The organism is Candidatus Endomicrobiellum agilis (assembly GCF_020328115.1).
Classification (GTDB): domain Bacteria; phylum Elusimicrobiota; class Endomicrobiia; order Endomicrobiales; family Endomicrobiaceae; genus Endomicrobiellum; species Endomicrobiellum agilis.
In genome coordinates, this window is the sequence record NZ_JAIXMW010000005.1 from 4,172 (window position 1) to 61,842 (window position 57,671).

Annotated in this window: 56 protein-coding genes, 7 tRNA genes and 1 pseudogene; 56 read left to right on the forward strand and 8 right to left on the reverse strand. The window is 34.3% G+C overall.

Annotated features, from left to right (window positions below):
• The 21 genes from LE179_RS03660 to LE179_RS03760 form a co-directional block, all read left to right on the forward strand.
• Positions 1-226, forward strand: a 226-nt coding sequence (locus tag LE179_RS03660) for a hypothetical protein (protein WP_374129019.1), incomplete at its 5' end; no start/stop codon positions are given.
• Between the two features lie 256 nt (positions 227-482).
• Positions 483-896 (forward strand): site-specific integrase, encoded by a 414-nt coding sequence (locus LE179_RS03665; protein ID WP_374129020.1) that lies wholly within the window; start codon positions 483-485, stop codon positions 894-896.
• Positions 838-1,317 carry a tyrosine-type recombinase/integrase gene (locus LE179_RS03670; RefSeq protein ID WP_374129133.1) on the forward strand — a complete coding sequence of 160 codons (480 nt, stop codon included), beginning with the start codon at positions 838-840 and terminating at the stop codon, positions 1,315-1,317. Before LE179_RS03665 ends, LE179_RS03670 begins: the two co-directional genes overlap by 59 nt.
• 199 nt (positions 1,318-1,516) lie before the next feature.
• Positions 1,517-1,843, forward strand: coding sequence for a hypothetical protein (locus tag LE179_RS03675; protein ID WP_374129021.1), 327 nt, complete (start codon positions 1,517-1,519; stop codon positions 1,841-1,843).
• Between the two features lie 167 nt (positions 1,844-2,010).
• On the forward strand, positions 2,011-2,898 hold the full coding sequence (locus LE179_RS03680; RefSeq protein WP_374129022.1) for a hypothetical protein: 888 nt from the start codon (positions 2,011-2,013) through the stop codon (positions 2,896-2,898).
• Between the two features lie 197 nt (positions 2,899-3,095).
• A complete protein-coding gene (locus LE179_RS03685; RefSeq protein WP_374129023.1) occupies positions 3,096-3,326 on the forward strand; it encodes a hypothetical protein in 231 nt (76 codons plus the stop codon).
• Between the two features lie 156 nt (positions 3,327-3,482).
• Complete coding sequence (locus LE179_RS03690) at positions 3,483-3,764, forward strand: hypothetical protein (RefSeq protein WP_374129024.1); 282 nt, start codon at positions 3,483-3,485, stop codon at positions 3,762-3,764.
• 114 nt (positions 3,765-3,878) lie between these two features.
• Entirely contained in the window at positions 3,879-5,444 is a 1,566-nt protein-coding gene (locus LE179_RS03695; RefSeq protein ID WP_374129025.1) for a hypothetical protein, read from the forward strand.
• The gene (locus LE179_RS03700; RefSeq protein ID WP_374129026.1) at positions 5,431-5,766 is read left to right on the forward strand and encodes a hypothetical protein; all 336 of its coding nucleotides are present in this window, start codon (positions 5,431-5,433) and stop codon (positions 5,764-5,766) included. Before LE179_RS03695 ends, LE179_RS03700 begins: the two co-directional genes overlap by 14 nt.
• Positions 5,705-6,154 (forward strand): hypothetical protein, encoded by a 450-nt coding sequence (locus LE179_RS03705; RefSeq protein WP_374129027.1) that lies wholly within the window; start codon positions 5,705-5,707, stop codon positions 6,152-6,154. The genes LE179_RS03700 and LE179_RS03705 overlap by 62 nt, the downstream gene beginning before the upstream one ends.
• A 17-nt stretch (positions 6,155-6,171) precedes the next feature.
• Positions 6,172-6,333 (forward strand): hypothetical protein, encoded by a 162-nt coding sequence (locus LE179_RS03710; protein WP_374129028.1) that lies wholly within the window; start codon positions 6,172-6,174, stop codon positions 6,331-6,333.
• 48 nt (positions 6,334-6,381) lie between these two features.
• A complete protein-coding gene (locus tag LE179_RS03715; RefSeq protein ID WP_374129029.1) occupies positions 6,382-7,113 on the forward strand; it encodes a hypothetical protein in 732 nt (243 codons plus the stop codon).
• A gap of 57 nt (positions 7,114-7,170) precedes the next feature.
• Complete coding sequence (locus LE179_RS03720; RefSeq protein WP_374129030.1) at positions 7,171-7,335, forward strand: hypothetical protein; 165 nt, start codon at positions 7,171-7,173, stop codon at positions 7,333-7,335.
• 187 nt (positions 7,336-7,522) lie between these two features.
• Positions 7,523-7,885 carry a hypothetical protein gene (locus LE179_RS03725; RefSeq protein ID WP_374129031.1) on the forward strand — a complete coding sequence of 121 codons (363 nt, stop codon included), beginning with the start codon at positions 7,523-7,525 and terminating at the stop codon, positions 7,883-7,885.
• Positions 7,886-8,277: 392 nt separating this feature from the next.
• Positions 8,278-8,985 (forward strand): hypothetical protein, encoded by a 708-nt coding sequence (locus tag LE179_RS03730; protein WP_374129032.1) that lies wholly within the window; start codon positions 8,278-8,280, stop codon positions 8,983-8,985.
• A 454-nt stretch (positions 8,986-9,439) separates the two neighbouring features.
• Positions 9,440-9,715 carry a hypothetical protein gene (locus tag LE179_RS03735; protein ID WP_374129033.1) on the forward strand — a complete coding sequence of 92 codons (276 nt, stop codon included), beginning with the start codon at positions 9,440-9,442 and terminating at the stop codon, positions 9,713-9,715.
• A gap of 129 nt (positions 9,716-9,844) precedes the next feature.
• Complete coding sequence (rsfS, locus tag LE179_RS03740) at positions 9,845-10,288, forward strand: ribosome silencing factor (RefSeq protein WP_374129034.1); 444 nt, start codon at positions 9,845-9,847, stop codon at positions 10,286-10,288.
• A gap of 99 nt (positions 10,289-10,387) precedes the next feature.
• Positions 10,388-10,639 carry an MvaI/BcnI family restriction endonuclease gene (locus tag LE179_RS03745; RefSeq protein WP_374129035.1) on the forward strand — a complete coding sequence of 84 codons (252 nt, stop codon included), beginning with the start codon at positions 10,388-10,390 and terminating at the stop codon, positions 10,637-10,639.
• 49 nt (positions 10,640-10,688) lie between these two features.
• Positions 10,689-11,087 (forward strand): MvaI/BcnI family restriction endonuclease, encoded by a 399-nt coding sequence (locus LE179_RS03750; protein ID WP_374129036.1) that lies wholly within the window; start codon positions 10,689-10,691, stop codon positions 11,085-11,087.
• Positions 11,068-12,291: a modification methylase gene (locus LE179_RS03755; RefSeq protein ID WP_374129037.1), complete on the forward strand. Its 1,224-nt coding sequence runs from the start codon at positions 11,068-11,070 to the stop codon at positions 12,289-12,291. The genes LE179_RS03750 and LE179_RS03755 overlap by 20 nt, the downstream gene beginning before the upstream one ends.
• A 55-nt stretch (positions 12,292-12,346) precedes the next feature.
• Positions 12,347-16,045 (forward strand): hypothetical protein, encoded by a 3,699-nt coding sequence (locus tag LE179_RS03760; protein WP_374129038.1) that lies wholly within the window; start codon positions 12,347-12,349, stop codon positions 16,043-16,045.
• A 55-nt stretch (positions 16,046-16,100) separates the two neighbouring features.
• On the opposite strand, the gene tsaB is transcribed toward LE179_RS03760, so the two are convergent.
• The 3 genes from tsaB to thiL are packed head-to-tail and all read right to left on the reverse strand — an operon-like array spanning position 16,101 to position 18,161.
• Complete coding sequence (gene tsaB / locus LE179_RS03765; RefSeq protein ID WP_374129039.1) at positions 16,101-16,757, reverse strand: tRNA (adenosine(37)-N6)-threonylcarbamoyltransferase complex dimerization subunit type 1 TsaB; 657 nt, start codon at positions 16,755-16,757, stop codon at positions 16,101-16,103.
• The gene (gene tsaE / locus LE179_RS03770; RefSeq protein ID WP_374129040.1) at positions 16,754-17,218 is read right to left on the reverse strand and encodes a tRNA (adenosine(37)-N6)-threonylcarbamoyltransferase complex ATPase subunit type 1 TsaE; all 465 of its coding nucleotides are present in this window, start codon (positions 17,216-17,218) and stop codon (positions 16,754-16,756) included. Before tsaE ends, tsaB begins: the two co-directional genes overlap by 4 nt.
• Positions 17,172-18,161, reverse strand: a complete 990-nt coding sequence (gene thiL / locus LE179_RS03775) for a thiamine-phosphate kinase (protein ID WP_374129041.1) — start codon at positions 18,159-18,161, stop codon at positions 17,172-17,174. The genes tsaE and thiL overlap by 47 nt, the downstream gene beginning before the upstream one ends.
• A 41-nt stretch (positions 18,162-18,202) precedes the next feature.
• Between thiL and LE179_RS03780 the strand changes: the two genes are divergently transcribed.
• From LE179_RS03780 to LE179_RS03835, 12 genes and pseudogenes are all read left to right on the forward strand, one after another.
• Positions 18,203-20,014, forward strand: a complete 1,812-nt coding sequence (locus LE179_RS03780) for a ComEC/Rec2 family competence protein (RefSeq protein WP_374129042.1) — start codon at positions 18,203-18,205, stop codon at positions 20,012-20,014.
• Between the two features lie 174 nt (positions 20,015-20,188).
• Positions 20,189-21,418, forward strand: a complete 1,230-nt coding sequence (hisD, locus tag LE179_RS03785) for a histidinol dehydrogenase (protein ID WP_374129043.1) — start codon at positions 20,189-20,191, stop codon at positions 21,416-21,418.
• A gap of 36 nt (positions 21,419-21,454) precedes the next feature.
• Positions 21,455-22,042, forward strand: coding sequence for an imidazoleglycerol-phosphate dehydratase HisB (hisB, locus tag LE179_RS03790; protein WP_374129044.1), 588 nt, complete (start codon positions 21,455-21,457; stop codon positions 22,040-22,042).
• Positions 22,043-22,150: 108 nt separating this feature from the next.
• A complete protein-coding gene (gene hisH, locus LE179_RS03795; RefSeq protein WP_374129045.1) occupies positions 22,151-22,786 on the forward strand; it encodes an imidazole glycerol phosphate synthase subunit HisH in 636 nt (211 codons plus the stop codon).
• Positions 22,783-23,505, forward strand: coding sequence for a 1-(5-phosphoribosyl)-5-[(5-phosphoribosylamino)methylideneamino]imidazole-4-carboxamide isomerase (hisA, locus tag LE179_RS03800; RefSeq protein WP_374129046.1), 723 nt, complete (start codon positions 22,783-22,785; stop codon positions 23,503-23,505). The genes hisH and hisA overlap by 4 nt, the downstream gene beginning before the upstream one ends.
• A gap of 54 nt (positions 23,506-23,559) precedes the next feature.
• Positions 23,560-24,327, forward strand: a complete 768-nt coding sequence (hisF, locus tag LE179_RS03805) for an imidazole glycerol phosphate synthase subunit HisF (protein WP_374129047.1) — start codon at positions 23,560-23,562, stop codon at positions 24,325-24,327.
• A 91-nt stretch (positions 24,328-24,418) separates the two neighbouring features.
• Positions 24,419-24,817: pseudogene (gene hisI / locus LE179_RS03810) on the forward strand (phosphoribosyl-AMP cyclohydrolase); the annotation flags it as partial.
• Positions 24,818-25,584: 767 nt separating this feature from the next.
• Complete coding sequence (locus tag LE179_RS03815) at positions 25,585-26,007, forward strand: hypothetical protein (protein ID WP_374129048.1); 423 nt, start codon at positions 25,585-25,587, stop codon at positions 26,005-26,007.
• An 876-nt stretch (positions 26,008-26,883) separates the two neighbouring features.
• Positions 26,884-27,846, forward strand: a complete 963-nt coding sequence (locus tag LE179_RS03820) for an SIS domain-containing protein (RefSeq protein ID WP_374129049.1) — start codon at positions 26,884-26,886, stop codon at positions 27,844-27,846.
• An 86-nt stretch (positions 27,847-27,932) separates the two neighbouring features.
• Entirely contained in the window at positions 27,933-28,739 is an 807-nt protein-coding gene (gene accD / locus LE179_RS03825; protein ID WP_374129050.1) for an acetyl-CoA carboxylase, carboxyltransferase subunit beta, read from the forward strand.
• A complete protein-coding gene (locus LE179_RS03830) occupies positions 28,739-30,001 on the forward strand; it encodes a folylpolyglutamate synthase/dihydrofolate synthase family protein (protein WP_374129051.1) in 1,263 nt (420 codons plus the stop codon). Before accD ends, LE179_RS03830 begins: the two co-directional genes overlap by 1 nt.
• Positions 30,002-31,162: 1,161 nt before the next feature.
• Complete coding sequence (locus LE179_RS03835; RefSeq protein WP_374129052.1) at positions 31,163-31,312, forward strand: hypothetical protein; 150 nt, start codon at positions 31,163-31,165, stop codon at positions 31,310-31,312.
• A 55-nt stretch (positions 31,313-31,367) separates the two neighbouring features.
• Here the strand turns inward: LE179_RS03835 and LE179_RS03840 are convergent, their stop codons facing one another.
• Complete coding sequence (locus LE179_RS03840; RefSeq protein WP_374129053.1) at positions 31,368-32,129, reverse strand: TrmH family RNA methyltransferase; 762 nt, start codon at positions 32,127-32,129, stop codon at positions 31,368-31,370.
• Between the two features lie 430 nt (positions 32,130-32,559).
• On the opposite strand from LE179_RS03840, the gene LE179_RS03845 reads away from it, so the two are divergent.
• The 3 genes from LE179_RS03845 (at position 32,560) to recN (ending at position 37,212) form a co-directional block, all read left to right on the forward strand.
• Positions 32,560-34,344, forward strand: coding sequence for an ABC transporter ATP-binding protein (locus LE179_RS03845; RefSeq protein WP_374129054.1), 1,785 nt, complete (start codon positions 32,560-32,562; stop codon positions 34,342-34,344).
• 370 nt (positions 34,345-34,714) lie between these two features.
• Positions 34,715-35,536 carry an NAD(+)/NADH kinase gene (locus LE179_RS03850; RefSeq protein ID WP_374129055.1) on the forward strand — a complete coding sequence of 274 codons (822 nt, stop codon included), beginning with the start codon at positions 34,715-34,717 and terminating at the stop codon, positions 35,534-35,536.
• A complete protein-coding gene (gene recN, locus LE179_RS03855) occupies positions 35,536-37,212 on the forward strand; it encodes a DNA repair protein RecN (protein ID WP_374129056.1) in 1,677 nt (558 codons plus the stop codon). The genes LE179_RS03850 and recN overlap by 1 nt, the downstream gene beginning before the upstream one ends.
• Positions 37,213-37,465: 253 nt before the next feature.
• On the opposite strand, the gene LE179_RS03860 is transcribed toward recN, so the two are convergent.
• The 4 genes from LE179_RS03860 to rimI form a co-directional block, all read right to left on the reverse strand.
• A tRNA-Gln gene (locus tag LE179_RS03860) sits at positions 37,466-37,536 on the reverse strand.
• 3 nt (positions 37,537-37,539) lie between these two features.
• On the reverse strand, positions 37,540-38,430 hold the full coding sequence (gene ispE / locus LE179_RS03865) for a 4-(cytidine 5'-diphospho)-2-C-methyl-D-erythritol kinase (protein ID WP_374129057.1): 891 nt from the start codon (positions 38,428-38,430) through the stop codon (positions 37,540-37,542).
• Positions 38,427-40,385: a tetratricopeptide repeat protein gene (locus LE179_RS03870; protein WP_374129058.1), complete on the reverse strand. Its 1,959-nt coding sequence runs from the start codon at positions 40,383-40,385 to the stop codon at positions 38,427-38,429. Before LE179_RS03870 ends, ispE begins: the two co-directional genes overlap by 4 nt.
• Positions 40,382-40,828, reverse strand: coding sequence for a ribosomal protein S18-alanine N-acetyltransferase (gene rimI / locus LE179_RS03875; RefSeq protein WP_374129059.1), 447 nt, complete (start codon positions 40,826-40,828; stop codon positions 40,382-40,384). Before rimI ends, LE179_RS03870 begins: the two co-directional genes overlap by 4 nt.
• A gap of 443 nt (positions 40,829-41,271) precedes the next feature.
• On the opposite strand from rimI, the gene LE179_RS03880 reads away from it, so the two are divergent.
• The 20 genes from LE179_RS03880 (at position 41,272) to LE179_RS03975 (ending at position 57,391) form a co-directional block, all read left to right on the forward strand.
• Positions 41,272-41,343, forward strand: a tRNA-Cys gene (locus LE179_RS03880).
• 21 nt (positions 41,344-41,364) lie between these two features.
• A tRNA-Val gene (locus LE179_RS03885) sits at positions 41,365-41,438 on the forward strand.
• A gap of 22 nt (positions 41,439-41,460) precedes the next feature.
• Positions 41,461-42,942, forward strand: a complete 1,482-nt coding sequence (locus tag LE179_RS03890) for an aminotransferase class I/II-fold pyridoxal phosphate-dependent enzyme (protein ID WP_374129060.1) — start codon at positions 41,461-41,463, stop codon at positions 42,940-42,942.
• A gap of 11 nt (positions 42,943-42,953) precedes the next feature.
• Positions 42,954-43,313 (forward strand): TraR/DksA family transcriptional regulator, encoded by a 360-nt coding sequence (locus tag LE179_RS03895; protein WP_374129061.1) that lies wholly within the window; start codon positions 42,954-42,956, stop codon positions 43,311-43,313.
• Positions 43,314-43,364: 51 nt separating this feature from the next.
• Complete coding sequence (locus tag LE179_RS03900) at positions 43,365-44,336, forward strand: mechanosensitive ion channel family protein (protein ID WP_374129062.1); 972 nt, start codon at positions 43,365-43,367, stop codon at positions 44,334-44,336.
• Positions 44,337-44,385: 49 nt separating this feature from the next.
• Positions 44,386-44,727: an aspartate 1-decarboxylase gene (panD, locus tag LE179_RS03905; protein WP_374129063.1), complete on the forward strand. Its 342-nt coding sequence runs from the start codon at positions 44,386-44,388 to the stop codon at positions 44,725-44,727.
• A 27-nt stretch (positions 44,728-44,754) separates the two neighbouring features.
• A tRNA-Pro gene (locus tag LE179_RS03910) sits at positions 44,755-44,828 on the forward strand.
• A 241-nt stretch (positions 44,829-45,069) separates the two neighbouring features.
• Positions 45,070-45,144: transfer RNA gene (locus tag LE179_RS03915), tRNA-Arg, on the forward strand.
• A gap of 825 nt (positions 45,145-45,969) precedes the next feature.
• Positions 45,970-47,076: a putative lipid II flippase FtsW gene (gene ftsW, locus LE179_RS03920; protein WP_374129064.1), complete on the forward strand. Its 1,107-nt coding sequence runs from the start codon at positions 45,970-45,972 to the stop codon at positions 47,074-47,076.
• Between the two features lie 1,340 nt (positions 47,077-48,416).
• Positions 48,417-49,490: an undecaprenyldiphospho-muramoylpentapeptide beta-N-acetylglucosaminyltransferase gene (gene murG / locus LE179_RS03925; protein WP_374129065.1), complete on the forward strand. Its 1,074-nt coding sequence runs from the start codon at positions 48,417-48,419 to the stop codon at positions 49,488-49,490.
• Positions 49,475-50,203, forward strand: coding sequence for a 5'/3'-nucleotidase SurE (gene surE, locus LE179_RS03930; RefSeq protein ID WP_374129066.1), 729 nt, complete (start codon positions 49,475-49,477; stop codon positions 50,201-50,203). Before murG ends, surE begins: the two co-directional genes overlap by 16 nt.
• A gap of 48 nt (positions 50,204-50,251) precedes the next feature.
• A complete protein-coding gene (locus LE179_RS03935; RefSeq protein WP_374129067.1) occupies positions 50,252-50,455 on the forward strand; it encodes a hypothetical protein in 204 nt (67 codons plus the stop codon).
• Positions 50,456-50,547: 92 nt separating this feature from the next.
• Positions 50,548-52,569: an excinuclease ABC subunit UvrB gene (uvrB, locus tag LE179_RS03940; RefSeq protein WP_374129068.1), complete on the forward strand. Its 2,022-nt coding sequence runs from the start codon at positions 50,548-50,550 to the stop codon at positions 52,567-52,569.
• Positions 52,570-52,730: 161 nt separating this feature from the next.
• On the forward strand, positions 52,731-52,901 hold the full coding sequence (locus LE179_RS03945) for a hypothetical protein (protein WP_374129069.1): 171 nt from the start codon (positions 52,731-52,733) through the stop codon (positions 52,899-52,901).
• Positions 52,902-52,931: 30 nt separating this feature from the next.
• Positions 52,932-53,225: a YtxH domain-containing protein gene (locus LE179_RS03950; protein ID WP_374129070.1), complete on the forward strand. Its 294-nt coding sequence runs from the start codon at positions 52,932-52,934 to the stop codon at positions 53,223-53,225.
• A gap of 19 nt (positions 53,226-53,244) precedes the next feature.
• A tRNA-Phe gene (locus tag LE179_RS03955) sits at positions 53,245-53,317 on the forward strand.
• 65 nt (positions 53,318-53,382) lie between these two features.
• A tRNA-Thr gene (locus LE179_RS03960) sits at positions 53,383-53,455 on the forward strand.
• Positions 53,456-53,733: 278 nt separating this feature from the next.
• Positions 53,734-54,387, forward strand: coding sequence for a CpXC domain-containing protein (locus tag LE179_RS03965; RefSeq protein ID WP_374129071.1), 654 nt, complete (start codon positions 53,734-53,736; stop codon positions 54,385-54,387).
• The gene (locus LE179_RS03970; protein WP_374129072.1) at positions 54,374-54,940 is read left to right on the forward strand and encodes a septation protein SpoVG family protein; all 567 of its coding nucleotides are present in this window, start codon (positions 54,374-54,376) and stop codon (positions 54,938-54,940) included. Before LE179_RS03965 ends, LE179_RS03970 begins: the two co-directional genes overlap by 14 nt.
• A 168-nt stretch (positions 54,941-55,108) precedes the next feature.
• Positions 55,109-57,391, forward strand: a complete 2,283-nt coding sequence (locus LE179_RS03975; RefSeq protein ID WP_374129134.1) for a vitamin B12-dependent ribonucleotide reductase — start codon at positions 55,109-55,111, stop codon at positions 57,389-57,391.
• Positions 57,392-57,671 lie beyond the last annotated feature (280 nt).

Below are 57,671 nucleotides of genomic sequence, written 5' to 3' on the forward strand. Positions count from 1 at the left end.
AGTCCCTGACAAAGATAAAAATCAGAGCTGGCGGGTATATGATGAAAAAAATAAATCATTTTTATTATTCGATATAGAGAGCGGAATGTTTTCGTTTGTGGATATGTTTTTATCGACGCAGTTTGCCAATCCGTACGATGTTGTTTTGGCAATGGGGATACTGTCAAAAGAATATAAGGGCAGTAAAAATCTGAAGATAGTAGAAGCGGGGACAAACGGGTTTTAAATGGCGGTGAGGATAATGATAAAAAAGATAATAAGTAATATTATAGCGATTGTGCAAGTTGGGATTACTTTGGCGATAATAGGCAGAATAATACAGTTTATAAAAGGAATGTGAAATTTAACAAACAGGATTTAATTAAAAAGGCTTTGGCAGTTAAAGATGAGTACACGAAAGACAGACACGAAGCACACACAGAGAATAATTGAAGAATGGTAAAGAGTGTAGAAACTAATAATTAGAAGCAGAGGATACGCACATGGGAGAGGCAACTGAATTGATGGTTGTTGACGGCGTCGGCAGTAAAGTAGAAATTGCAGAAAAAGCAGAAATAAAAGAAGAATGGTTTGACAGATTTATCAGCTATTTGGACGCCTCGCCGACAACTGTAAAAGCATACAAATACGAATTAATTCACTTTGCAAAATACCTGACTGACACACAAAAAACAACACCGACACGGGAAGATATTATCGGGTATCGTGAATATCTGAAAAGTAAATATAAACCAGCAACAACGATTTTTCGTCTTGGAGTAGTGAAGCTTTTCTTCAGATGGCTGGCAAGCGAAAACTTGTACAAAAACATCTATAGGAAAAAGAAATTATGCGATAATAGCGTTATCAGCAACGTGCGGATTGAGGACGATAGAACTCGCAAGAGCGAATGTTGAAGACTTGAGAAATATCGGAGACATGGAAGTATTGTATCTGCAGGGGAAAGGCAGAAATGAAAAAACGGAATATACTAAACTTGGGGAGAAAGTGAGCATGGCGATACGGGAGTATTTGTCAGATATTCCGAGCGATATAAAAGCAGAAAGTCCGCTGTTTATGGTGTTCTCGGACGGGAACAAAGGCAAGCGTTTAGCGATAAGAAGTTTGCGTAAAATAATAAAGCAGGCATACAAAGAAGCAGGGCTGAATTCCGACAGGTTTACGTCGCACAGTTTGAGACATACAGCGATAACGTTGTCGCTGGCTGGGGGAGCCACACTGCAGGAAGCACAGCAGTTCGCAAGGCACGGCAACATAAACACGACAATGATATATCCGCACAATTTGGAACTACAAAAAAACAGGTGTACTAACTAGCATAACAGAAGCGGTGGTATTTGAACATTTTAAAATAAATTGCAATAATAATGGTAAAATAAAAAAAAGAACCAACAACAAAAGAGAGAGAAATCCGAGCAAATCAGCGCAGATATGGGAAACTGCTCCAAAAGGCGAAGGAGAAATCTGCCGTATTTTGCAGTGTTTTTTTGACGAATTTCGTAAGCGAGTTAAGCCAATGAGAAGAATTAGAAGCGGTAAAAATCCGAGTAAATTGGTTCAGGTCTGGGGAACTGCCCAGACTTTTAATTGGCTAAAAGGAATCGCAAAAAAGCAGGAAGATACAACGCCCAGCGGAGTTTTGCAACAGTTTTTTAAAAGATATTTAGAGCGTGATACCAATGAGAAAAACGATAAGAAACATCGCATTGGGTGCAGAGTTGATTATGTGACTTGGTCAAGGTTACAGGTGCGAGCAAAGCAGAAGAATATATCGCTGAGTTCGCTGTGCATGAATATACTTGAAGAGCAAATGATTGAGTATAAAAAGAACGAAATGAAATGATAATAAAAAACAGGGCAACTCTATGGGATGGAATTGCCCTGTACGCTTTGCGGCTATGCTCTTTATTTTTGTAAGTAGAAGAATGTTCTTGTTACTAAATTATACAAAAAAAATGAAAAGAATGATATCGCTGTTATTATGATAGAGATTAATTTAAGGACGCATAAATGAAAAAGAGTATATGTATATGTATATGTATATCGCTAACCGCAGGGTGCGGTAAACAGCCTCAGCCGAAGCCGTTGCCAAACGTAACCAAACAACAGCAATTAGAAACAGCAAAAGCCAAGAAATTAGCTCCGTTAGGGTCTAACGAGAAAGAAACTGCTGCTGAACAATTCCACGAGGATTCCGCTGACTATTTGGCAACCTCAAAAAGGTATCTTAAAAAGGCGTACGGATTTGCGGGAGACCACTGGGTTGCTATCACGTCTGTTTGTGTTGCTGTGCTGCTTATTGCTGTCGGCTGTAAGCATGATATTCATACGCGCATACCTGAGGCATGGGATTGGGTAAAGAGCAAGTTTAAAAAAGCTTCTGAAGGTTCCTCTGACGAGGGCAAAAGAAAGAAAGCTCCGCCAAAGAAAGAGAACGAAATTCCCCAAATTGATATTATTCTTCCGCCTTTTCCTCCTCCTCCTCCTAAGCCTCCCGAGCCGACCGAAAAAGACGAATATTCTTATTCCGATGAGAATCCCCAAAAAATAAAGAAGGCAAAAGGAGAAGCAGGGAAAGAACCCAGCGAAATCTCTTTTGCGCCGTTTGACCAAAAAAAGGGAACTACAGTTGAACTGAGACCTAGCGTAGAAAAAGTAGGCGGATATCCTAAGAGAAAGACTATAGTACCTGAATTAATTACCCTCCCCGGCGTTAAATCTAAAGTTGTGGACGAAAAAAAGGATCCCATAAAGAACCCGTTTGTTGCCAGTAGTGTCGCCCACAAACCAAGCAAAAATCCTTTCGGTCCCCCGCCTCAGGGAGACTTACCACCGAGTAAAAAAAAAGCGCCACTTTCGCGGAAGAAGTCTCCCCCTCCGGAAGAAACAGTGACGTAATAGAGGTTATGAAAAAGACGCTGGACGATAGAAACACAGAACTGTTTAATATGGAAAACAAATTTGAACAATCACAGAGGCATGTTCGGTTGTTGGACACGCAAATAACGAACCTAAAGTTAGAGTGTATAAGGTTGTAGGGTGTAATAAAAGACAAGGATGAAGAAATACGAAAATCCTCTGAGCAAAACAGTAATTTGATACAGTCAAATCAATCCCAGCTAGAACAAATTAACGAGCTGAACAAGGCTAATATTGAATTAGCGCAACAACACCAAAAAGATATATCTGCCGAAGTAGCAAAGAATAGTTATATGTTTGACCTTAAAGCAAGAATTTCAACTTTGGAAAACCAGCTAAGGGTTGCGAACGAGCAAATACATTTTTTGAACACTGAGAATATAGCCCTGAAGCAAAAAAATAAGTAAAGTGGAATGATGACCAAAAAAGATTTTGGGATTGTGGCAGGTGTATCACAAATATCATAACCCTAAGATTTACGAGATAATTATGAGCTTGTCCGATTTGTTACGTATCCTCATTTTCCTCATATCTTGCCATGATGTAAAAAGTGCAATATAAAAATGAAAAAAATTATATGTATATCTTTGGTTTTCGGGTGCGGGAAGCCGAATTCGGTTGTGCAAAGAGAATCAGATGTATCAGCGGTATCCATTCCAAAAAATCAAACAAACCCAGAAAAGCAATACAGTATTAACGAAGAAACTAATCTGCAAGAGCAGACACAGATAGTCCCTCCGACCTTGTCTAATCTCAGGTTAAAGGTAGGTCTGTGGATATCCATAGCAGTGTCGGTTGTGTCTGCGGCAATGAGCCAGAGAAACAATAGAAAAATTAAGAAGTAAGAACGGGAAAATGAAAAAGATAATTGCAGTTGTACTAATAGCTTTAAACATAGCAGCATGCGGGAAAGTGCAGAGCTACAAAAGCAAATACGGCGTATTAGAGGTGGACAACTAATGCAAAAGTTAATAAGCCTTTTATTAATAGCGTCGTTAGTCTGTTCCTGCGGAACCAAACGTACTCCTTACTCCGAAACAGTGGAAATGAACGAAATTGTGGATAAACAAAAGGAATTATACGAACAGGATATTAAAGCCCTAGAAGAACGTAACGCAAACCTGCTGAAAGAACTAGAGAAAGCCTACCAGAAACCTGAGCCAGAGGCAAAGCCCGAGAAGAAGGGCATGGGCTGGGCTAAAGCGTTTGGTGTATCTGTAGGCATAGTGGCAAGCATAGCCGCAATAATTGGCATAGCCACATATATAGGCGGATACGTAAACAGATACCAAGCCATAAACGTTACGCCAGAAGGCGCTGTACGGGTAACAGTGTACGATTATTGGAAAATGTGGGAAAGGTTCGGGATACGCCCCCGCCTGCAAAGATTAGCTTGGCAGTGGGACAATACGTACGTAGCCGTATGCAACAAGCTGGCTGTGTGGTTAATGCAGCTTACGGGCGTTCAGACCTCGAGAGCGAGAGAATGCTTGAGACTAGCCCAGCAGGAAGACGAACCTATGCCGACGGGAGCAGCCAGAGCGGTACCTATAACAGACGACAACCTTGCACAGGCTTTGGCGGCTCTTCATTTAGCCCCTCAGCGTTTTACAGGAGCAGCTGCGGAAACCGAAAGAATACGAAACAGCGTTAACCATGTACAGCAAGACATATCGTTGGCTTATACCACAGAGTTAGAAAATCAAAGGCTGAGAAAAAACGCTAACGCTCATATGGCGGAACAAAACAGGATACTTGTGGACAGGGTGGTTGCGTTGGAAACAGACAGGGAAAAGCAAAGACAGAGAGGCAACAAATATAAAGCATACATAGAGCTGCACGGAGGCGAAAGCGACCCTGCAAGCGGAGCAAAGAGGTACGTCACAGGCGTGGACGAAGAGGGTCGCCCTACCGAAGAAAGGTGGGTGTTTAACCCTCAGCCAAACATAAACCCTGTGTTTAAAGCCAACCTGCAGAGAATGAAAGTGGACGCAGCTTATGAAAATGGGAAACAGTACGGAATGTATTACGGCAGGGAAGAGGCTAAAATGGAACACTCAGCCGCACTAGACCAATTCTTTGCCGCAGGTAAGGAGCAGGGGATACAGCTGGGCATAGAGCAGGGCTTATCAATGTCGTTGCCTGAGGAACAGTTGAAACAGCATAAGTTTTCTGTGGAAAGAGGAATATCTCTGGCTAAACAGACAGTCGCTGTTAAGGTAAGCTCAGCAAGCCAATACGAAATGCCGCCTGAAGCCATACAAGACGCAGAAGTGCAAACCGACCCTGTGGGCATATCAAGCAAAAACAGAGACCAAGTGTTATACAATCAGGGACACCGCATAGGCTGGTCAAGAGGGTTTAATATGGGCGTAAGCAGGCATAACGACTACCCCGACAACTACGTAACCACGCAGGAAGTAGAATTTGAGTATGCACGCAGAGGCAACGACCAGCCCCATTCTAACTATGAGTGGGCAATACGGAATCTCGGCGTGATAGAGGTGTCAAATGAATACCCTTAAACCAACGGCTATACTTCTGTGCCTTTGTATCTTAGCAGGGTGCGGACATAACAAAGGGAGCCTCAAAGCGACCGAGTCCAAAGAAATACCCGAAGGAAGCGAAGGCGTTCCACCGCAGTCGCTGACGTCAAATACTTCAAATGCTTCCGCTTCTGAACCTTCAAACACTCCCATTCCAACATCTGAGCCGAGTAAGTCTGCTCTGTCGTCTGATAGTGCTGTGTCTTCCTCTTTGAGATGGTACAATAATCCGTTTAATGTTGCCTTCTTTAACTGCTGTTGCACTTACCTTAATATTTGTTTCGGGAATTGCTGTATATAATAAGTTTTTTGGGAAAAATAATTCTGCTGTTATTAAGGATAAAAATGGTACTACTGCTACTATTGGGGAAGATGGTCTTCTTCATGTTGCTGACAAAGAGGGTAATAAAATTGAGTATAGTCCGATTAAGTTTGTACGATATTTAAAAAAGGTACTTAATTCGGATATTAGTAGACTTTGCGATATATTGCATGATGCTATCGTTAGGTCTTTTATTGATGATGATATACAATTTCCTGATGATTTAAATTATTCTGATTATCCTAATCTTGTCCAGTTAGGTTTTATATTCAAGAATTTTCTAGATTTTGCCGTTAGTATTTTTAAGCGTAGTAACGTAATTTCTTACCTAAAAAGTAAGGGAGTACAACACGTACTTGATGAATAAGAAAAAGAGGTAATAGAATGCCCGAAAACGTTGATAGCGTTACAGAAGACATTTTAAAGGAAACACGCAACATCTACATTTCCGCACAGTCGTTAATAAGGCGGTTATGCGACAAGTTTGACGAGCCTCCGAGAGACCTGATTGATATGTGCGAAGACATAATAAGTAGTGACCGATGATAATCAACGGAGCGTATGACTAGTATTATAAATTATAGAGGACATGACATGAAAAAGATAATTGCATTAGGTTTAACACTCTCTTTATTTACGGGTTGCCAGCCAAATAGGCCAGCCGAACCAAGACAATCGCCCATAATTACTAAGGAGCCTGCAAAAGAGGGGGCGGATATTGTGATACATAACATGCCACCTCCTGTATCTATGATGTCGCCAGAAACCGAGAAGCAGTTGAAGTCTGTACTTACTCCGCTTAAGTACGCCGCTTATTTTGCCGTAGCCATTTTAGCGGTATCAGCCTGCAAAGCTCTGTATCCCTACGTATGCTGGGGGATAGGCAAGGGATTTAGATTTGTTGATTGGGCTTGGTTCAAACTTACTCCAGAGTCATCTGAAGACCCTCAGGAAAATCAACCACAGCGACTTAACCCCAACATCATTTTCGAAGGGAACAAAAGATGGACAGACAGGCTCTCGAACTGGTTTTGCAAGCAATACCGGAAGCACTCGGACCCAACAGTATCCACGTGGACTGGCGCAATTTTCCGTGCTTTCGAGGCGGCCTTTAGCCAGTTCGAGCAGTATTCAGCAGGACATCACGGTTACTACCAACAAGGTTACTACCACGAGCATAACCAAGAGTTTAACCCAAACATGCAACCGCACCTCGGCCAGCCACCCCAATATCCGCCGAATATTAATCAGGCTCAGAGTCAGGTATTGCCTCATCATCACCCCCAACACCTGCACGAAGACAATCTCTACGATGTCTTTGATTGACTTTGGTATCTGCATCAGTTCACAGGATTAAAGTTAATCTGAAAAGAGGATAAAAGAATGCCCGAAAAGGTTTACAGCTTAACTGAAGTACAGATGCAAAAGGTGTCGGATAAGACCGATGAAATTACCGCACACATGGAAACGCTGGTTGAATTGTTGCCCGAAACAAATAACAAGCCACCTGACGACTTAGCTCCGCTGATAAAAAATGTAATGATATAAGTCAGTGAGTAGAACAGATACGAGCGTACACAGAGAGATGTTTTGTTGTAGGTACAAAAAGAGAGCGGAGTAAGATTGTAGTCTTGCTCCGCTATGCGTTAAAAAATATACCAATGTTACAAGCTCGGATAATAATATCACGAGACCTGCGTGTGCTTTATTATAGCAAAAAAGGAAAGGATTAAGCATGAATCCAGAAGATGAAGAAAAACATATTACAGACTCGGCGAGGAATATTTTGGAAACTATACATGCAAGGTTTTGGGAAAAGAAACTTGTCCCACCGCAAACGGCTGTAGTTGGGTTGAGAGACGCAATAAACGCAATGGAATCGGTTGAGGAAAAGAACACTGACTTAATACCACATGAGGCAAAGAAAATTATAACTAAAATGACAGCTGGGATATTAATCACCAAAGAAATTAAATCCAGCACGACTAAGCCAGAAGATAAAGAATACTTTAAAAAAATACTAGCAAAATTTTTTGACAAAGAACTTAAAGCGATACTCGAGAAAGAAATTAAATCCAGCGCGACTGTCAGAAGATAAAGAATACTTTAAAAAAATACTAGCAAAGCTTTATAACGATGAACTTGAAGCGGTACTCGAGAATGCAATTCAAGCGTGGTCTGGTGGAATCCTTTCATATCTTCACGAGAAAAAGCAAATAGAAGACAACGGACTAAGTGTGACAGACCAAAAAAATACGCTTCAAGCCTGACAATGATAATCGTCAATTATGGCTTAACTTTAGCGGGGAAAAAAGCGAATATAAAATTACAAAAACAGGTACAAAAACAGGGATAACCATCACAACTTCGAATAAAAATAAAAATGAAACTAAACAAATAGAATTTTCTGCAATACTAAAAGACCCGCGATTTCTTATCTATATCTTAGGGGAGCTACAAAAAGATAAGAACGCTGAAACAGATGTGAGAATGGACATCAATGTCAAAGAATATCAAAAGCTGCGTGGTCTAAGTCCAAAATCTTATAACAAAACAAAAAAACAAATACTTAAACAAGTATCTATACTTTTGAATGCTTGGGTTACAGTGCAAGTTGATGTTAATGCTGAAAACAACAAAAAAAGAAACACAACTAAAGAAAGCAGGGATATACGTTTGATAGTCGCGAAAGATAAAAGGTTCAAAAATGGAAAATTATCCTTGTGGTTTACTCCTGGTGTAGTCAAATACCTACTAGAATACCGCATACCACTACCTTCTTACTATCAAAGTACAAAGTCCATTATTGAGTCTCAACTTATATATTATATTCAAAACATACAAAACACAAAAAAACATCACAGGGGAAGTAAGCAAAATCCAAACGAGTTTCTCATTAGCACGAAAAACCTGCTGAAAGCTACTAATTTGCCAAGTTATGAGGAAGTGATGAACTCATCAACTCAATGCCCTCGCAGACAAATCATCGCTCCACTTGAAAAAGCGTTAAACAACCTTCAAAACAAAAACGAAGCAAAACTGTACAGTTGGGAATATCACAAGAAAGGGAAAGGGAACGAACAAATACCAAAAAGTCTAGATGTCAAGAAATGGGACGTCTTCCAAAATCTCAACATAAAAATTAAAACTCTATGGAGACCTGTAGAACTGTCAAAGCAATTACCAAACGGCAGATAATACATAATAAACAACAAATAAAACTGTTGTAAGTGGGTACCTCAACTCAGGTTGTTCCCTCGAGAAAAATGCTCTTAAGAACATTGTTTAACGAAAATTCAAAAAAGGATATAAAACAGCAATAAAAAAATTTATTTGGATATACGCAGAGTAATAGGAAATACCGCTGAGACCGGTTTTTATATCAATACAAATTTTGAGACGCTTTACAGTATGACATGGAAAGATAAAGAGTTTAAAGCTATTCTTTCAAAAGATAATTTCAAAAACAGAGATTTAGAGTCCTTAAACCGTCTTGCAACAATAGAGTACTTTCTGAACTTAACACCTTATATAATAATGAAAATCTGCAGAAATTACAACTTTATCAATATAAATATCCCAAAATTGTCTTTTTGCATATTATATTTTAAGACTCAAATTTACAAAACAACCGGTGCTTATATTTTGTGAAATGCCCATGAAATATACAAAGACAGGAACTGAATTTGACAGACAAAATATTGAAAAACTCTTAAATAAAATATACTATGCCGATGCAACTTTGCAGACAAATACGAAAGATATTCTGATTAATATTAAAAATGCTTTAAGAAAACCGCGTATGGCTGAGAAAGCGGCGGAGCTTTTAAGGAGAAATAACTTTGATGTTTTGGACTGGAACAATTTCCTTGTAGCTTATAATAAAACTTTGATAAAAGACTATAAGGGAATTTTACGCAAGCCTTAAAAATTGTGGAAATTTAAAAGACTGGGAAAGTGATAATTTCATACGATAATTGTATTTATTCCGACATAAGCATATTCGTGGGTAGAGATTGTGCAATATACGGCAATCTTGATAAAAAAGAGGGACAAGATGGCAAAAATTGATTTTTTCGCATTGGCGGTTAAAGCGGCAGAAATAGCGGACGATAAAAAAGCGATTGACACAATCATTTTAGATATGCGCGAAGTGACTGCAATTGCAAATTATTTTGTTATAACCACAGCGCAGTCAACGCCACAAATAAATGCAATATCGATTGAGATTGAAAAAACTTTTAAAGAACAAGATATAAGACCATTGAGAAAAGATGGTGTATCCTCATCATCATGGAAGGTCATAGATTGCGGCGGCATTGTCATACATATTATGTTGTCTGAAATAAGAGAATTATATAAACTTGAAAAGCTTTGGGATAATGCCGTCGTTGTTAACATTAAAAAATTAAAATCCAAAACTGAGAAAATAACGGCGACAAAAGAAGTTAAAAAGAAGACTGTTGTGAAAAAAACAGCAAAAATTATAAAAAAATTGTAAAAAAACAGTTGAAAAATCAAAACAGTAAAGAAAGAATCAAAAGAAAACTAGGACGTCAACTTAGAACAAAACCAAAAAAATAAGAATTTAAGTTATGCTATGAAACAAAAAGAATTTCAAACCAAATTTATAAGATTAAGAGAAAAAGGATATGTGCCTTCTAAAAGAAATGGTCATACTGGTATAGGATATACTTTGGAATCTTTCCTTGGGATTCCTGAAAATAATAATGCTAGACCGGATGTAGAAGGCGCAGAATTAAAAGCTCATCGTACAAAAAATAAATCTCTTATTACGCTGTTTACTTTCAATAATAAAGTTTGGAAAATACCCGCCTATAGAGGCAGTTAAAAAATATGGCAGTCCTGATGTAAAGGGAAGAAAAGGACTATATTATACGATGTCTTTAAAACCTAATAGCGCCGGATTGTTTCTTGAAGTTACAAAGGTAGCAATTTCAGTAAGGCATGTGTCTGGAGAAATAGTTGCTTCATGGTGTTTACAGAATTTGGCTGATAGGTTTATTAAAAAAATACCAGCTCTGATTTTTGTTTCAGCCCATACTGAAGAAAGAGCTGGAAAAGAATATTTTCATTTTTACCGAGCACAATTAATGAAGGAAACTTCTCCAGAGTTGTTAGAAAATCAGTTTAAAGAGGAAAATATTTTAGTAGATTTAAGATTACATGATAAAGGAACAAGTGCTCGGAATCATGGCACAGGTTTTAGGGTTTATGAACATAAACTACCGTTATTATTTAAGAGCATAAAGGATATATGTGAGATATCTAGTAACTAGAAATGAAAAATATGATTTTTTAGGGCAGTCTTACGCCACTAAGTATCCGAATATTCATAAATATCCTGCTACTATGATCCCCCAAATAGGGATAGAGCTGTTTAAAGAATTAAATATTAAAGGAAAACTTCTTGATCCATATTGTGGTTCAGGTTCATGTCTTACCGCAGGGTTAGAAAATGGTTTTTTGGAAATGGACGGTTTTGATGTTAATCCTTTAGCTGTTCTTATCTCAAGAACAAAATTCTCAGAAATTGACATTGATAAGGTTGAGATTGTAAAGCAGAATTTACAAAATGATATATATGATTTTATAAAACAGGAAAATAATATAAGCAACATACAGATTGTACAGTATAATAATATTGACTATTGGTTTTCAAAACCTGTTTTGCAAAATTTATCTATACTGAAGCATTTTATAAATAAGATTGATAAAGATATTCAACAAATATTTTTGGTTCCTTTTTCTGAAACAATAAGAGAGTGTTCTTATACTAGAAACAACGAATTTAAGTTATATAGAATTAAGCAAGAAGAAATTTTACAATTTAATTCTGACGTGTTTAGTGTCTTTTTTAATAAATTAAATAAAGTTATCGGAATATACAGCAAATGCTATTTGCCTAAAATAAATAATTTAAAAATTAATGTGCATTGTTCAGAGTTTAAAAATATCAATAAGAAATATGATGTCGTATTGACAAGTCCGCCATATGGCGATAGTTTTACAACGGTTGCCTACGGTCAATTTTCAATGTTTAGTAATCAATGGCTTGGTTTTGAAAGCGCAAGGCAACTAGATAGAATGCTTATGGGAGGGCATACTGTTAAACAAATATATGATGGCAGTATTATAACTGATTACGTAAAACAGATTTCGATAAAATCTAAAAAACGAGCGTTGGAAGTTTCATCATTTTATTTTGATTTACATAAATCAATAACAAATGTTGCAAAAAGTGTGAAAAAGAAGGGAATTGTTTTTTACATAGTTGGAAATAGAAGAGTACAAGATATTCAATTGCCAACGGATCAGTTTATTGCTGAACAATTTGAAATAAACGGGTTTAATCATCTCTTCACTTATGAAAGGCTTTTATCAAATAAGTCAATGCCGTTAAAAAACTCGCCGTCTAATAAAGCAGGTTGTACAAAAGGCACAATGACGAAAGAATATATTGTCGCAATGTCAAAACAATAACCGTGTCTAGTTTGTCGTTAATAATTTATAAATAATCAACAAAAGGATGAAAATGATGTTTAAGCTAGAGAAAGAATTATTAAATATGGAATCCAAAAAAGCTGTTTCTTTATTTAAACAAATTCTTCTTCTTGAAGCGGGAGACAATAATATTCCTAGAACTAATATTAATTGTCCTGAAAATATAACGTCTCCCGATGGCGGCATTGATGCCAGAATAAAAAGTGTAAATGGTATAAGAACTGATATTATTATTGCTGATGACGTTCGTTTCCAAATAAAAACAGGTAAGGAAAAACCTTGGAACGAAAGTACTATTGTAAAAGAATTATTCGGTTGTAGCGTAGAAGAATTTAATAAATTAAAAGAAGAAAAATCTAAGAAATTAAAACCCGCTATTAAAGAATGTTTAGATGATGGCGCTGCTTATGTTTATGTGACATTTAAACATGAATTTGTAGAAGAAAATTTAAATAAAACGACTGCTTTACTTAAACAATACTTTAATCAATGCGGTTATTCTGATTGTAATGTAGCTGTATGGGGATATGAACATCTGAATAACGTTATTGAAAGAAATTATCTAGCCTTATTGTTAAATATAAAAACAAACTCAACAAATTCAGATTACTACACTTTACATAAAACTATATCTCGACAGAGTGATTTGAGAAACAAATATTTTGAAGATGAACGTAGAAAAAATATTATTTCCAAAGTTCAAAAATTATTAAAAGCTCAAAACAAAAACGATAAAGCTATGCATATAAGAATATTAGGGGTATCTGGAATAGGTAAAACAAAAACAGTCGTTCAAATATTAGACGACAATGATTTAAAATGCAATTGCATCTTTTTTAGATCTCCTGAAGAATATAATAATTCAACATCATTGAAAAATTATATTAATGAAAATAAAAATGTGTCTTTAATTTTGGTTATTGACGAATGTGATAGTAGAAATGCAGAAAAAATACTCAATACTATTGAATATGACGCTAGCAACATGAAACTTATTACTATATATAATTCTAATGCTGTTGATATGACAAGAGGTGAAACATTTATAGTAAAAGAATTATCAGAAGAGGTTCTTCCGAGACTTATTGAAGAACGTTGTCCAGATCTACGGCCTGACATTCGTAATAAAATAGTGAGACTTTGCGAAGGATTTCCTATGGTAGCAATGATTGTCGCGGAGAATGTTTCAAAAAATCCGGAACAATATTTAGAAAATCTTGACAATATTTGGCTTAAATATGTAAGCGATGAAAAATCGATTAATTCTAATGAAACAAAAGACAAAATTAGAATTTTGGAGTACCTTAGTTTGTTTAAACGGATTGGTTTTAAAGGAACATTTAGCTCTGAATTTGAATTTGTTTGCTCAAGAATAAAAGAAGATTACTCTGCTATTGGCAATGGAGATATTAAAGAACATATTGCTAAATTGAAAGACAGCAATATACTGCGCGGCGAAACTACTTTACATATATCTCCAAGAATTTTCCAAAACTGGCTCCAAAAAAATTGGTGGAAGAAAAATGCTGATATGTTTAAATATGAGAAATTTGTAGAAAGTATGCCAAAGCCTTTAATTAAATTTTTCAATAATGAATTGTCAGGATGTCCTCCGAATATTAAAGATATTATTCTGGATATTATTCTGCAACAATTTAACAATTACAATGACATAGTGACAAAAAAAAACCTGTTTCAATGTATAGCCTATCCAAAAAATAAAAATGTTTTTAAGAAACTAAGAGAAATAATTGGGGATTTAAATATTGAAGAACTTTCAAATATAGATGGAGACATACAATCTGTACTTGCATATTATGCTAAAGATCCTAGTTATTTTATAAAAAGTTGTGATTTACTCTTTAAAATTGAAATCTCTAAAAATAGAAATACATACGAATCCTTTTTCACAGATTTCACAGATTTGTTTACTATTTTTTATAACACAAAGATGGCTAATACATATACTCCACTAGAATGTAAGATTAATTACTTAAATGGCTTAGCTGAATCAAGGAAAGAAGAAAAAGAAGTATTAATAATATTAAAAGCGATTGAACAAGGCATGCAAGATCCTATGTGTGTTAGCAAACTAGATGACTCCGCTGAGATTACTATTCAATTGTTGATACGATTCAATTTCACAAATATAGAATTAAAATATATAGACGATTTATTTAAATTAACATTAACAATTCTAGACAAAAATACTAATATTGAAATTATAAAAAAATGTAATTACATATTTAACTCAACAGCTCTTTATTTATTAAAAACGAACGAAACGTGTGAAATTGCATTAAATCATTATAAAACGCTAATAAACACTAAAAAATGTGATGTTTTTGAGCTAATAGAAAATTTAAATAATACGCTCGAAGAGCATAACTGTAAAGAATTGAATGAAGAAAATATCGTTAAACTGCACGAATTTTTGGGAGATTTAAAAAAACTAAATAAAATTGATGATTTTCAAATTTTTTGTATGCAGAATCGGCACGTATCGGACGAAAAGAAAGAATTATTTAATAAATTGGTAAATAATGCAAATTTTAAAGAAGATGAAATGCTTGAATTTTTGTTTTCTGACAAATCTAAATTGTCATTTGATGTCGGTATAAAAAAATCGGCAAGCGACAATGATCTGATTTCATATAAAAAAATTATAGAGAAATATGTCGAGTTAAAAACTCCTAAAAATACAGATTTAATAGTCGGATATTTTTATGGTTTATGCGAAAAAAATCAAGATATTTTTGACGATATAGTACTTAAAATTGACTGCAAATCGCCGCTGTATGCAATTTTGCCGGATATTGTCAATGTAAGTCCCACAGATAAAACTGTAAACTATTTATTTAATTTGATTAAAAGCAATAAATTTTCCATTACTGATTTAAAATCAAGAATTAGTAAATGTTCAAAACAATTATTGACTGAAATTATTGAATATATAATAACAAAGGAAAAGCCAGTTATTTATCTTTGTTTGACCCTCATCTCATATAATAAAGATAAAATTAAGTTTGATGAAGAGTTAGTTCTAAAATGTTTATATATTTCGATAGAAGAGGTTTTTAAAAAACACATTAATACTGTTTATATCTATTTATGGAATGAAATATTAAATAAATATGTCAATTCAAAATCGTCGTTAGAGCGTTTATTGGAAATATTTGAAAGAATTATAATAATCAGCAGCGACTTGAGTAGTAAATTGGAAAAAGATAGTCTTCTATTTTTGGCAAAATTACATCCACAAGAAATGTGGGAAAAACTCTCCAGCATTTTAGACAATAACGAACAAAATATTTCTCGTTTATTCAACATTAAAAATTGCTGGCTTAGCAACGGTTTTTTATCTATATTTGATGAATCTTCAATCCTAAAATGGATTGACGAAAAAGAAAATAGTAGATTAAATATAATTTCATGTCTAGCCCCGTATTATTTCTTGCCGACGAAAAAAGAATCTGATATGGCTTTTTACAGGAGATTGCTTATTAAGTATCCCGAGAATAAAAGATTAAAGCAGGAATTACGCGCGCAGGCTATGAGTGGCTTTTCTTGGGGAAAAACAATTGATAACTTAAATGAAAAAATTTCAAATATTAAAAATTTAATGGAAGATGAAGAAGAAGGAATTATAAAAGATTGGTTAGATGAGCTATTAGACTGTTATAACAATATCTTAAAATGCGAAAAAGAAGTAGCGGAGAGAAGAAATTTTTGATGGGTATCGTTTTATTTTATTTTTTCACATATCAGAATTTGACAATATACTAATTTTATTTCTTGTCGGTTTCTTCCGCCCATGAGCGGCGGATATACAGTGGTTTAATTTTTGTATAGTCCGTACTTTCCAAAGAGCGGTAAGCCATTGCCGCTAATACCTGCGCTTTAGGCATATGCATAATATAAGGTAGAGAAACACTGTATTTGCCGAGTCCTTTGCAAAGTTTTTCTCTATAAGATATCGCGGCGTTTCCTATCACCAAGATTTTATTTTTATACTTTTTTAAATCTTTAACAAACAAGTCTATATTTTTAATAATAATTTTCTCGCCGTCCTTAACGTAAACTTCACATCTTAAAGCATCTATTGCAGAAATTGTTTTCACTCCTTTTATTTCAACAAAAGATTTTTCCAGAATTGACAGGCTGTCAACAGCAGCAACAGGCTTGTTTAATATTTGCGCAAATGTTTTTACCGCAGTCATGCCGACTCTTATCCCCGTGAAACTTCCGGGTCCTGTCGATACTGCAAATTTATCTATATTTTGAAAAGTATTTCCTGTATCTTTCAACAATCTCTCTACTGACGGAACAATCATCTCAGAATGTATGTAACCACAGTCATAATAAAACGATGCGGCGGATCTGCCGTCTTCATTTAAAGCTACGCTAAATGTTTTCCCCGAGGTTTCTACAGCTAAAATTTTCATTTTTTCTTCTCTATTTTTACCTCTCTGTTTGATCCCGTACTTTCAATCTCAACATTCCAGTAATTGTCATTTTCAGCTCCTACCAGTCTGTCCGCCCATTCAATAAGCGAAATATTCCCGCTGAAAAGATACTCTTCTATCCCTATATTCCAAACGCTTGACGGGTCTAGTCTGTATAAATCTATGTGAAAAAGTTTCAAACCATTTGCATCATATTCATTTACGAGCGTAAAACTCGAACTTCTTGCAAAACCTTTATTGCCAAACGCTTTTACAACGCCTTGTACAAAAGTCGTTTTTCCGCTTCCTAAATCGCCTTTCAGGAAAACAATATCGCCACTTTTTAATAAGGCGGCGAATTTTTTGCCCAGATTACTTGTCTGTTTGGGTGTTTTAGTAATAAAAAATTTTTTTTTAGAAGTGTTTATATCCAGAATACTCAACTTTCTGTTCTTTGTCATTATAAAAATATTTTACCTTTTTTGACGAATTTATTTTGCCTATGTAGGAAATTTGCGGAACTAACTTTTTTAAAAGCTTTGCTTTTGAAACGGGTACGGTAAAAATAAGCTCATAATCTTCTGCGCCAAACAATGCAAAATCCAGCTGTTTTTTGTATTCTGTGAAAACTCTCTTCAAGTTTGATGAAATTGGAATCTTATCTATATAGATATTTGCGCCTTTGCCGGAATCTTTTGTAAGCAAGCCGACAGAAACATACAGTCCGTCGGAAGCATCCGTTAAAGAAGTTAAATATTCTGATATTTTCCACGCTTCCTTAAGTCTTGCTTTTGGATTATTTTGTTTTGAAATCAAAAAACGCTCATACTTATTATATTTGCGCTCTATGCCGTACTTGTATAAAAGTGTAATTCCTGCTCCGGCATTGCCAAAAGTGTTTGTTACCCCAATCAAATCGCCAACACCTGCGCCCATTCTCTTAACTACCTTTTCTTTCCCTATGCCGACAATCGTAATAGAAATTATAATTTTATCAGCCTTTACGATATTGCCACCTGCTATTATCATTTTGTATTTATCGCAGGTTTTTTTAAAGCCTCTATATAAACTTTTAATAAATATTTCCGATGTTTTCGGCGGAAGTCCCAGACCTATAAACGCATATTTAGGTTTCACATCCCCCATTGCGGCTATATCACTTACGTTTACTTCAATGGATTTTCTGCCAATTTCCTGTGGGGTTGCCCAATTTCTTTTAAAGTGGATATCTTCTATCAGCATATCTTTTGTTATACAGACATTGTTTTTACCTGATTTAAAACAAAAGCTATCGTCGCCTATGCCTGCAACGATATTTTTATTGTCTTTCACGTTTGCGAACTGATTTTTTATCATATCTATCAGTCCAAACTCGCCGATTGATGAAATATTTATGCTTTTCATTATTGGTGATTATACCAATTTTGATATAATAAAAACCATTCATGAATTCCATAATAATAACATTGTGCAAAAGACCAGTCATAACAATTTTTATTATTTACGCTTTTACCCTAATTTTGCTAGATGCTTTTGGATACTTTTCCTATGAGAAGCAAAGTCGTCTTTATAAGTTAACTGATAATAATACCGCCGTTTCGGTTGAAGGCAGAGTTCTCGATGTACCGCAATGCGTAAAAAACGGCAAAAGATTTATATTAAAAACCAGCGCTGTAAACGGTAACGCAGTAAGTGAAAAAATCATCGTAAACTCTCCCTTTGGGTATTCCGTATCTTATGGTGACGTAATAAATATTGAAGGGAAACTAAAAAAACCTTTCTCATCTGCTTTCCCTCTTGTTTTTGATTATCAGAAATACCTTGCAAGAAACGAAATATACGCTGTTTTAGACATATTTTCTTTTGAATATATAGAATCAAAACCAAACATTGTCAAAAAGCTTGCTTTTGCATTTAGACAGGATATAATCCAAAAAATTGACACCTATTTTAAAAGACCTTATTCCGATATTTTAAAATCGTTAATTATCAGCGACAAAAGCACGCTTACACAAGACACCAAAAATAGTTTTTCAGATTCAGGGATAATGCATATTTTGGTTGTAAGCGGACTCCACGTAGGTTTTATAAGCATAATTGTTCTTTTCATTTTAAAATTGACGGGATTGCCTTTAAAAAAAGCTTCGCTGTTAAGTATTCCCTTTATATTTTTCTATTGTCTTGCAACTGGTGCAAATCCTCCAGCATTGAGATCAGCAATAATGTTTTCCTGTATAATATTTTCTTTGTCACTAGACAGAGAACCTTTGATATACAATTCTCTTGCTTTATCTGCGTTGATTATACTCATACTCCAACCGCAACAGCTGTTTACAGCATCTTTTCAGATGTCTTATGGTGCGACAATAGGAATTGTCCGTTTTTATAGAGATATTTTCGGATTGTTCCAAAACGTAAAAGGTAAAATACTACGTTTTTTCTGCGGAGTATTATCAGTTACAACTTCAGCCCAACTGGTTTTAATACCAGTTTGCGCATATTACTTTGGCAAAATTTCAATAATATCTTTTGTCACAAACATAATAGTTGCACCGTTCACAGGAATTATTCTTTATCTCGGGATTATTTTTTATGTTTTAACTTTTATATTTCAATATGCTGCAGTACTGTGTTCAGTCATTCTTTCGCTGATTCTTAATTTTATCTTGTCATCAGCAACATTTTTAGGAAATCTTAAATTTGCCGTAGTATTGACGGCAAAACCTACAGTTACACAGCTTCTGCTATTTTTTCTCTTTCTGTTTTGTATAACATGCTTCAAAACCAAGAAAAGATTTATTTTCTCAGGAATTATTTTAGCATTAAGTCCTCTGTATTTTATTTTCCCGGCAATATGCGAAAAAAACAAAATATTTTTCAATATATATCAAGGAAATAACATAATCACTTTACATGTAAAAAACAATTCTACAAATGCGTTTTTTCTTCGCAACAAGAGTAAATATTATGACAGGTATTATATTGATTCGTTTAAACAGTTTATGGCTTTTTCGGGAATAAAAAAAGCTGATATAACGGGTGTCGGCTTTGATAAAGAAAAAATATCTTTCGACCTAGCAGATTTCAATATCAACGTGACTGAAAGCACAGGAACAGGAATTCTTGATTTTCATTTTAATAATAATTTAGTGTATATTGATAGTTCTGCCGAAAAACTTTACATTGATAAAACTGAATTTAGTTTTAAAGACAGACCCTCTTTTTATTACGATAAAAAGAAGAAAGTATTCAAATAAACGGGGGAGGGGAATAATTGTGTTTAACTGCCCCCGCGATAACGGAGACATCTTTATATAGATTTCTACTATATGTATGCACATTTTGAATAGAGTATTTACTTACGAAATTTTAACTGAATTGTTAAACTTCATTCATTGTCAAAATCCTTTGATTTTTATATTATATATATAATGAATACCAAGCAGATTAGTACCTACGTTTCAGATATAATTGAAGATATCAAAAATAACGGTGATAAAGCCGTTTTTAAATATATCAAGAAGTTTGATAATGCAGATTTGTCTAAAAAAGGGTATAAGGTTTCACAAAAAGTAATAGCTGATGCCGCTAAACGTGTTCCGAAGTCACTAAAAAACGTAATAAAATCTTCTTATTTAAATATTTTGTCATATCATAAGTACGAATATTCTCAAATTAAAAAGAGATGGAATTATGTTAAAAACGGTTTAAAAGTCGGACAGTTTTACACGTCCATAGAATCTGCTGGTGTTTATGTTCCCGGAGGGCGTTTTCCTTATCCATCGACTGTCATTATGACTGCAATTCCTGCCGTTGCGGCAGGAGTAAAAAGGATAGTTATGGTTACTCCGCCGAAGAATATGAATGATGTTGTTTTATTTACTGCAAAATTGTGCGGAATAAAAGAAATATATTGTATTGGCGGTATAGCAGCGGTGGCGGCCCTTGCCTATGGAACAAAAACAGTAAAGAAAGTTGACATGATTGTAGGTCCTGGAAATGTTTATGTAGACGAAGCCAAAAGGCAGGTTTTTGGGTATGTCGGCATAGATGCACTTGCTGGACCGACTGAGGTGGCAATAATTGCGGATAAAGATGTTCCTGTGGGTTATGTTTTTGCTGATATAATGGCACAAGCAGAACATGATCCTGGTGCGAAAATTTATCTTTTATGTGAATCGGCAAAAAAAATATCTGAAATTAAAAAGTTGCTCCCTGAAGAAGTCCTTAAACAGTTAAAAACAGAATTTTGCTCTTTAAATAAGGCTGTTGACATAGCAAATAATATAGCGCCTGAGCATTTGGAACTTTTGGTAAAAAATTATCAAGTTTTGTTAAAAAGCATTAAAAATGCAGGAGCTATTTTTGCAGGTTATCAGACGCCTACCGCTTCAGGTGACTATTGGGCTGGACCATCGCATGTTTTGCCTACAAACGGTTCTGCAAAATTTTCAAGCGGACTTTCAGTAATGACATTTTTAAAAAGATCCACATATATCGAGATGAATAAAAATAACAAAATGGCATACAAAATTATTGCTGATTTCGCCCAGGCTGAAAGTATGCAGTATCACAAAAAATCTGCAGAAGTAAGATACCTCAACTCCGATCCTCTTAACCAAATGAAGAGGGAAAACACAGAACGTAGAAAAAGAAGATAATGAAATAAGTGAAAATTTCTTTTAGGATATTGTAAAATGAAGCAAAGAAAAGCAAAAACTGCAAGAAAAACGAAAGAGACCGATATCATTGTTGAAATTAATCTTGACAATCCTTCGGTACCGTCAGTGTCAACTACAATAGGTTTTTTAGACCATATGCTTGAGCTCTTTGCAGTTCATTCAGGAATGGGCTTTAAAATCAAAGCTTCCGGCGATACGCATATAGATGATCATCATTTGGTTGAAGACGCAGGAATAACCATAGGACAAGCCTTAAAAGAAGCCATCGGCGATAAAAAAGGTATTGTAAGATATGGGCATTTTCTTTTACCTATGGATGAAACTTTAAGTTATGTGGCTTTGGATCTGTCAGGCAGATCTTATTTAAGTTATGAAGCCGATATAAAATTTCAAAAAAATGGGTTTAACTATGACTTAATACGAGAGTTTTTCTACGCCCTTGCAAGCAATGCAGAAATTACGTTGCATATTAAAATGATAAAAGGAAGAAATAACCACCATATAGCAGAATCCATTTTCAAGGCTTTTGGGCGTGCTTTGGGACAGGCAGTATCATATTCCGGAAGTAAAAAAACCATTCCTTCAACAAAGGGTGTTCTATAATCTGTTTTATCTTCTGTATTTATTTCCTTTAACTGGCGAAAAAAAGAAAAACAAAATCAAAGAAATGAACAAAACAGGTTAAAAAAGGAGATTGACATATTAAAAGAAATGACAAAAAAAATTGCAGTTATAGATTATGGATTTGGCAATATTAAAAGCGTGCTAAACGCTTTGCATTACTGTAATGCAGAGGCGTATGTTATTGATTCTCCGTCAAAAATTTCGAGTTTTGGCGGCGCAATACTTCCAGGTGTTGGAGCGTTTGGACCCGCGGCGGATTTTTTAAAATCAAAAGGGTTTGACAAAGCGATAAGCAACTATGTAAGTTCCGGAAAAATGCTTTATGGAATATGTCTTGGATTCCAGCTTTTTTTTACTAAAGGTTATGAGAACGGAGAGTATGAGGGTTTAAATCTTATACCAGGCGAAGTAAGAAAATTTGAGCTTGAAGATAAAACTTTAAAATTCCCTCATATGGGATGGAACAATATAGAAATTATAGACAGCGTGTATCCCAAAAAAATGTTTGAATCAATAAATAATAAAGAAACTTTTTATTTTGTTCACTCATACTACGGAATGCCTAAAGATTTATCACAGTCCTCAAGTTTTTGTAATTATGGCATAAAGTTTTGTTCTTCTATAGCGTATAAAAATATTTGGGGCAGCCAGTTTCACCCCGAAAAAAGTGGGGAAAAAGGATTGAGAATTTTAAGTAATTTTATAAACGAGGCAAATAAATGATTATAATACCGGCGGTTGATATAAGACAGGGAAACTCGGTAAGATTAAAACAGGGTAAAATTGATGCCGAGACAATTTATTCGAAAGATCCTGTTTTTATTGCAAAACTTTGGAAATCTAAAGGTGCAAAACGTTTACATGTTGTTGATTTGGACGGCGCTTTCAGCGGAATAAATACAAATAAAGAGATTATCAAAAATATATGCGCGGCGGTTGATATTCCCGTTGAGGTCGGCGGTGGAATAAGAAATATGGAGAAAATAAAAGAAGTTTTTGATTTAGGCGCAACATATGTAATTTTAGGCACAGTGGCGTTTCATGATCCTGAAATTGTAAAAAAAGCGATAAACAAGTACGGTCCTCAAAAAATCATTATCGCTGTTGATGCAAAAGACGGAAAAATTGCGATAAGCGGTTGGAAAGATATAACTTCTGTTGAAGTTTTGGAACTTGTAAACGGACTTAAAGAAATAGGTGTTCAGGAAATTTTATATACCGATATATCAAGAGATGGAATGTTTACAGGTCCGGACTTTATAGGACTTAAAAAACTGTTTGAAAGCGATATGAGGATAATCGCTTCAGGTGGCGTAAAGACTATTGACGATTTAATTAGACTTAAAAAATATGAAAAAGACGGCGTTTTTGCCGCTATAGTTGGAAGTGCATTATATACCGACGATTTTAAACTTGAAGATGCAATAAAAAAGGTAGAATAATATGTTTTACAAAACAATTAAGAGCCAAAATGATGATGAATGTAAAGGAATAAAATGTTAGGAATAAGAGTAATACCATGTTTGGATGTTACAAATGGACGTGTCGTTAAAGGGACAAATTTTGTCAATTTAAAAGATGCAGGTGACCCAGTTGAAGTTGCAAAACAGTACAATTCAGATGGTGCAGATGAAATAGTATTTTTAGACATTACTGCAACTCACGAAGGTCGTAATACTACGGTTGATTTGGTGAGAAGAACTGCAGAAAAAGTTTTCATTCCTCTCACTGTAGGAGGTGGAATAAGAACTCTTGAAGATATAAGAAATCTTTTAAATGCAGGAGCTGATAAAGTTTCACTGAATTCTTCTGCTGTTAAAAATCCATCTATTATAAAGGAAGCAAGCGATAAATTCGGAATACAATGTATAGTTGTTGCAATAGATGCAAAAAAAACAAGGGAAAATAAGTGGAATGTATTTGTGCATGGAGGCAGGATTGATACCGGACTCGATGCTATTCTTTGGGCTAAAAAAGCTGTTGAATTTGGTGCCGGTGAAATTTTACTGACAAGTATGGATAAAGATGGTACAAAAGATGGTTATGACTTAGAACTTTTAAAAGCAATTTCAAGTTCTGTGGGAATACCAGTAATTGCATCTGGTGGTGCTGGAAAAGTCGAACATTTTTCCAAAGCCTATGAGTACGGCGCTTCAGCAGTGCTTGTTGCCTCTTTATTTCATTACAAAGAGTTGACGATAAAAGAAGTCAAAGAACATTTAATGTCCCAAAATATACCGGTGAGACAAATACACAGTGCTTAAGTCTGCCGTAAAGATGAAAGATATTTTGCAAAAAGCAAACTTTTATAGCAAGCTAAAATTAAACGAAATATATTAATAAGAAAAAAATAGGGAGCAGTGTGTGGAAAAGATTATTGAAAACTTAAAATTTGATGACAAAGGTCTTATTCCCGCCGTAGTTCAAGACTGGAAAGATAATGTAGTTTTAATGGTGGCTTACATGAATAAAGAATCTGTCAAAAGAACCTTTGAAACAAAAAAAGCTACTTTTTGGAGTCGTTCAAGACAATCTTTTTGGGTCAAAGGCGAAAGTTCTGGAAATATTCAAGAAGTGAAGGAATTTTATTATGACTGCGATGCCGATTGTATCCTTTTGAAAGTAAATCAAATCGGCGGTGCTGCATGTCACACCGGACACAGAAGTTGTTTTTTTACAAGGGTTACATCTAATAGAGATACAGAGATCATAGGCGAAGAACTATTTGATCCTGATAAAGTTTATAAAAAATAATTGAAATTTAGGATATTGAATTATTATCTTTCAGTGTTTTATATAAAATCAATAGGTTCCGAAGGAATTTGATTCAAATTTAAATGCTTTCTAGTCAAACCAAAGTCTTGACAGACAAGCTGTCCAAATGGAACAAAAAGTCTTTTAAAACATAAATTCTATTGCAAAATTACGCATTACTTGAAAAATCACTTTATAATCAAAAAAGCGCGGTAATCTAATAACTCACTGAGACAGAATGAACTGGAAAGATACAAACTTGTACATCGGAAATAGAATAATGGAAAGTAAATAATCAAAAATGTCTCTAGACTGCGCGACCTTTAAGATTACTATACTAAAAGTCGCGTTGATAAGGGGAAAGACTTTTGATAATATTCTATTTCATTCAAAATGGGAGATAGAATAATAAAAAGCAAAATTTATACAACTATACAACAGCGCTAGTCGAGAATGTAAGACTTGGTGGATTAAAAGATTTTTATGTAAATATCAAAGATTATTCAAATACACATGCCAAAGATGAATTATTATTAAAAACAGCATAAGCGAAACTATCTCTAAAAAATCTTTAGAGAGAATTACAAAACTATCAAATACAGAACGACTTGCAATTTTAAGAAATGAGTTTGTAAAGTTATTAAAGTTATCTATGATAGATATTAATGATAAATATATTAAATTAGCAAATAAAAAAATAGGATTTCATTTATATTCGAGCAAATTCAGTGCAATATAAAAAATAGAGCAGAGAATAATCTGAGATTATGACAATATTCGAAAAAGGAAATTATCAATCTGTTTCAGCTGAATTTAGATCACTCGGAATGTGTGCGTTGGAAGAGTTATCAAATTTTCAAAATAAATTTAAAATTTATGATACGGATACAACTATAAATACAATCAGAGATGCTATAATAGCAAACTATCTTGGTTTTGATTTGCTGAATACTGATAAGCATGGTTTTGATGCAAAAAAAAGAAATGAAAGTAAATTTCTAGAGGTTAAACAGTGTTCAATATCAAGTCATTCATGGGACGGGACATGGAACGATACAAATGAAGAAAAAGCACTGGCATTTTCTGATAAAAGACTTTTTACTGTTGTAGGTGTCTGGAAGGGAGCAAATGATTTACAGTTTATGGTTTACGGACAATATCATAAGTTGGGTCACGATTTATATAAGTGATGACTAACAGGAAAAGAGGCAGTTGTTCGACACAATCTATTTCCATACAAAAACTAAAAAATAAAAGAGTTTTATTATGATAATTGTGAGGAAAATCGCATTTAAAAGTAAATCAAATAGATGCTTTCGTACGACAATTATTTTTTTATAAGATTATGTCACTAATGAGGATGAGATATTGATGAGATACTAATTAAAAAAAGATTCTCAGCTTCATTGTAAAATGTGATACATTCAGGAAAATAACAAAGTCGGAAGTTAAAATATGCGGACTTACAAACTATAATGATGCTCTGGACGCAGCAAATTTAGTCGCTGATTTTTTTAATTTCGTCTCATTAAAGACTATACCAACAAAGTATCTGAAAAATTTATATCAGGCACAGTTTCTAGACTTCTTCCTTTTGTTACTTCCATAGCTGTTTTTTTCTGACGAATAGGAAGAACCTGTATCTAAAATAATAAAAGTCGGTATAAAAAATGTTTAGTTTAACAGAAATGAAGTACCTGAATTTTGTAAATTTATCAGCGATACGCGAAGTGTAAAAATATTTAAATTTTTTAAACTCGACAGTGAAGATGGCATTTTAAAACTGGCGACTTATACCGACAGTATCGATTATTTTGTTTTAGGCACGACTCATTCAGATGCAGGGATTGTAAAACTTAATTGCGTCCTTCCTTCGAAAACAAAGGAATTAAAAGTACCGTTCTTTATATCCGACAACATCTCTACAGAAAATATCAGAAATTTTCTGGGAGAATCTATTCCGTATGGATTTGACGCAGATTCGTCTATAGAAATATCCCTAAAAAGAAAAGATTATAATAAAAATGAGTCATTTATTAAAGATGTTCACAGTGTAGAGATTAAAAATGAAAAGATTTAAAATTGCAAAAGAAATTCTTGAGGTGGAAGCTCAAGCGGTAAAAGACCAAATAAAACATTTAGATTCAAATTTTCATAAAGCCGCTTCTTTGATGAAAAATTGCAAGGGTCGCATCGTTATTATGGGACTCGGCAAGTCCGGTCTGATAGGTAGAAAAATTTCTGCAACTATGTCTTCCGTAGGCATACCATCCGCATTTTTACATTTAACTGACGGACTGCACGGCGATATAGGTATGCTTGTAAAAGATGATATCGTAATAATGCTTTCTTATTCAGGTGAAACGGAAGAAATAAAAAAACTTCTCCTTGTTTTAAAGAAAATGAAAATCGAAGTCATAGCAATGACTGGCAAAATTAAAGCTCAAGTGTGGCAAAGCGTTAAGTGCGTCATTGACTGTAGCATTGAGAAGGAAGCTTGTCCGTATAATCTTGCACCTACTTCATCAACCACTGCAATGCTTGCAATGGGCGACGCTCTAGCCCTCACCGTTTCAAATATGAGAGATTTTAAGAGAGAAAATCTGGCAATACTCCATCCTTTGGGAGCAATAGGCAAAAAACTTACTATGCAAGTGAATGATATTATGAGAAAAGAAGAGCAAAACCCTGTTATAAAGCAAACGTCAACCGTTAAAGATGCTCTTATTGTTATGACAAGCACGAAAGTCGGGGCAGTAAGTATTGTTGATGACAAGGGTAGAATTATAGGCTTTTTTACAGATGGAGATCTACGTAGACATCTCCAAAATGACGAGAAAATACTAAAAAAAAGTATAGTGTCCATTATGACAAAGCACCCTAAAACCGTGACGCCTGAAATGATGGCTATAAAAGCAGCGACAATCTTAAAAAAATACAATATAGATAATATTCCCGTTGTAGACAAAGATAAAAAACTTCTGGGTATTTTGGACCAGGGGGATTTATTGGCTGAGGGAATTTCTTAATGATATTAGAGAGTGAAGTTTTCTACGGAATAAATTAAGGGTAAAGTTTTAAAAAAAGGCAAAGGTTGGTTGGAGGAAAAACAAAAATGAAAATGACAATTAATAATACGTCTGAAAAAAAAGGACTCCCTGCAGGTATTTGGACAAAATGCAAAAAATGTGATCAGATTCTTTTGCAAAAAGATTTTGAAGAGAATCTTATGGTATGCCCTAAGTGTGGATATTACACAAGACTCAGCGCGCGAAAAAGAATTGAGTTTATCGTAGATAAAGGAAGCTTCAAAGAAATGGACGCAAGTATTAAACCTGTTAATTTTCTGGACTTTCCCGGATATTCCGATAAGATAAAAAAATCTGAAATAAACGACGCTGTCGTCACAGGTGAGGCAAAAATTAACGGATATAGTGTTGTGATGGCAGTTATGGACTTTGGATTTATGGGCGGCAGCATGGGATCTGTAGTAGGCGAGAAAATAGTAAGAGTGATAGAAAAAGCTTTGAAAAAAAAATATCACGTAATCATTATTTCCGCTTCAGGCGGAGCAAGAATGCAAGAAGGAACAATATCCCTTATGCAAATGGGCAAAACGAGCGCTGCCCTTGCAAAACTTGCTGATGACGGACTTGCCTTTATCTCAATTTTAACAGATCCTACAACTGGTGGCGTTGCCGCAAGCTACGCAATGCTCGGCGATATAAATATTGCAGAACCAAAAGCTTTAATAGGTTTCGCTGGACCTAGAGTCATTGAGCAAACTATAAGGCAGCAGCTTTCAGAAGGATTTCAGCTTTCCGAATTTCTGGAGAAACACGGTATGGTTGATATTGTTGTAGAAAGAAAAGATATGAGAGATGTTCTGACTAAAGTGTTAAAGTTTTTTTATAGTAAATAATGTTTTTTGAAACACTAAAAGAATATGAAGGAATGGCTCCAGGTCTTTCAAGGATAAAAAAATTCCTTAAAAGCATAGATAATCCTCAAAATAATTTAAGAATAATTCATATAGCAGGTACTAACGGAAAAGGGTCAACAGCAGTCTTTATATCCGAAATTTTAAAGGCAGGTGGATATAGAACGGCTTTGTACACTTCTCCACATTTAATTAATATTACAGAAAGAATTAAAATCAACGGAAAGAATATATCTATAAAAATTTTTGATGATTTATCAAAAAAATACCTGAAAAGAGCTGTAAAATATAAACTTTCATATTTCGAATATTTGACTGTATTAGCTTTTATATATTTTGCAGAGCAGAAAGCTGATGTCGCTGTAATTGAAACAGGGCTTGGCGGGCGTTTTGATGCAACAAATATCATAGAAAAACCTTTAATTTGTATCATAACATCAATTGCAAAAGAACATCAGGAAATACTGGGAACTTCTATTGAAAAAATAGCTTTTGAAAAAGCCGGAATAATAAAAAATGGCGCTTATGTTGTCTGCGGAAAACTGCCTGAAAAAGCAGTAATTGTAGTAAAAAATAAATCAAATCCGTACTTATATGGAAAGGATTTCAAAGCTGTAAATAATAAAGGTGATAGAGATATACAGGAATTTAGCTATATAAGTAGAAACACAGAAATGCAAAATCTCGAAATACGGCTTTTAGGCAAACATCAAGTTATAAATGCTTCAACTGCTCTTTTTGCTGTAGAACTCTTAAATAAAAGAGGATACTATTTAAGCGAAACGCATATAAGGACAGGCTTAAAAAATGCTGTTTGGCAAGGACGATTTACCATAAAAAAAATTAGTAATAAGAATAAAAATTTTAAACTGATTATAGATGGCGCCCACAATATTCAGGGGTTGGACGTATTTTTTGAAACATTCGCACAACTCAATTTTTCAAAAAAAAAGAGGATTTTTATTTTTGCCGTTATGAAAGAAAAAAAGTATAAATGTATGGTAAAAAAAATAGTTCCTTTTGCAAAAAAAATAATATTACCACAGATAAGCAATAACAGGGCTTTACATCCCAAAGTTTTAAAGCGTGAATTTTCAAAGTATATTGATCAAGGCAGAATTTGTACGGTCGATTCTGTAAAAAGCGCTTGCGATATGATAGATAATAATGAAACAGCGGCAGTAATAGGTTCTCTTTATCTTGCAGGAGAAGTTTTAAAATATATAGATGAAATAATAGGATAAAATTTTGAACATAGACGTGGAACACGTATAAAAGTAGCTGTTATTATTTCTAGAGGCTTAGTAGAGACAGTCACATTTATTGATACCGGCATAAGTGCAAAACCATTGAATATCGTAAATCAATAGTTGCAATAGCTTCCAAACTTAAAAATTATTCCAAAATAAAAACATAAGCATAGGAGTATGAAAGAGCTTGCAAGCACAGCTCGGTTATCAGAAATTAAGTGGCATTCATTACCCTCAGACTATTGCATAGAGTTGAGGAACTTACGTATTTCCTTACTATAACTATATTAGCTGGCGAACACAAGAGTTATGCCTTTACTTTTAATAGGTATCATTATAATGTGAAAGTGGAATTTGTTAAAGAGAATAAGCAGTATTTTGTTATTGCCGAACGTGGTTTGAAAGAAAAATCAAAGGTGTTACAAGTGTTGACATTGTTAAAACATACGCTGCGTGATTTCATCTTTCAATTGAGCAAATAATTATTGGAAGAAAGCTCATATTGAGACTTTTCAGGAGTCAGGTTCAGTGGAATACTCTTCGGACGTTTTGATTGGTTTACATTTTGATGTTACCTACTCATAGATAGAATGTGAAGTAACAAATGAAGATATTGAAGAAGTCAATGAAGAGCAAAGAGAGATATCACGCTTATAACCTTAAAGAATAGACTCCACACAGTTGAGAGTAGAGTTAACTTTGAATATTGTCCTGCATACGATTAAACCTCAGGATAATACTCGGTAAAACGTTGTCAGATAAAGAGAACGTCTCTATTGTGCCAAACGATGAATTGTTAGACTTAGTGAAAGTGAAAGGATTTGACGATAAGGGCAAAAAACTTTTATGTGGCCAAAAGCTATACTTTATAGAGTAATGGAGAGAGCGAGGAAAAAACTATCACCTAAAATTCGAAAAATTAGCAAAAGAATATCTGGCTAGCATTGGCGTAACTAGTAGAAAAAAGTAATAGATCTTTACATAAAAAGTAAACCACACGATGACCGGTGCAAAGGATGTGAATCGCTTATTGAATAAACCTTTTTTGTTCCTAACTCATTTTTTCGAAAAAATAGAAGGTGATTATAAAATTAAAGTAGAGGAGCTTGCAAGGGAAAAATTTAGCAGTATTCCCTATTTAAAGATTGGACAGAAATGAATTTATATCTTGAGGATGTGGAAAAAGTGGTATCGCAGAAAATACCAAATTATAAAAAAGTTGAATTGGTATCTATGCCGAATAAGCATGGCTTAAAGAATGTTGCTACTTTTTCAATGTCTGATAGTAAATTTTATTTATTCTAATGGTAAGAGAAAAAAGTAATGGTTGATTTAAAAATAAGGTTTACTAATGACACATTTATGTTATTTGTTTTTTCGCTGCCTCATACATAATTAAAGACGCCGCAACGGCAGCATTCAAAGATTCGGCGTTGCCTAGCATATATATTTTAACAAGAATATCTGCTAAGGTTTCTGTGCTGCTTTTAAGACCATTGGCTTCATTGCCTATTATGAAAGCGCTTTTATTTGGGAATTTAATATCGTTTAAATACTTTTTCCCTTTCAACGATGCGGCAAATACGGAAATTTTTTCTTTTTTCATTAAATTCAGCGTATTTTCAATATCGATATTATCTATTATAGGTAGATGAAATATTGAACCCGTTGCCGCTCTTACGGTTTTGTCAGAATATATATCGGCACTTCCCTCTGACACAAACACGGCTTTTACGCCGAATGCGTCTGCGGAACGTATAATTGTTCCGAGATTGCCCGGATCCTGAATGTTTTCCAAAATTATGAACAGTCCGGAATTTTTGGTAACCTCTTCAATACTATAGTGTTTTTTCTCAACTATAGCCATTATTCCCTGCGGAGATTGTGTCGCTGACAATTTTTTGAAAAGTCGATTGGAAAGCGTTATAACGTTTTTAAAACCTCTGACGTCGTTTTTATATTTTTCGGATATAAAAACTTGCCTTATAACCCGGTTTTTTGGAATTTCATCAACCTGTTTTTTACCCTCAACAAAGAAAACTCCATTTTTATCGCGTAATTTCTTATTTTGTAAACTGAGGGCATCTTTGAAAATTTGATTTTGAATGCTTTTAATTATCATATACTCATTTAAAATTGTGATAGATTCGGCGGTTAAGAATTAAATATAAATTGTTGAAAGGCAAAAAGATGAATTAAATATTTATCAAATAACATTATATATTTTTTGTGTGCATAGTAAAATAATTTATATTGGTTAGATTATATCCGCATGATTGTAATAAAGTATTTTAATATTATTTCTATTATTTGTCTCTCTTTCTCATTTTACTTTAGCTTTTTCGCATATATGTTTTAATCTATTTACCTTAACAAGTACTTTCTTTCGTTCTCCTATTTTTATCTTTTTTTTGATAAAATTCTTTTAATTTATTAAAGATCTTTCTTTTATTTTCTTAGTTGTACATGATCATTGAGCTTGGATGTTGGAGAGGGTCGAAAAACAGCATTTAAAAAGTATGATTTAAATATGTAAATTAAGGATAAACAAAATGAATATTTTCTCAAGAATAAAAAAACAAATCGCTGGTAATGTAAACACCGGCATTTTTATAAAAGTAAAGCGTCTATGGGTTAACTATATTTTGCCGCAATGGAAACTTTTTGTGGTTTCGGTGGTTTTTATGGTGATATTTGGAATTTTGGAAACTGCATCTGTCAAACTGCTTGAGCCTATCTTTAATGAAGTGTTTATAGATAAAAATAAAGAAGTTCTCAAATGGGTTGCCATTCAGATTATAGTTCTTTACGCCGCAAAAGGTATTGCTTTTTATGTGCAGGCTGTAGCTATGTCAAGACTTGGCGTAAATTTTGTAAGGAGAATGCAAGGCGATTTATATGATAAAGTTGTCGTGCAAGATTTAGAATTTTTCCATAAGAATAATTCGAGCAGTGTTTTAATGTATTTTATGGGTGATTTAAATATGATAAGAGATGCCGTATTAAACGGCGTTACGACTCTTGTCAAGGATTCCTGTTCAGTAGTTTTTTTAGTTGTTCTTATGTTTTGGAAATGTTTTGATATGGCTCTGGTTACGTTTTTGCTTTTCCCGATGGCATTTTATCCGATAGTGTACTTTGGGAAAAAAATGAAGAAGTTTTTTTCCAAACAACAATTATCTTTCGGAAATCTGCACGCAATTCTAACGCAGTCGTTTCAAGGTATTAAAATTGTCAAGTCTTACAATATGGAGAAAGTCGAATCTCAAAGAGTAAAAGATAGTGCTGATGTGATATCAAACATTCATGTGAAAATGGCAATAAATAATAATATATTAAGTCCTTTGATGGAATTTTTTGGGAGTATCGCTTTAGCAGGAACTCTTTTGTATGGTGGATATAGAATAATGCAGGGGTCTCTTACTACCGGTTCTTTTATGGTATTTTTGTTTGCTGTGGTTACAGTATATAAACCTATGAAATCTTTGGCGGGTTTAAATATGCGCATTCAGATGGGCATAATTGCTATTGGTCGTATTTTTACCGTAATGGATCAAAATCCTGCGATAGTTGATAAAACAGATGCAAAAGTATTCAAAGCAACGCGAGGAATTATAAAAGTTGATAATGTCAAATTCGGTTATGTTCCGGGTGTCGAAGTTCTGCACAGCATAAACTTGGAAGTAAGAGAGGGAGAAAAAGTCGCAATAGTCGGAGCCGTCGGTTCTGGAAAATCTACTTTAATAAATTTGATACTCAGGTTTTATGACGTTCGGGAGGGAAGCATAAAAATTGACGGTGAGGATGTAAGAGATGTCACTATGAAATCTTTGAGGGACAATATAGCTTTTGTTCCGCAGGAGGTAGTGCTTTTTGATGATACCATTAAGAAGAATATTTTGGTAGGTAGACCTGATGCAACTGATGAAGAAGTCATAGAGGCGTCAAAAAGTGCCGCCGCTCATGGTTTTATTATAAATCAAGACTGTAAGTATGACACACTTGTCGGTGAAAGAGGCAGTAATTTGTCCGGTGGACAAAAACAAATGATATCTATTGCGAGAGCTATGTTAAAGAATGCTCCGATAATTTTGCTTGACGAAGCTACAAGCTCACTGGATTCCAAATCTGAAAAAATGGTTCAGAATGGTCTTGAGAGACTGATAAAAGGTAGAACTTCAATAACTATAGCACATCGCTTATCTACTGTAGTCAATTCTGACAGAATATATGTATTCGACTCCGGTAGTATTGTAGAATCTGGGACACATAAAAAACTTCTGGCATTAAATGGCTTTTACACAAATATTTATAGGCTTCAATTTATGCATAACTGATTCCTCGCCATCTTTTAAAAAGGTATGTCGATTATTCTATTTTTTAATTCTTACTAAAAAAATAAATCCAATATTTTACTAATGTTTTACGTTTTTTTGCTGTTTTTCTTCTATTAAATTTTTATTAAATCTAATTAATGTGCTGTTGCACTTTTAATTTTTCATTAAAAAAGAATAATGAGCGTATTGTTACTGAAAAGGAGTTAAAGTGTGATCATGATAATGTGGAAAAAAAATAAAAGTCGTTAAAATTCTGCGGATTAAATACTCGTGATTTGGTGTCGTTTCATATTGTTAATTCGTTGTCTGTCTTTTAAAAATACTGTTTTTTTATATATAATAACAAACTGCAATGAATTAGGAAAAAACTATGGAATACACTACTGGAATTATTTACAATAAATCAAAAACGAATGCGAAGAAGCTTGCATTTGAAATCGCATCGTGGCTTAAGCAAAATAGATGTAGGGTATTTGTGAGCGACTCCATGTCGATAAAACCTAAAAAGGTTGATTTTGTTTTATCATTAGGTGGCGATGGCACAATGCTTAAAGTGATAAGGATATTCTCACCGTTGTCGGTTCCGATAAAAGGCATAAACATGGGGTCACTTGGTTTTTTGACGGATACCAACACAAGTGAGATATTTGTGCTTTTAAAAAATATTTTATCTTTGGGTTTTAGAATCGAAAAAAGAGTTTTACTCTCTGCTGAATTTGAGTATAAAAACAAAAAAATAAAGGCGATAGCAACAAACGATTGGGTGGTGCGCTCTTTGTCAGGCGGAAAGCTTATTACGGTTGACGTCAATATAGATGAAAATTTTACAGCAGAATACAAATGCGATGGAATGATTATTGCAACACCTACGGGTTCAACCGCTTATTCCCTTGCGGCTTATGGACCTATAGTTTACCCTAATCTTCCTGTTTTTATTCTTACTCCTATTTCTCCGCACATGCTGACGCAAAGACCTATGATATTGTCTGATAAGAGCAGTATTTCATTTGTTACAAAAAACAAAGACAGCAATGGAAAAATTATGATATCAATAGACGGTCAAGAAAATTATACTCTTCCAAATGGGACAAAAGTAAAATTTTCTCTCTATAAAAAACCGCTTAAGCTTATAAAGAACTGCAGTAAATCTTATTTTGAAACTCTAAAGACAAAGTTGCACTGGAGCATTTAATGCTGCTTGCACTTTCCGTAAAAAACTACGCTTTAATTGAAGATTTGACCATTGATTTCACCAGCGGTTTTACTGTTATTACTGGTGAGACTGGATCTGGAAAATCTATTTTAATAAAATCCATTGAACTACTTGCCGGTGCGAGAGCGGACTTGTCGTGTATACGTTCAGGTTGTTCTGTATGCACTATAACCGCTTCTTTTGAGTATAAAAATTCTAAGATTGCCGACTTTTTGGATAACTTTTCAATTTCTGTAGAGGATAATAATACTATTTTAATACGCAGAACAATTGAAAATACGGGGAGAAGCAGGGCTTTTATAAATGACTCGCAGATAAACATATCGGTACTTGCGACTCTTGGAGAACTGCTCATAGATTTTCAGGCACAATATGAGAAACATTCACTTTTGAGTTTAAATTCGCAGCTTGAAATTTTAGATAACGGAATCGAGAATATTAGTCCGTTACTTGAAGAATCGTCAGCTTTATATACTCGCATAAAAATTTTAAAATCAAAACTTGAAACTCTAAGTTTATCAGATGTTGAAAGAGAAAGAAAGGTTGATTTATATTCTTTTCAGGTTAAGGAAATTGAAGACGCAGAACTTAAAATTGGGGAAGATGAAAAACTTGAAACGGATATTCCAAAATTAAAAAATGCAGAAAAAATTTCCGCTTTGTTACAAGAAATTATTTCAATATTATATTCTTCTGAAAATGCAATCTTGGGTAGTATTTTGAAAACAAAGAAAAACATCGAAATTGTAAATTCTTACGGCGCAGATGCTTCTGAGGCTGTGTCTTTAATAGAGCAGGCATATTACCATGCTGAAGAAGCATATAGAGAAATTGAAGGCATTCTGTCTAAAATAAGACTAAATCCGGCAGAATTAAATGCTTTTCTTGAGAGAAGGGAAATTATAAAAAAACTTAAAAGTAAGTACGGAGACAGTATTAAATCCATCATCGAATATAAAAATAAAATTGTCAGCGAGTTAAATTCTTTCAGCGATTGTAAAGACGAGTCCGAAAAGCTCAAAAAAGAACTTGAATCAGAGACAAAACGTTTGTCTGAGATATGTAGAATTATAAGCGGTAAAAGGCAAAAAGCTGCACAAATATTTGCAAAATCTGTGCGGGAAAAGCTTTTTGATTTAGAAATAAAAAATGTCGTATTTGAAGTGAAATTTGACAGAAAAGAACTGTCTGCAAATGGTTATGACTCTATAGAATTTATGTTTTGCGCAAATGCAGGCGAGAAAATTCTTCCTTTAAAGAATACAGCTTCAGGCGGCGAACTCTCAAGAGTGCTTCTTGCCATAGAGTTATCGTCAAAAATAAGAAATGACTGTACAGCTATATTTGATGAAATTGACACCGGGACAAGCGGGAAAACAGGCGAGAAAATAGGGGAAAAACTTGCCGAGCTTGCGAAAAGGAAACAGGTATTTTCTATAACGCACCTGGCACAAGTTGTTGCATTTGCGAAGATGCATGTAAAAATTTACAAAGAGATTGAAAATTCAAGAACTTATACAAAAGCGAAAATGCTCACGGAAACGGAACATATTGAAGAAATTGCAAGAATGATATCAGGCGAAAAGATAACAAAAGCGGCATTGAAACACGCAAGACACTTAGTAATTGCTTCAAGAGACAAAATTTTACCGTAAAAATATTCATTACTTTTTTAATATGTAAAAGATTGTATAGCAAATTCTGTTTAGTGCAATTTCAGGATTGTTATTTTAATATTTTATCTTTTACTAATTTTAACGCAGTTTGTGATTTTTCAATCGCGATCATGCATAGAAATTGGTCAAGAATATGCGATTGTTATCCAATTCTTGCATTGTAATATTATGGATATTGTACAACACAGCCATATTTTTTCTATTCAGAAAAATAGTGGAAATGCTGTTTAAACTCCGGGACTAGGATTCGAACCTAGACAAAGGGATCCAAAATCCCTTGTGCTACCATTACACAATCCCGGAACTCTATAACTGCAGAGAGAAAAGTGAAGTATGGAAAGAGGCGTCAATTGTAGTAACAAACCGGGTTTTCCAGCTGTATCTGCTCAGTTTGGATTTAAGTTTTTCAATTTTAGTGTTAGAATCTAAAATACCGAAAACCGTTGCACCGGAACCGGACATAAGTCCTGTGCAGCCTAATTTAATTAAAACTTTTTTAATTTCTTCTATTTTGGGGTAATCCGAAAAAACAGACTCTTCAAACCTGTTAAAACAACTGTTAAAAGCTTCTTTTTTGTTAAAAGAATCATTACAAATAAGAGCTTTAATTTTATGAATTTTTACTTGATTTGTCAACGGGAATTTGATTTTTTTATACGCATCTGTCGTGAGAATGCCGAAACCCGGATTTACAAGCACTATGTTCAATTTCCCGACGCTTTTTAATGGCGTGACAATTTCTCCTTTTCCCTCGCATAAAGCTGTTCCTCCGGTCAGAAAAAAAGGAACGTCAGCACCGAGTTCTACCGCGATTTGTTCTAATTTATTTTTTGTCGTTTTTATATTCCACAGTTTAATCAGAGCTTTAAGTGTTGAAGCAGCATCGGAGGAGCCACCGCCAAGACCTGCGCCTATGGGAATTTCTTTTTTTAAGTATATTTTTACACCTTTATTCACATCATTGTAATGCTTTTTGATTGCTTGCGCCGCTTTATAAACGATATTTGTCTTGTCGACAGGCAGAGATTTATCGTTACATTCAAGTGAAATCCCGTTTTTAGCAGATTCAAAAAAAAGTTCATCATACAAGCTTACGGTTTGCATGATACTTTCTAAGTTATGGTATCCGTCAGTTCTTTTATTTTTAATTTCAATAAAAAAATTGATTTTTGCCGGAGCTTTGAGATATATTTTCATTCTTTTTCAGCACTGACTAAAGGAGAAACTTTTGTTGCTTCTAACATCCCTTTAATTTTCATATCTGAAAAGCTAAATTCAATTTTGGATGGAATCTTTGAACCGTGTAGGTTATCATATTTTAAGATATGAACAGTTATGTTATTTTGTGAAAATCTTTCTATTAGTGCAGTATCCGCATTTAAAATAAGTTCAGTATTGTCCTTAGAGTATATAATTTTATTTTTGTTCCTTACCACTTTTGCGTCTGTAAACTGTTTATAAAAACTACCGTTAAAAATTTTACATACTTGAGCAATAATATTTGTCAGTGTATATGGAATTTTACTTTCAATGGCTTTCGGCAGAATTTCAGTCTGCTTGTTTTTTATAGAAATTGAACATCCGCCCTGAATAAGCACGTCAGGGAGATATATTTTAATGTTTCCGTTTTTTACATAAAAAAAAGGGATGTAAATGCTCTTACTTGAAAACTTCGAATTTAATTTTGCTTTGTAGCCGGTTTTAAAAGAAGGCATTCTATTGTAATGCCCTTTGCTTCTTAAAAGCATCTGCCTATATACTTCCTTCTGCGGAATTTTTATCTGCACAGAATCCAATTTCTTTTTGACGTTCTTGTCCTGTTTGATATCGTAAGATAATGCATAAGATGCCCATGCTTCTATAGTTCTATCGAGTGCAACAAAAGTGTCGCCGAGATGGTCAAAAATAGGAGGATATCTAGTATCTACAATCGAAAGTAGAAGTCTTTTTGCATCATCGAATTTTCCTTGTTTGTAATAAAGCCAGCCCAGAGAATCAATATATATGGCGTTTTTAGGTTTTAAAGCTATAGACTTTGTAAGTAACACTTCCGCCTCATTTAGTTTTATTCCCTTATCAGCATAAATATGACCTAGATAGTTCATTGCTTCCGAATAATCCGGATTTATTTTTATTGCTTTTAATAGCACTTTTTCGGCATTTTCAAAATCTTTATTCTTATCATAATAAACCTGACCCAAATAAAAATATGCATCGGCAAAATTGGGCATAAGTTCTGTTATTTTATTAAAACATTCTATCGCTTTGCCATATTTTTTCCAATTTATATAGTTTAAAGCCGTTAGTTCAAGGATTACAATATCTAAAGGTTCAAGGTCGAGTGCTTTTAAAAGATTTTTTTCAGATTTTGAATAATCTTTGAGTATTGAGTAGCAATGCCCGAGTTCTTTAAAGACTGAGCTATCTTTTTCTTTTTTGGGGGTAAGTTTTTCAAACTTTTCAAATTCTGTTATTGCTTTATCTATATGTCCAGTGTTTTTATATGTTACTCCAAGTTGGTATGTTCCCACACGAGATATGGGAAATCTTTTTCTTATTTTTAAAAAAATTTCTTCTGTTTTTTTGTAATCGTCAATTTGATAACAACATTGTCCCATATATGCAAGCTTGAACATGCCGTCTGGACAGGCGGGAATATGTTTTTCGCATTCTTTTTTTGCCAAATTGAAATCACGACAAACTGAAGCCGCATCGTTAGGTTTGTTATCAGAATAATAAGTCGCAAGGCAAACTGTTGCAGTTTTATTCTTCGGATTGAGTTCAATTGTTTTTTCCCAAAATTGTTTTGCAACGTCAAACTCTCCTGCCGTAAAATATATCACAGCTAAAAAATTTGTTGTTTTGAAATTTTCACCGTCAAATTCACTTAATTTCTCAATCGTCTGAAGTGCTTTTTCGTTATTTCCAGACAACCAGTAAAGATATATCAAATCTTTATATGCGGCAATAGCATCCTTGTCTAAAGCGATAACTTTCTCATAATTTTTTATTGCAGTACTAATATGCCACTTTTTTAGACTAAAAATGCCCTGTAAAAAAAATTTATAAGCCTCATAATTCGCTGTAAACAAGTTTTCACTTTGAAGTAAAAATACGAAACCCAAAATAAAGACAGCAGGTTTTATTTTCATAATGTGAATTTCCTGTCGTTAATCAGCCTTAGCACCAGAGCATCTTCATTTTTATAGTATTTTTTTCTTATGTCTATTTCTTTAAAGCCGAAAGATTTATACAAATTTAATGCCACAGTGTTACTTTGACGTACTTCAAGAAAGATAAATCTGGACTGTCTATCAATAGATTCTTTTTTAATATCTATAAGCATTGCCTGCCCGAAAGACCGTCTTCTAAATTCAGGGGCAATGGCGAGGTTAAGTATTTCCGTTTCACCTGCGGCCATAATTATTATATAATACCCTGCAACCGTTTTATTTTCAGTTAAAACTTTAAACTTTACAGCTGTATTTTTTGCAGAATCTGAGAGCATTTCTTTGGTCCAAGGACTTGTAAAGGACTGCTTTTCAATTTTAACTATATCATCTAAAAATCTTTCGGAGAAATTTACTATTTTCATTTCTCAACTTCCGCTTGTATAGATTAAAGGCGTGCTAAGTCCGCAAGGAGTATCTACAATCCATTAGATTTTATCATTTTTTTATCTCTTATTATTTTTGAGTCGAAGTGGCATCGAAATAGGGTTCTGCAGTTACAGTTAGAATATTTTTTAAGACTTTTTGGCGGTCTGCAGGTCTTAAATGGAAAGACAAAAGAGCATACGAGATTTCTAGACGGAAAATTAACAGAAGCCTTTAGTTGTGCAAACGAAAACCTCTACCTTGATAATAGTCTGCTTATATATGGTTTTTATCAGCAGAATATCCCCAACCTAGATTCATATAAAATATGAGAAGAAAAAGAATTGAGAAAATACTGTATTTTGGCAGTGTTTTGCATAATTATTCTGTTGAATATTTGACTATATGTCGTTATTTTTATATACTCCTAAAACATTTCAACGGTGCGGTACCCAAGTGGTAAGGGAGCAGTCTGCAAAACTGTTATTCGCCGGTTCAATTCCGGCCCGCACCTAATCTTACAGATTGGTACACTGCCCGGTTAGCTCAGTTGGTCAGAGTACTTCCTTGACATGGAAGGGGTCAGAAGTTCGAGTCTTCTACCGGGCATTTTTCAGGATTTAATAAAATAATGAAAAAAATATCCAGATTACTTTTAGCGAAACAATCTAAAGTCCCTTTGTTTGCCACTCTTTTGGAGCATGCAAAAAGAGATGTCATCTCTTTTCACTGTCCGGGTCATAAAAACGGCAGAAGTATAGATAAAGAATTAAAAGATTATACTGGTAAAGAAGTTTATAAATTTGATGTAACTGTTTTTGACGAAGTAGACTCTTTACACGATCCTGTAAGTTCAATAAAGAAAGCCCAGGAACTTATGGCTCAGGCATATGGAGTTGAACATTCTTTCTTTTTGGTTAACGGTAGTTCTGTCGGAAATATGGCTATGTTTCTTGCGGCATGCGATTCTGGCGATTCCGTGATAGTTTCAAGAAGTTCGCATAAGTCAATTGTGGCAGGTATCATTATGTCAGGCGTATGGCCTATTTGGATTCAGCCTAAAATTGATCAGAATTTAGATTTAATTTTTAATTCAACTTATGATCAGATAAAAGATGCTTTGGACAAATATCCGGAAGTCAAAGCCGTATTTGTCACGAGTCCTACTTATAATGGTGTAGTTACGGAATTGAGCAAGATTGTCGACTTGTGCCACAGAAGAGGAAAGATAGTTTTAGTTGATGAAGCACATGGCGTGCATTTACTGTTTAATGACCAGCTGCCGGAATCTGCAATTACTGCTGGAGCCGATTTATGCGTCCAATCCACGCATAAAATTTTATCCGCGATGTCTCAAGGATCAGTATTACATTTTAATTCCAAACTTGTCGATTTTAATCGAGTAAAAAAAATAATTTCGATGCTTCAGACCACAAGTCCCAGTTATTTGACTCTTGCAACTCTAGATTTAGCGAGGAGGCAAGTATTTCTGCATGGCGAAGAAAATTTTGACAGAGTTATAAAAGCTGCAGAATGGGGACGTATGTATATAAACAGCAATGTTCATTCTATGAAATGTTTCACGCGTAAGGAAATACAAGAATTGGGATTCGATTTAGATGTTACAAAACTTACTGTGAACGTTACAAAAACAGGACTTTCTGGTTATGAAATCGAGAGTATTCTTGCAAAAGAATATAATATACAGCTTGATTATGCCGATTTGTTTAATTTAGTTGCAATTATGGGCGAGGGTTCAGAAAAGTCGGATGTAGAGGCTTTTGTAAATGCTCTTAAAAATATAAGTAAGAAATATCACGGCAAACAGAAGAACTGGATACTTAAGATTCCCTCTCTTGCGACAGAAATGGTTATAAGACCTAGAGAAGTCTTTCTTTCAAACAATACAAAGAAAGTGAGCTTGAAAAAGGCTGTGGGACATATTGCCGCCCAGACTCTTACGCCTTATCCTCCCGGCATTCCAGTTGTAATTCCTGGTGAAAGAATTACAAAAGAAATATGCGATTATCTTATAGATATGTCTTCTAAAGATATAAGAATAAGCGGACAAGAAACAGAAATGTTGAGGACGGTAAAAGTTTTTACAAATTAACGGAGAGAGTAATGAATAAAAAAGATTTGATAAATTTTAAGAAAATCTTAATGCAAAAAAGAATAGAATTTTTAAACAAAACGAGCAATATTCAAAGAGAAATAGGTGCTGATACAGATACTAATATTGGCGATGAAATGGATACGGCAAGTCAGAATAGTGAGAGAGAAATGCATTTTGAACTTGTTGCAAACGATAAAATAACTTTAGATGCCATAAATGATGCTCTTGTAAAAATAGAAAAAGGTACTTACGGCAATTGCGAGTGTTGTAGCAATGTTATTTTAGTGGAAAGATTGAAAGCAATTCCGTGGACAAAATATTGCATTAAATGCCAGTCAGAGTCTGAAAATCTACAAAATAGAAAATAAAAGATGATATCGTCTCTTTTTCAATTTTTTCCGAAAAACTTCATGTTATGGATGGAAAGCGCAGTTTTTTTTTTACTGGTGTTCTCTGTCGGATTTCTATTTAAAAAATATGTTGCGAAATTTATTCAAATTATTTTGTCAAAAGTCGGACTTATTTTGCATAAAGAAATAATTGCAATGTCGGGTAGTTACATTTCTTTCTGGTTCTTTGTTATAGCTTTGTACGTTGCTTTTTTAAGGGCGCCTGTAAATGCAAACGCGGTTGTTGAGAAATTATTCTATGGAGTGTTTGCTTTCTCCGTAATTGTTTTCATTGCATCGGTTGTTTCCAGACTTTTTCAGAAGTCTGTTCCAGAAAGAATCGGAGCAAATATAATAAAGTTTAGCATAGTTTTTGTCGGCTTGATATTGATATTAAATCAGGTTGGCATTAAATTAACACCTATTTTAACAGCATTGGGCATAGGTTCACTTGCGGTAGCCCTTGCGCTTCAGGATACTCTTGCTAATTTTTTTGCGGGAATAAATATTCTTTTGAGCAAACAGATTGCAAGAGGTGATTATATTAGACTTGATTTAGGGCAGGAAGGAACGGTAATTGAAGTTAATTGGAGAACAACTATTATAAAAACGATATCTAATACAGTTATTACAGTCCCGAATAATAAATTGTCGTCTGCAATAGTGACAAGTTTTCATTTCCGCAAAGCGGAAGTTAGTGCTTCGGTGAATTGTGGAGTGGCGTACGGCAGCGATTTAGAACGTGTTGAGAAGATCGCGATACTTGCAGCGCAGGAAGTAATATATAAAAACGAAGACTCTGTAAAAACTTATACCCCGATAGTACAGTTTATAGGCTTTGCAGATTCTGCGATAAATTTTACTTTAATTTTCAGAGTAAAAAATGTCTATGCAAAAGGTTTTATTCAGAGCGAAGTGTTTAAGAATTTGTATAAAAAATTAAATGAAGAGAAGATAGAAATTCCTTTCCCTCAGAGAGTTGTTACGCTTAACAAGCAGTAATACAAATTGTATAATAAATAACAAGGGATGTTTGTGCGGAGGTTTATAAATGAAATTCGTTTTAAATTCAAAAATATTTAAGGCTACGGTAACGCAAGCCAACGTTAAATATGAGGGCAGCATAACGATAGACACGGATCTTTGTGATAAAGCGGGTTTTTGGATAGGGGAAAAAGTTCTTGTCGTTTCAAATACAACGGGAGTGCGTTTGGAAACTTACGTAATTCCGGGCGAGTCTGGTTCCGGAGTAATTTGCATGAATGGAGCAGCAGCTCATCTTATAAAAGAGGGCGAAGAGGTAATAATAATGGGATTTAAACTTTCGGATAAACCAATTAACCCAAAGATTGTTTTTGTCAACAAAAGTAATAAAATTATAAAAATAAAGTAGTTATGATTGATAAGTCGTAAAATCAATCGGGGCGTGGCTCAGTTGGCTAGAGCGCTCGGTTCGGGACCGTGAGATCGCTGGTTCAAATCCAGTCGCCCCGAATCTGATTTACGATAGTTTGTACTTTAAAATACAGTGCATAAAAGTGTAGCGTTGGGCTTATGTGTCGAGTAAGATTTATGTAATTGAATGCTTAGAGAATGTCGTTTTAGTTGTGTTTATATCTGACCTGTTATCTTTGAACGGCAAAAGAAAATATAAAAAAATAAAAAGATTGAGTTAAATATTTATTGATTTGATCACGCCGTGATTACCTGTTTTTTTTATGTTATATGGATATTTGCCCTGATAGCTCAACTTGGATAGAGCAGATCCGTCCTAAGGATAAGGTTGGAGGTTCAACTCCTCTTCAGGGCGCTTCAAAGTAACTTATAGTTTTAACAGCTTTTACCATAGAAAAACAACAATAGCAGAGGGAACTTCCTGTTTTGGAAATTGCAAAATGTACTAAAATGCAGATTTTCCGATTTGTGTAAGAGTAAGTGATGACTATAAAAGTAATTTCTTTTATCCGTGCTAGAGGACGACTGTGGTTTTTATTAGAAGTTTTTTATACAGAATTGAATTTACTTGAAATTGATATAGATATATTATTCAGACAGATTTTAACCCGCCGGCACTAACATTATTGCCGGTGGTTGCTTTTTAATAAATTTTAGGTTTTAAATAAAGAAAATGCTTAAATAATAAAGCACAAATTTGAATGTCAAATGAATACGCGCTTTAGATGAATAGATTGTCGTAAAAAATTCTTATTTGCGTTAGAGTTTTTGTTGTTAAAGCAATTGAGATTGAGTATGATTATTGGTAGTTTTTCTGTCTATAAATGAACGTATAAGTTCAAATGCCGTTCAAATAATAGCGCTATCAGCGACAATCAAATTTTAAACTAACTATAGCGATGCATTTAATTGAGAGAATTTCTTATTACCATGAAGTGACTAAATATTGATTGTCGATGCAGTTTTGAGGAAAAGTGGTGAATTAAATATTCGCGAACAATTTATGTTATGTACAGGTATTGACTGATTGTAAAGTATATATATTTAATATAAAAGGCTGCTTTACTGAATGTGTAAGAACTTTTAACTGACTCTGCAATATTTCGAAGTTGCTGTAAAGTAAGTTTTAATTGAATAGAAACAGTAAAAGTAATGAGTTATTTATTGGACAAGGCTTAAAATGTTTAAAATCGATTTTAGAAAATACGATTGTACTTTTATAGCGGCGATATGTATATGCATTATTTTTGGATCGTTTATGGTATTTTCGTCAAGCGCCGTTATGGCTGATATAAAATGGACAAGTCCTTATAAGTTTTTTTTGAGACAAATGCTGTGGGTTATCGTTGGATTTTTGGCAATGTTTGTGACAGGTTTTTTGATTAATTATAAGTTTTACAAAAAATATGCAAAATGGATTTATCTGTTTGCATTAGTTTTGGTCATTGCGGTTTTATTTATGGGTGTTTCGCGATTGGGAGCAAAAAGATGGTTAGGAATAGGTCACTTTACCGTGCAGCCGTCGGAATTAGCTAAGGTTGCAATAGTCATAGCAATAGCTGATTTTATATCGAGAAAAAAAGAACTAGTTGCAGAATGGAAAGGATTAATAGCGCCGGGATTTATTGTTTTGCTTATGCTTTTTCCAATTGCCATAGAACCCGATTTAGGTACGCCTGTTTTAATAGCCGGAGTATGTTTTGCAATGTTGTTTTGTGCGGGAATAAAAATGAGTACTGTATTTGCCAGTGGTATAACAGCGGTTCTTTTGATGGCTGAAGAAATTGTAAGAAAACCTTACAGACTTTTAAGATTCAAAGATTATATTGCTTCTTTTATAAATATCGATGCATCTTCTTATCAGGTGAAACAGTCTTTAAATGCGCTTGGGTCAGGCGGTCTTTTAGGTAAGGGTCTTGGTAAAAGCGAAATGAAGCTCATGTATCTTCCTGAAGCACATACTGATTTTATTTTTCCTATTATTGGAGAAGAACTCGGATTTATTGGGACAGTGTTAGTTGTTGGATTTTTTGTATATTTGTTCTACAAAGGTATAAAAATGAGTAAAAATATGCCTGACCTTTTTTCACTGTATTTATGTTTGGGAGTAACGTTCCTAATTGTTTTTCAGGCTATTATAAACATTTCCGTTGCTACGGGAGTATTTCCAGCAAAAGGGTTGCCACTTCCGTTTATATCTTTTGGAGGAACGTCGCTAATTATAACTATGGCAGCTGCAGGGATATTGATAAATCTATCACAATACAAAAAACAGAGTAGGTCGTAAAATTAAAAGTATTTATCCTCAGTCTTCCTTAATAAGGAAAACAAAAGTAGATTATAGCGAGAGATAAATGCCAGCTTAAATCCCAAATTTGATTTATCTGCATTGACTACATCTGTGATGCTTTGTTTGTTGTCTGGTTTTTAATGCTGTTGCAAAGATAGAGTTATAGGAGATGAACCATTATAAGTTCTTAGAGAGTTAAGTAAGGTATAAAAATATCAAGAAAAAAAATACTAGTTGTATTAGCCAGTCTGAATCTTTTAGCAGACTGTTCCTCGAGAAGCAAAATGGCAATAGGATATTTTTCACTCTTCCCCAGCTTCTTGTCGTCTCACGAGGTCACAGAGGAAGAGACTCACAGCTCTTCATCCGCAAACAAAGAAGCGTGTGGGGATATAAGATATTTTGTTGTGTAGCGACTGACGATTATGAAGATATACCTGCTGCTCCGACTCTTCACAGTTTTGCAACTCAAACAGATTTGTAAAATCCCTCACCGTCCCTATTCTAAACCCATTTGAGAATCATCGGCAGAACACGCGGATTTTGCAGCTTCCTTGCCAGCAGACGCGGAATATGAAACAAATTATAAACATGAAGCGGAAACGCTGAAACAACAGATACAAACAATCAAGGATATAGCGAAAAAAAGCAAACGGCGGGTATGTCCATTGCAACGAAATACATGATACCATAAAATCTGAAACAGAGATATTATGTCCGATTTAAAAATTAATCAAACATAATACACTTATGTAGTAGAAGGGGAGTATGTATTAATTGCATATGAAGATTCTGAAAGGGATAGTTAATCTTCCTTGTCAGCACAGCTGTAAGAGAGAGATAGCACTGATAAACGAAAAAGGGTATCACTTCTAGCTAGACTCTTTAAGAAAAAAATGTGTTAGAGTTGGGTGAATATTTGGAGACGACATGAAAGAGCTTATATGTATATTAATCAGTCTGCCTCTCAATACGAGGTGTTATTCTTGAAGGGAAAAAACTTCGTCTCTTTCACTTCAAGAGTGCGCGAGGTTTTCCTCTCGATGACTCAAAGAGGAACCAATATGCCCAATGTCTCTCCAATAATTTTCTGCGTGTTGAATGGTTTGTGTATGGGGCTGCGTTCACAATCCTTTTTGGTGTGGATAAAAACTTTCTATTTTTTTATCAAGTCTTATAATCTCCACTGTAAAAGCTTTTCCTTATTTTTTTTTATTCTAGCACAGTTTCAGAAGGGAGACGTCGAAATTGAACTGTCGTCTCTTCTTGTTTTTTTATGATTTGATTTAAGGAGCGTTGTCGAACAGTTAAAGGTAGTTGCAAACTATTGAATAAAAATGAAAAGTAGGAATATAATTATTGTTTCAAGCGGGACAGGAGGGCACATTTATCCAGGTGTAGCTTTAGCGGAAGAGTTTAAAAATAAGGGATATAATCCCATTTTCTTTATAAACAGTAATGCAACTTCTTTAGAGATTTTAAAAAATAGTGGCTTTGAATATATCACGTTTAATGTGTCGGGAATGCCGAGAAAGATTTCATTTTTATTTATAATGTTTTTGTTTAAAATGAAATTTGCTTTCTTTAGAGCATTAAAAAAGATTATAAAACTAAACCCTTTAGCGGTAATCGGCACGGGAGGATATATTGCAGTTCCCGTTCTTTTTGCAGCAAAAATACTGCAAAAAAAAACTTTTATACACGAACAGAATGTTGTTCCTGGCAAAGCAAATATACTCTTAAATAAAATAACTGATAGAACGTTTATAAGTTTTCGATCTTCAGAAAAATATTTTAAAAATAAAAATACTATTCTTTCGGATTATCCTATCAGAAGAGATATTCTGTCAGTATCAAAAGCAGAAATGTTGCAAGAACTTAAATTGAAAAAGGGTGTTTTCACGATTTTAGTTTTCGGAGGAAGTCTCGGAGCGGTTAAACTTAATGAGATCGCCTGCGAAACCTTTTTAGAATTATCTTTTAAAAGTAAAATTCAAGTTTTACATATAACGGGTTCTGAGAATTATATTAAAATTCAGGAAAAAGTTAAGGATAATCCGGATTACAGAGTTTTTGTGTATATGCATGATATCGGCAGCGCCTACGCCGTAAGCGATATCGTAATATGCCGTTCAGGCGCTGGTACGGTGTTTGAGCTTAGAGCTTTAGACAAACCTGCAATTTTGGTGCCGTATCCTTATGCTACCGATGATCATCAGTATTGGAATGCAAAGGAAATAGAAAGGGACGGTAAAGTCATAATAATGGAAGAGAAAAATCTTACAAAGGAAAACCTGTGCAAAGCCGTATATGTGCTTAGGGAAAATATAAAAAACAATATGTCTGAAAATATAACTAAATTTCCGCGTGGATTAATGTTTGAGGAAATAATAAAATGTATAAAATTTTAATTTCAAACGACGATGGCGTAAAAGGTCCCGGACTCCGTCCTTTAATGAAAGAACTTTCCAAAATCGGGAAAGTGTATGTAATTGTTCCAAAAAATCAAATGTCCGGTACGGGGCACGGCATAACGCTTACAAAATACAACAAAATTGAAGAAATTGAAGAAGATTTTTATGCAGTAAAAGGCGGTACTCCTGCAGACTGTATAAAATACGGGTTGTATTGTTTTTTAAAAAGTGGAGTAGATTTAATAGTGTCCGGCATAAATACGTGTCCTAATCTTGGACAGGACGTAATTTATTCGGGAACTGTCGGCGCCGCGAGAGAGGGGGCATTGAAAGGAATTCCTTCACTTGCCATTTCTGCGGCAGAAATAGACGCTACGGAATATGAACATTCCGCGATTGCGGCAAGAGAGATTGCCGCAAAAGTACTGAAAAGAAAATTTTTTTTCAAAAATATTTGTTTGAATATAAACATTCCTCAAAATTATAAAGGTATAAAAGTTGCTCCTTTGGGACTGCGTACTTATAACGAAAATGTCGAAACTGTCATTGACAAAAAAGGAAATCTCTCTTACAGGTTGTCGGGGAAATACATCCCCGGCGGAAAGAAGAATGGAACGGATATAGATATTGTGGATAAAGGGTATATTTCTGTTACTCCTCTACAGATTAATCAGACAGACTTTACTTTTATAAAAAAAATCAAGTTATGATTATTCTCCCTCCAGATTATAATATACTACTAATGTGATGTGTAGGGCATGCAAGTCAAGTCTAGTATAAGAAGTCGAGCGTCCTCGGCGATGAGCGTTGCAAATCTTGGCTTATTGGTCGTGGCAAAGTGTGGAGTGAAAGATAATTTTTCAAGAGCAGAATACAGAAAATATGCGGGGAAAGTGAAAAGTTTTGTCGGAACCGATCTTCAAAATGCAAAAATATCTGAAAAAAATTTTGGTATCAGCTAAAATAGAAAATTAACTGCATGTCTTTCCTCTCTAGGTTTTCTTGACGGAATGGGAGAAGAGAAGCTTATTCGTGGTGGTTGCAAAAAATAATCATGGAAAATAAATTTAAACTGATTTCAAAATTTAAACCGTCTGGTGACCAGCCGCAAGCTATCGATAGACTGTATCGTAATTATTTAAGTAATAAAAACTCGCAAGTCTTGCTTGGTGTTACAGGTTCGGGGAAAACATTTGTTATGGCAAGTGTCATTGAGAAACTCCAGCAACCTACGCTTATAATATCGCCGAACAAAATTTTAGCGGCGCAGACTTATGCTGAATTTAAAGCTTTTTTCCCAAACAACGCTGTAGAATATTTTATATCTTATTACGATTATTATCAGCCGGAAGCTTATATTCCGTCAAGTGATACGTACATAGAAAAAGATGCGTCGATAAATGACCACATAGACAGACTGCGTTTAAAAGCGACTACGTCCCTTCTTGAGAGAAAAGATGTTATTGTGGTTGCTTCTGTCTCGTGTATATATAATTTAGGATCTCCTCAAGATTACCAGAATATGTGCGTCGAAATAACTGTGGGAAAAGAAAAAGCGATGGGTATGCTTTTAACCGAACTTATTACAAGTCATTATGATAGAAATGAAGTCGAATTTGTAAGGGGACGGTTCAGGGTAAAAGGTGATACTATTGAAATTTTTCCAGCATATCTTGAAACTGCCTTAAGAATTGAATTTTACTGCGATACGGTTGAAAGCATAAAGGAATTTAATCCGATAACAGGCGAAGTGATTAATAAAAAAGATAAAGCATATATTTATCCTGCGAAACTTTTTGTTACTGACAAGTATAGAATTAACAAAGCTTTGGAAACAATACGAATAGAGTTAAATGAACGGCTTGAGATATTAAGATCGCAAAATAAACTTCTTGAAGCACAGCGTCTTGAGCAGAGAACTAAATATGATATGGAAATGTTAAAGGAAACAGGCTCATGCAACGGTGTTGAGAACTATTCAAGACATCTTTCAGGTAATCCAACGGGAACCAGACCGACGACTCTTATAGACTATTTCCTGCAAGAAAATAATGATTTTTTAATAATAGCTGATGAATCGCATATCTCTCTTCCGCAGATAAGAGGGATGTACGAAGGTGACAGGAGCAGAAAGCAAACTCTTGTAAATTTTGGTTTCAGATTGTCGTCTGCTTTGGATAACAGACCCTTGACATTTCAGGAATTCGAAAAACTTTTAAAAAAATTTATGATGGTTTCTGCAACTCCGGGAGTATATGAACTAGAAAGAAGTAGAAAACACATAGTGGATTTAATTATTCGTCCTACGGGGCTTGTAGATCCAGAAGTTATTATTCGTCCTATAGATGGGCAAATACAGGATTTAATGCGAGAAGTGCAAAAAAATATTGAGAGAAAACAGAGAACTTTAATTACTACACTTACGAAAAAGATGTCTGAAGATTTGGCGGCTTATTTAAAAGAAAGGGGTTTTAAAGTCGAATATCTGCATTCTGGAGTGGATACTTTAACAAGAATAGAAATACTTAAAAATCTGCGTCTTGGCAAGTTTGATGTTTTAGTAGGGATAAATCTTTTAAGAGAGGGATTAGATTTACCTGAAGTATCTTTAGTAGCCGTTTTAGATGCTGACAAAGAGGGTTTTTTACGTTCTGAACCTACGCTTATCCAGATTTGCGGAAGAGCTGCAAGAAATGTTGACGGACGAGTCATATTTTATGCAGATACTGTGACCAGTTCAATGCAAAGAGCTTTAAAGGAAATGAATCGACGGCGAAGCAGGCAGCTTGAGTACAATAAAAAAAATAATATTACTCCAAAGTCAATAATCAAAGCCGTTCACGAACTCGACGAATTTAGAAATTTATCAAGAGAGGAATCAGTAACTCACATGGTCGCTGAGAAGCAGCTTGATTATAAAATTGGTGCCAAAAATATTGACGGTATAATAAAAGAAGTTGAATTACAGATGAAAGAAGCCGCTGATAATCTTGATTTTGAATCTGCTGTGGTCTTAAGAGATAAAATGCTTGAGCTAAAAAGTATGAAATCCTTCAAATCTTCTAAGCGTAATTAATCGAAGAATAAGTTATTCTAAATTTTTAACTTTTTACGTTTGACAAGCCGATGGGTTTTTATTAAAATGTTCACCTATGAGTTTTATGGGATGGTGTTGATTATTATAGCGATTACTTTAATAAGTCTGTGCATAGTTATAGTGACAATTTATCTATAGCTATGTTAATAGTTGTAAGTGAAGTCGCAGTGAAATTTGAAAGCGTGGTAAGGAAGATAAACAGTGAGTTAAATGTTGTCAATAAAGTTTCCGGCAAAGTCGCGTCGATAGACTGTGTATTGTCGTCTTTGGCTATTCCAGTAATTTCATTTCTATTTTATATTTTTTTTTGAACATTAATAAAAAGTGGGTGGAGGAAAGAAATGAGTGATAATAAAGATACGGTGCTGGCTTTTGTTTTGGGAGGTTTAGTAGGAGCGCTGGTAGGAATATTATATGCTCCTAAATCTGGGAAGGAGACAAGATGTAATATAAAAAAGCTTGGTGAAGAGATAGTGGACACTGTGAGCAATCTGAGTAGTGATTTCAAAGAGAATGAGTTTTGTGAAGAAGAAGTCTGTGAAAAAGTTTTATCCGGTAAAAAAGAGAATATAAAAGAAACTTTTGAAGAAGGTAAAAGGGCTTTTGATAAATCCAATAAAAAAGAAAAAGAATAATTAATAAATTTCGTTGTGTGCTGAGGTAGCTCAGTCGGTAGAGCACAGGTCTGAAAAACCTGGTGTCGACAGTTCGATTCTGTCCCTCAGCATGCTTTTATATAATTGTGTTATATTAAATGTTGCATATATTGTCATAGTTAAGTTAACAAACTATGCCGATGTAGCTCAGTTGGCAGAGCAATTGCTTCGTAAGCAATGGGTCGGAGGTTCAAATCCTCTCATCGGCTAAATTAGATAGATAATATTAGACTCTGATATAGGTAACATAAAAAATAGCACGCGGATTCAAGAGTAAATCCGTTTGAGCGGATTTGAACAAATATAAAATATGAAACGCAAGCCGATATAGACAAAATTAACTATCTGCTGTAAAAATCGTTCTAACCGAATTGTTGATAAGTTTACTGAACTCTAAGCGTTGTAAAAAAAATCACGAATTGTAATTGTTATTATTTAAAAGTTGTAATGCTTTTTTTAAAGGTTATAGGCATTAGGAGATTTGTCAATGACAATCTCAAATCTTGAAGAAATTGAATGTCCTAACGGGCATGTTTTTGAAGCGGAGTTGCTTTCTGCAATAAGCGTTTCGGATAACCCAAAGCTAAAGAATTTGTTAATAGACGAAGAAATTAATCTTGTGTCGTGTCCTGAGTGTGGCAAAGTGTTTTATGCTGAATGTTTTATTCTTTATCACGACAGTAAAAACGAACTCATCGCTTTTGTGTATCCGTTGAGTTTCCAAAATCAAGCAGTACAGTATAAAATAAAAATGCGTAAAGAATTTGAACTTGCATTGGAGAACTTTGAGGAAAAACAGAAGATAAATTATGAGCCTCTTATGCTGTTTGGTATTGAAGATTTGGTTTTATTGCTGCTCTCCGAACAGGATATTGAGGATGAAGAAGCGGTTTTAAAATGTCTTGCTTCAAAACTTTTATTAGATACTGCGGATATTGCCCCGAGTCTTGCCAGAAAATTGAAAATTCCTAAAATCCTTCCCTTTCCCAGAGGTGGAAAAAAACTTGAAGCAAAATCTTTGATTTCCGGTTTACGGATTCTTATAGAGCATAATTCTAATCTTTTACATTATGTTGAATTCCTTAAGAAAATATCAGAACATGAAACAATATTTGAAGATATAAAAGATGACATTAACTAAAATCTCACTATTGGTTTTGATTGTTTCTCTCATTTTATGCTCGTCTCTTTCTCTTTATGCCGCATTAAAAGTTACGGAGATTAGTCAAGATAATAAATCGTTTAATATAGTTTTAAATGATGATATTAAGGTTTCAAATATACTTTTAAAAAATAATGATATTGAACTGCCTATATATAAGGGTAAAAATAAAGTATATAAACAATTTGGAATTTTAAAAAGAGAGTTTAGACAATATCTTGTCAATGCTTTATCTCAAAATAAAACATCTTCAAAAAGTGAAAATACTGTATTTAAAGCAAATAAACTTTCAATTTTAAAAAAACATCCGAAAATAAAGGCTTTTGCGTCTGTTGTTTTTAGCGATGATATTGAAATTGAATGTCGTATTATGCAAAGCAAAAGAGGTTTATGGATTGCGTGGCCTTCAAATAAAAGAAGTGGTATATGGGTGAAAGATTTTGAATTTATAAATAAAGATTTAAGAGAGACGGTTGAGAAAAAATTGCTTAACGACTACATTTCAAAAAGTGATAAGGCGGAAAGCAAATAAGTGCGTTTAGATATTACCTTAAATGTAAGTTTGTGAGTATAGATGAAAAAATAAGACGACAAAAGAATTCTTATTTGAATATGAAATAAGGGAAAAAAAATAAAATTTCGTTTGACAAAAAAGAAGAATTAATTTCAGATTTGAGTATGAAATAAAGGAAAAAATAAAATTTCATTTGACAAAAAAGAAAAATTAATTTCAGAAAATAAAGTTAAGTTTGGGAAAAATGCACTTACTGTTCTTCAAAAAAGGTATTTGAAGAAAGATGAAAATGGTAACGTGGTTGAAAAACCTGAAGATTTATTTTATAGAGTTGCCGAAAATATTGCCCAGGCAGACAAAATTTATGATAAAAATGCAGATGTGAGTGCATTGATAAGAGAATTTTACCTTGCGATGTCTTCTTGCGATTTTTTGCCCAACTCGCCTACTTTAATGAATGCAGGCAGACACTTACAGCAGCTTTCAGCCTGTTTTGTCCTGCCGATAGATGATTCGATAGATTCGATTTTTGAAACGTTGAAAAGTACTGCTCTTATACATAAATCTGGCGGTGGCACAGGCTTCTCATTTTCTAAACTGCGACCTAAAAAGGATATGGTAAAAACCACGAACGGTATTTCTTCGGGACCTGTATCTTTTATGCAGGTTTTCAATGCCGCTACAGAAGCTATTAAACAGGGTGGCACAAGACGAGGGGCAAATATGGGAATATTGAGAATAGATCATCCCGATATTCTGGATTTTGTAGCCTGCAAAGATAAAAACGATAGCTTAAATAACTTTAATATATCCGTTGCAGTTACGGAAGAGTTTATGGATGCTTTGGAAAATAGGAAAAATTATAATCTTTACAATCCGCGAAATGGCGCGATAACAGGTAGACTGAACGCAAATGAAGTTTTTAATAAGATAGTCAATCAGGCATGGAAAAACGGAGAACCAGGTATAGTTTTTATCGACAGAATAAACTATAAAAACCCTACTCCTGCGATAGGTCAAATAGAATCTACAAATCCCTGCGGAGAACAGCCGCTTCTTCCTTATGAATCCTGTAATTTGGGTTCGATAAATCTTGGACACTTTATAAAATCCGGTGATATCGACTGGGATAAACTCGAAAAAACAGTAAAAACTGCTGTTCATTTTCTTGACAATGTTATAGATATGAATAGTTATCCTATAGAAGAAATTGGCAAGATTACCCGCTCTAACAGAAAAATAGGACTTGGAGTTATGGGTTGGGCAGATTTGCTTTTGTATTTAGGCATGCCTTACGGGTCTAACGATTCTTTAATGCTTGCTGAAAAACTTATGAGTTTTATTCAGTCAAAATCCCACGAAACTTCCAAGGAGATTGCATTTAAAAGAGGAGCTTTCTCGAACTTTAAACAAAGTATATACGCAAATGAAGATCCTGTAAGAAATGCAACGACGACTACAATTGCTCCAACTGGAACAATCGGTATAATAGCTTCGGCTTCCGGCGGCATTGAGCCGATATTTGCGCTTGTTTATAAAAGAACTCAATGTCTTGACAATGAAGATATGTATGAAGTGAATCCGTACTTTGAGAAACTTGCGAAAGAAAATGGTTTTTATTCGGTGAAGCTTATGGCTAAAATAGCGGAAAAAGGGAGTGTCCGCGGGCTTAAAGAAGTTCCTGAAAAAATTAGGAAAATTTTTGTGACTTCATATGATATTACTCCGAAAGACCATATAAAAATGCAGGCAGCTTTCCAGAAATTTACGGATAATGCCGTGTCAAAGACTGTGAATTTTCCTAGCTCAGCCACAAAAGAAGATGTAAAGGAAGCTTATATTTGTTCATATAAAACCGGATGTAAAGGAGTAACTGTTTACCGCGATGGAAGCAGAGACGTACAGGTATTAAATCTTGCGAATAAAAAATTGCATGAGAATAAGCCGAGACCTCGCCCTAAGAAGACAACCGGTTTTACATTCCTTATGCATACCGGCTGCGGTAAAATGTATGTTACTGTAAATGAAGATGACGGAGGAATATGCGAAGTGTTTACGCAACTTGGTAAATCTGGAGGATGTACTTCGTCGCAGTCTGAAGCGATAAGTCGTTTGATTTCTTTGGCTTTGCGTTCAGGCGTTAATCAAAATGAAATTATAAAACAATTAAAAGGCATAAGATGTCCTTCGCCGACTCTTACGGAAGGCGGAGCGATTTTATCGTGTGCAGATGCTATTGCGAGAGCTTTAGAAGCGTATAACAAAGAAAAAATATTACCTGCGCTTTTTGCGCGAGATATGCCCATTGCGGAACCTTATACGTCAAAAGATATAAAAGAACACTGTACCTCCGAGCCAAGTGGTAATTTGTCAGGTGCATGCCCTCAGTGTCCGGAATGTGGCGAGATGTTGATTTTTGCTGAAGGTTGTGTTATTTGCCGTGAATGCGGGTACTCTAAGTGCTTTTAGTTCTTTAATTTAGATTTTGAGTTTATGATAATATTATCTATTTGTATTATAGTATTTATTTGAAAAGTAAGTGCAAATATTTTTGTTAAAGATTAAAAGCAATTTTTACAGATGGTGAAAAATAAATAATTAGATTTTGTTATTATAAATATAAAATTGATTGACAACAAGTACAAGCAAGCTTTGGCATACTATGCTCTTTTCCAGTCGTCTATTATTAAAAGACCATATAATTTAATTTACTCCATAGAAAAAAATCTTTACGTGAAGAATGCAGATG

Coding starts and splice junctions, on each gene's coding strand:
- LE179_RS03665 (WP_374129020.1), top strand. CDS start 483: ATGGGAGAGGCAACTGAATTGATGGTTGTTGACGGCGTCGGCAGTAAA.
- LE179_RS03675 (WP_374129021.1), top strand. CDS start 1,517: ATGAGAAGAATTAGAAGCGGTAAAAATCCGAGTAAATTGGTTCAGGTC.
- LE179_RS03680 (WP_374129022.1), top strand. CDS start 2,011: ATGAAAAAGAGTATATGTATATGTATATGTATATCGCTAACCGCAGGG.
- LE179_RS03690 (WP_374129024.1), top strand. CDS start 3,483: ATGAAAAAAATTATATGTATATCTTTGGTTTTCGGGTGCGGGAAGCCG.
- LE179_RS03695 (WP_374129025.1), top strand. CDS start 3,879: ATGCAAAAGTTAATAAGCCTTTTATTAATAGCGTCGTTAGTCTGTTCC.
- LE179_RS03700 (WP_374129026.1), top strand. CDS start 5,431: ATGAATACCCTTAAACCAACGGCTATACTTCTGTGCCTTTGTATCTTA.
- LE179_RS03710 (WP_374129028.1), top strand. CDS start 6,172: ATGCCCGAAAACGTTGATAGCGTTACAGAAGACATTTTAAAGGAAACA.
- LE179_RS03715 (WP_374129029.1), top strand. CDS start 6,382: ATGAAAAAGATAATTGCATTAGGTTTAACACTCTCTTTATTTACGGGT.
- LE179_RS03720 (WP_374129030.1), top strand. CDS start 7,171: ATGCCCGAAAAGGTTTACAGCTTAACTGAAGTACAGATGCAAAAGGTG.
- LE179_RS03725 (WP_374129031.1), top strand. CDS start 7,523: ATGAATCCAGAAGATGAAGAAAAACATATTACAGACTCGGCGAGGAAT.
- LE179_RS03730 (WP_374129032.1), top strand. CDS start 8,278: ATGGACATCAATGTCAAAGAATATCAAAAGCTGCGTGGTCTAAGTCCA.
- LE179_RS03735 (WP_374129033.1), top strand. CDS start 9,440: ATGCCCATGAAATATACAAAGACAGGAACTGAATTTGACAGACAAAAT.
- rsfS (WP_374129034.1), top strand. CDS start 9,845: ATGGCAAAAATTGATTTTTTCGCATTGGCGGTTAAAGCGGCAGAAATA.
- LE179_RS03745 (WP_374129035.1), top strand. CDS start 10,388: ATGAAACAAAAAGAATTTCAAACCAAATTTATAAGATTAAGAGAAAAA.
- LE179_RS03750 (WP_374129036.1), top strand. CDS start 10,689: ATGTCTTTAAAACCTAATAGCGCCGGATTGTTTCTTGAAGTTACAAAG.
- LE179_RS03760 (WP_374129038.1), top strand. CDS start 12,347: ATGTTTAAGCTAGAGAAAGAATTATTAAATATGGAATCCAAAAAAGCT.
- tsaB (WP_374129039.1), bottom strand. CDS start 16,757: ATGAAAATTTTAGCTGTAGAAACCTCGGGGAAAACATTTAGCGTAGCT.
- tsaE (WP_374129040.1), bottom strand. CDS start 17,218: ATGACAAAGAACAGAAAGTTGAGTATTCTGGATATAAACACTTCTAAA.
- thiL (WP_374129041.1), bottom strand. CDS start 18,161: ATGAAAAGCATAAATATTTCATCAATCGGCGAGTTTGGACTGATAGAT.
- LE179_RS03780 (WP_374129042.1), top strand. CDS start 18,203: ATGAATTCCATAATAATAACATTGTGCAAAAGACCAGTCATAACAATT.
- hisD (WP_374129043.1), top strand. CDS start 20,189: ATGAATACCAAGCAGATTAGTACCTACGTTTCAGATATAATTGAAGAT.
- hisB (WP_374129044.1), top strand. CDS start 21,455: ATGAAGCAAAGAAAAGCAAAAACTGCAAGAAAAACGAAAGAGACCGAT.
- hisH (WP_374129045.1), top strand. CDS start 22,151: ATGACAAAAAAAATTGCAGTTATAGATTATGGATTTGGCAATATTAAA.
- hisA (WP_374129046.1), top strand. CDS start 22,783: ATGATTATAATACCGGCGGTTGATATAAGACAGGGAAACTCGGTAAGA.
- hisF (WP_374129047.1), top strand. CDS start 23,560: ATGTTAGGAATAAGAGTAATACCATGTTTGGATGTTACAAATGGACGT.
- LE179_RS03815 (WP_374129048.1), top strand. CDS start 25,585: ATGACAATATTCGAAAAAGGAAATTATCAATCTGTTTCAGCTGAATTT.
- LE179_RS03820 (WP_374129049.1), top strand. CDS start 26,884: ATGAAAAGATTTAAAATTGCAAAAGAAATTCTTGAGGTGGAAGCTCAA.
- accD (WP_374129050.1), top strand. CDS start 27,933: ATGAAAATGACAATTAATAATACGTCTGAAAAAAAAGGACTCCCTGCA.
- LE179_RS03830 (WP_374129051.1), top strand. CDS start 28,739: ATGTTTTTTGAAACACTAAAAGAATATGAAGGAATGGCTCCAGGTCTT.
- LE179_RS03835 (WP_374129052.1), top strand. CDS start 31,163: ATGAATTTATATCTTGAGGATGTGGAAAAAGTGGTATCGCAGAAAATA.
- LE179_RS03840 (WP_374129053.1), bottom strand. CDS start 32,129: ATGATAATTAAAAGCATTCAAAATCAAATTTTCAAAGATGCCCTCAGT.
- LE179_RS03845 (WP_374129054.1), top strand. CDS start 32,560: ATGAATATTTTCTCAAGAATAAAAAAACAAATCGCTGGTAATGTAAAC.
- LE179_RS03850 (WP_374129055.1), top strand. CDS start 34,715: ATGGAATACACTACTGGAATTATTTACAATAAATCAAAAACGAATGCG.
- recN (WP_374129056.1), top strand. CDS start 35,536: ATGCTGCTTGCACTTTCCGTAAAAAACTACGCTTTAATTGAAGATTTG.
- ispE (WP_374129057.1), bottom strand. CDS start 38,430: ATGAAAATATATCTCAAAGCTCCGGCAAAAATCAATTTTTTTATTGAA.
- LE179_RS03870 (WP_374129058.1), bottom strand. CDS start 40,385: ATGAAAATAAAACCTGCTGTCTTTATTTTGGGTTTCGTATTTTTACTT.
- rimI (WP_374129059.1), bottom strand. CDS start 40,828: ATGAAAATAGTAAATTTCTCCGAAAGATTTTTAGATGATATAGTTAAA.
- LE179_RS03890 (WP_374129060.1), top strand. CDS start 41,461: ATGAAAAAAATATCCAGATTACTTTTAGCGAAACAATCTAAAGTCCCT.
- LE179_RS03895 (WP_374129061.1), top strand. CDS start 42,954: ATGAATAAAAAAGATTTGATAAATTTTAAGAAAATCTTAATGCAAAAA.
- LE179_RS03900 (WP_374129062.1), top strand. CDS start 43,365: ATGGAAAGCGCAGTTTTTTTTTTACTGGTGTTCTCTGTCGGATTTCTA.
- panD (WP_374129063.1), top strand. CDS start 44,386: ATGAAATTCGTTTTAAATTCAAAAATATTTAAGGCTACGGTAACGCAA.
- ftsW (WP_374129064.1), top strand. CDS start 45,970: ATGTTTAAAATCGATTTTAGAAAATACGATTGTACTTTTATAGCGGCG.
- murG (WP_374129065.1), top strand. CDS start 48,417: ATGAAAAGTAGGAATATAATTATTGTTTCAAGCGGGACAGGAGGGCAC.
- surE (WP_374129066.1), top strand. CDS start 49,475: ATGTATAAAATTTTAATTTCAAACGACGATGGCGTAAAAGGTCCCGGA.
- LE179_RS03935 (WP_374129067.1), top strand. CDS start 50,252: ATGCAAGTCAAGTCTAGTATAAGAAGTCGAGCGTCCTCGGCGATGAGC.
- uvrB (WP_374129068.1), top strand. CDS start 50,548: ATGGAAAATAAATTTAAACTGATTTCAAAATTTAAACCGTCTGGTGAC.
- LE179_RS03945 (WP_374129069.1), top strand. CDS start 52,731: ATGTTAATAGTTGTAAGTGAAGTCGCAGTGAAATTTGAAAGCGTGGTA.
- LE179_RS03950 (WP_374129070.1), top strand. CDS start 52,932: ATGAGTGATAATAAAGATACGGTGCTGGCTTTTGTTTTGGGAGGTTTA.
- LE179_RS03965 (WP_374129071.1), top strand. CDS start 53,734: ATGACAATCTCAAATCTTGAAGAAATTGAATGTCCTAACGGGCATGTT.
- LE179_RS03970 (WP_374129072.1), top strand. CDS start 54,374: ATGACATTAACTAAAATCTCACTATTGGTTTTGATTGTTTCTCTCATT.